This is a genomic window from Alistipes sp. UBA6068, assembly GCF_949428155.1.
Lineage (GTDB): Bacteria > Bacteroidota > Bacteroidia > Bacteroidales > Rikenellaceae > Alistipes > Alistipes muris.
In genome coordinates this window covers 113,924-160,158 of record NZ_CASQFS010000006.1, presented here as the reverse complement: position 1 = coordinate 160,158, position 46,235 = coordinate 113,924, and the positions used below count along the sequence as shown (strand labels likewise).

Genomic DNA, 46,235 nt, shown 5'->3' with positions numbered 1-46,235 from the left:
GTGAAAGGTGAAAGGTGAAAGGTGAAAGGTGAAAGGTGAAAGGTGAAAGGTGAAAAGGAGAGACCCGGCCTGTGAAAGCCGGGTCTCTCCTTTTCGTCGAAAGCGTGTCTACCAGATAATCACCCGCTTCTCCTCGGGCAGGAACATCGCGCCGTCCGTAATGCCGAACGCATCGTAGAACGACTGCAAGTTGCGCAAGGTGGCATTCACGCGCCATTTGCCGAGCGAATGCACGTCGATTTTGGTCAGACGGGCGATCTCCTCGTCGCGGATATTCTGAGCCCACAGCGTCGCATAGCCCAAATAAAAGCGCTGAGCGTCCGTAAATCCGTCGATCGGGGCCGGGGCATCCTTACCCTCCAGCGAGTTGTTATAAGCCGTCCAGGCCACGCGCAAACCGCCCTGGTCGGCAATGTTCTCGCCGAGCGAGAGCGAACCGTTGGCGTAGAGGGCCGGCTGACCGTCCTTGGCGGGCAGTACCTCGATGGCGTCGAACTGCTTGACCAGCACGTCGGTCTTGGTCTTGAACGCTGCGGCGTCGGCGTCGGTCCACCAGTTGTTCATGTTGCCGTCCTTGTCGAAATGGCGGCCCTGGTCGTCGAATCCGTGGGTCATTTCATGACCGATGACCACACCGATGGCTCCGTAGTTGACCGCATCGTCGGCCGCAGGGTTGAAGAACGGCGGCTGGAGAATGGCGGCCGGGAAACAGATTTCGTTGGTCGTGGGGTTGTAGTAGGCATTGACCATCTGCGGCGGCATGTGCCACTTGGCCTTGTCCACGGGCTTGCCCAGCTCGGCGAAGTTGTCGGCCGTATACCACGCGTTGGCCCGCTTGAGATTCTCCCAATAGCTCTTCGTCGGGTCGATTTCGAGCGTCGAATAGTCTTTCCACTTGTCGGGATAACCGATTTTCACCGTGAACGAAGCCAGCTTCTCCTGCGCGCGGGCCTTGGTCTCGGCCGACATCCAGTCCAGCGCGTCGATATGCTGCGAAAGCGCCGTCTGAAGATTCTTCACCAGCTCCAGCATCCGGGCCTTGTCCTCCTCGGGGAAGTACTTGGCCACATACATTTCGCCCACGGCTTCGCTCAGCAGCGAGTTGGGCACCGACATGGCGCGCTTCCAGCGGGGACGCTGTTCCTGGCGGCCCGACATCTGACGGCCGAAGAAGTCGAAATAAGCCGCGTAGGTGTCGTCGTCCACGTAGGGCGCCGCGCTGGTGATGGTCTGGGCCGCGAGATAGTTTTTCACCGTTGCAATCGGCTCGGTCTTCAGCAGGCGGTTCACAGCGGCCAGCACCTCGGGCTGACCCACGATGATACGGTCGAATTCACCGCAGCCCACGCCTGCCAAGTAGGCGTCCCAGTCGATGGCGTCGTAACGCTTCATGAACTCCTTCTTCGACATGGGGTTGTACATCGCAGCCACGTCGCGCAGCTGCACATTCGAGCGGAACGCCTCGGCCATCTTGGTCTCGAAATCGAGCACCGACGCGGCGCGCTCGTCGGCCTTGTCGAACCCGGCCAGCGAGAACAACTGCGTCAGACAGGCGACATACCCCTCGCGCAGGGCGGCATTTTCCGCATCCAGGTAATAGTCGCGGTCGCCCATGCCCAGTCCCGACTGCGAAACATAGAGCGCATTCATGTTGCTGTTCATCAGATCGCTCTCGACGCCCATCGCAAAGAGCGGATTGCCTGTCGTCCGGTGCAGGTCGGCCACCACGGGAGCCGCGTCCTTGACGGTGCGGATGCCGCTAATGCGGTCCAGGTCGTCCTTGACCGGGGTGAGCGCCTGCGCGTTGAGCCGCGCCGAATCGAGCCCCATTTTGTAGAGGTCCGAAATCTTCTGCTCCACGGAACCGGGCGCAGCTTTCTGGGCTGTCATCCCGGCAAACAGGTCGTTGATACGCTTCTCGTTGTTGTCGCGCAGCATGTCGAACGACCCGTAACGCGAATACTCGGGTTTGAGCGGATTGTTCTTCTGCCAGCCGCCCGTGGCATACTGGTAGAAATCGGCGTTGGGCGCCGTGGCGGTGTCGAAGTTCGCCGCGTCGATGGCCGGCGTCTTCGGACCGTTGTGGCAGCCTGCCATACAAGCCATTGCAGCCATCATAAGGATTTTTTTCATTCGGTTGTCGTATTTTTGTGTATTCCGGTTTCTTCTTTCCGACGAAAAAAGCCGCCTTTCGGGCGGCCTTTTTCTGATTTAGTCGCGGATGGCCGCTACACCCGGCAGGTCGCCGAACTCGATGTATTCGAGCAGCGCGCCGCCGCCCGTCGAGATGTAGGAGACCTGGTCGGCCAGGCCGAACTTGTTGACGCAGGCCACCGAATCGCCGCCGCCGATAAGCGAATAGGCGCCGTTCTTGGTAGCCTCGGCGATGGCGAGCGCCACCTCCTTGGAGCCCGTAGCGAACTTGTCGATCTCGAACACGCCCACGGGACCGTTCCACAGGATGGTCTTGCAGCCGAGGATATGTTCGCGGAAAGCCTTCTTGCCCTCGTCGGCGATGTCGACACCCTCCCAGCCGTCGGGAATGTCGTTGGCCGGAGCGGTCTTGGTGTTGGCGTTCTGCGAGAAGTCGTCGGCAATCAGTGCGTCGGGCGACATGACGAGCTTCACCCCTTTCTGCTTGGCCAGCTCCAGAATTTCGAGCGCCACGGGGAACATGTCGGGCTCGCAAATCGACTTGCCGACCTTACCGCCCTGCGCCGCCGCAAAGGTGTAGGTCATACCGCCGCCGATGACGATCGAATCGCACTTCTCGATGAGGGCCTTGATGACCCCGATTTTCGACGACACCTTCGAGCCGCCGATAATGGCGCAGAACGGGCGGGCGGGGTTCTCCATGACGGCGGCGATGGCCTTGACCTCGCGCTCCATCAGGTAGCCGAACATCTTGTCGTTGGGGAAATACTTGGCAATCAGATAGGTCGAAGCGTGCTTGCGGTGCGCCGTGCCGAACGCGTCGTTCACATAGCAGTCGCCCAGCGAAGCCAGCTTCTTGACGAACTCTTTCTGCGGACCCTCTTTCAGCGCTTTCTTGGCCGCGTCCTTCTCCTCCTTGGTGGCGTCCTCGGCCAGACCGCGGGGCTTGCCCTCTTCCTCGGCGTAGAAACGCAGGTTTTCGAGCAGCAGCACCTCGCCGGGCTTCAGATTCTTGGCCATCTCGGCGGCCTTTTCGCCCATGCAGTCGCCTGCGAAAAGCACCTTGGTCCCGAGGTTTTTCTCGATGGCCGGAACGATCTGCTCCAGCGAATACTTCGGGTCGGGGTTCTTCTTGGGACGCCCCATGTGCGACATCAGAATGACCGAACCGCCCTCCGACAGCACTTTCCTGATGGTCGGAATGGCCGCGCGGATGCGGGTGTCGTCCGTCACCTCGCCCTTGTCGTTGAGGGGCACATTGAAGTCCACGCGAATCAGCGCGCGCTTGCCCTTGAAATCGTAATTGTCGATCGAAATCATAGCCGTTTGATTTTTAGTTATATCGTTATGCTTTCTCTGTCTCCGTGGAAGATGCCGCAAATTTATGAAAAATTTTTCGCAAATCTGTTATTTCTCTAACACAATCATATTCCATGCCCGCAACGGGGTTTCCATGCGGTCATAATCCGCACGGGGTTCGGCGGCTCCTCAGAATGACAAAGGGCAGCAGTATGTCATGTTGAGCGATAGCGAAACATCTGCGGTCATTAGATTCTTCGCTGTGCTCAGAATGGCACTTGTTTCAGATTCTTAACCACGCTGCGCTTGTTTCCCTCCTCCTTGCTCGGCATAGCCCCAACCGCAAAGTTCACCTTTAATAACCCCTGCGGGGTTTTGACTTTGCTCACGTTTCACCTTTAATTTTTCACCTTATCTGTACCTCACCCACCGGACCAGCTCCTTGAGGGTCGGCTTCTTGCCGTACATGAAAATTCCCACGCGGTAGATTTTAGCGGCGAGCCACACCATCCCCACAAACGAAACGTAGAGCAGAGCCAGCGACAGACCGACTTCCCACAACGGGATGTCGTAGGGGATGCGGGCCATCATCACCACGGGCGAGGTCAGCGGAATCATCGAAAACCAGAACGCCAACTGCGAATTGGGATCCTTGATAACGGCCAGCATCGCCAGCAGGGCCAGGATGATGGGCAGCGTGATGGGCATCTGCAGCTGCGACGCATCCTGCACGTTGTCCACCGCCGAGCCGACCGCCGCAAACATCGCCGAATAGAGCAGATAGCCCCCGAATACGAAGAGCAGCAGGCAGACGAATATCTTCACCACATAGCCCATGTCGGTCATCGCCGCCACGGCCGACAGCATGTTCGGGTCCACACCGCTCGCAGCGGCCGCCTCGGGCATCCCCGCCTGCATGGCCTGCGCTCCGGCCATCACGTCGGACGGCATCAGCGAGGGAATCAGCACGCTGCCGGCCCCGCATATCAGCACGCCCCACACCACGATCTGCACCACAGCGACCATCGCCACGCCCAGAATCTTGCCCAGCATCAGGTCGAACGGCCGCACCGACGAGACCATGACTTCCAGCACGCGGCTGTTCTTCTCCTCGATGACCGACTGCATGACCATCGAACCGTAAATCAGCAGGAACATGTAGAGCATGAAACCCAGCACGTAGCCCAGCGCCGTAGCCACCACCGACGACTGCGCCTGCGAATCCTCCTCCTGCGACTTGTCGTTGCGGTAGGTCTGCATCACGACCGTCGTCTTCACTTCGTCGAGTATCTGCGAGAGGTTCTCGATGTTGTAGCCCTTGAGTTTTTCGGCTTCCAGGATCTGTTCGATTTGGCCCGTGATGTTGCTTTCGACCGTCAGCGACGACGACGAATTGGCGTACAGACGCACGCTGTTGGGGTTGGTCAGAATGTCGCGGCCGATGCAGAGTACCCCGAAACGGTCGGTCAGCTCGCGCCGCGCTTCGTCGGGGGCAAGGTCCGTCGGCTCGAACACCAGTTCGTCGCCGTTTTGCAGCCGGGACGCCACCAGACCGCTCTCGTCGACCACGGCAATCCGCTTTTGGTCGCCGCGCGAAAACTGCATGATGAGCGCCGGGGCTGCCATCAGACCGAGCATCAGCACAGGCATCAGCAGGGTAGTGACAATGAAGGATTTCTTGCGGACGCGCTCGTTGAATTCGCGCCCTATGATAAGCAATACGTTCGACATGGATTTATGCGTTTATATTGTTTTTCAGGCAGTTTTTCATCGAGAAACAGCGACATTCCGAGCATTCTTCCGTTCTCCCGTCCTTTCTGTCATTCCGAGGAGCATTGCGACGAAGAATATTACGGGGCTGTCTCTCACCTTACAAAGTGCCGTTCACGGCCCGGATGAAGATGTCGTTCATCGAGGGGATGATTTCGCGGAACGAACGCAGCTCGACAGCCTCGTTCACCGCCGCGATGACCCCGCGGACCTCGTCATCGTGCTCCACATGCAGTTTCAGCGTCCGGTAAAGCGATTCTTCGGCCGCGCCCTCCAATATCTCGCAGCGGTCCGCGAGCGCCTGCCGCAGGGCGCTTTCCTCGCCCCGGTAGGCCACCTCGAAGATATTCGCCCCGTGACGGCGGCGAATGTCGTCGACCCGGCCCGAAAGAATGTTGCGCGACTTGTTGATCAGCGTGATATGGTCGCAGATTTCCTCCACCGACGACATGTTGTGCGTCGAGAAGATGACCGTAGCCCCCTTGTCGCGCAACGCGAGTATCTCCTCCTTGAGCAGGTTGGCATTGATGGGGTCGAAGCCCGAGAACGGCTCGTCGAAAATCAGCAGCTCGGGCTCGTGCAGCACCGTGACGATGAACTGCACCTTTTGGGCCATACCCTTGGAGAGCTCCTCCACCTTCTTGTCCCACCAGTTTTCGATGCCGAACTTCACGAACCACTGCTTCAGCCGCGCCGTCGCATCGCGCCGCGACAGCCCTTTCAGCCGGGCGAAGAAAAGCGCCTGTTCGCCCACCTTCATCTTCTTGTAGAGACCGCGCTCCTCCGGCAGATAGCCGATGCGGGCCACGTCGTCCGGGCGGATTTCGCGGCCGCCGAAAAACACCCGGCCGCTGTCGGGGGCCGTGATGCGGTTGATGATTCGGATCAGGGTCGTCTTGCCCGCTCCGTTCGGACCCAGCAGGCCGTAGACCGACCCGCGGGGTATGGCCAGCGATACGTCGTCCAGCGCCGTGTGGCGGGCGTAGCGTTTCGTGACATGTTCTGCCGTCAGCAAATCCATCGTTTCGAGTTTTATTCGGATTGGTTTGTTTCGTTTGCACAAGTGCCTATGGAATCGGGGCCGTCATTCCCGGGCGTTCGTTGGTCGTTTCAAACGTTTCCTCTGATTCTGAGGAGCTCTCTCTATCATTCTGAGCGTCAGCAAAGCACCTTTCCTGTGGTACAGGTGTTAACTTCGCAACGCTTTGCGTTGCCATCTGCGGCGGCCCGTATCGAAGATGCGTCCGGCCCCAGCCGCCGCAGATGAATAGGGCCAATTGTCCGGTTCTTACTTTGTGCGGGTGAGCTTCTCCCGGTGGCCGCAACCCTGCCGTTTTCACGAATGCGGAACCTCGTAGAAACCACTGCGGACTTAATTGGGACAGTCCGCCATAGTTCCGAACCGGGCGCCGCACAAAGTCCTTATCCCGTCATTCTGAACGGCGTTCAAAGTCTGCAACGATTCGGCCGGACCCCGCCTTTCTGCGACAAATGTAAAAACAAATTTTTGAATATCAAAAAATTTTTATCGTAATTCGATAAAAACAACCGCTGCCTGCCGACGCCGCAGCCAACAAAAACCCTCCGGACACGCGCATTCGCATCCGGAGGGTTTCCTTTCGGGCAAGTTTTCTCTCCTCGGCAAAGCCCGAGCAACCTTGGCTCTGTACCCGGCCTATCGAAAACGTTCGTATCTATAAGACCTGCATTCCGCCAGTTGCCCCGAACGACCTTGGCCCGGTCGGCTTCAGTCCGAGCAGCCCGGCAATGCCTACTCCTCGATGAAATCAATGTTTACCTGCCGCTGGAACGATTCGTCCAACGAAATGGTGGTCTCGGTAGCCGCGACGCCCTGGATGCGCAGAATCCCCTCGAAAATCGTCTGCATGAGGTGTTCGTTGTCCACGCAGTAGAGCTTCACGAGAATATTGCCGCCGCCCGTCACGAAATGGCACTCCACGATTTCCGAAATCTCCTTGAGCCGCTCGACCGTCGGCTTGATCATCTGCGGGTCCTTGAGCGTGATGTTGATATAGGCGCAGACGTCGAATCCCATCACCTTGGGGTCCACGATAAGGCGGCTGCCCAGAATCACGCCCGAATCGGTCAGCTTGCGGATTCGCTGATGAATCGCGGCGCCCGATATGCCGCATTCGCGGGCGATTTCCAGAAACGGCATCCGCGCGTTGGCAATCAGATACTTGAGTATCCGGCGGTCTATGGCGTCCAGATTGGCTTTCGACATGGCTTTCTGTTTATTCGATGACTTTGAGTTCCTTGCCCACTTTGACGAAAGCGGCGATGCAGCGGTCCAGCTGGTCGAACGTGTGCCCGGCGGATACCTGCACCCGGATGCGGGCCTGCCCCTTGGGCACGACAGGGTAGTAGAATCCCGTCACGAAGACCCCTTCGTCCTGCAATTTCGCCGCAAAATCCTGCGACAGCTTGGCGTCGTAGAGCATGACCGCACAAATCGCCGACTGCGTCGGCTTGATGTCGAACCCGGCCGCCATCATCTTCGTGCGGAAGTGTTCCACATTGGCCACGAGCCGGTCGTGCAGTTCGTCGCTCTCTTTCAGCATCCGGAACATCTCGATTCCGGCGCCCACCACGGCAGGGGGCAGCGAATTCGAAAACAGATAGGGGCGCGAACGCTGGCGCAGCATGTCGATAATCTCCTGGCGGCCCGTCGTGAAGCCGCCCACCGCGCCGCCGAACGCCTTGCCCAGCGTACCCGTCAGAATATCCACCTTGCCGCGCAGGTTGTACAGCTCCGTGATTCCGCGGCCCGTTTTGCCCAGCACGCCTGCCGAATGGCATTCGTCGACCATCACCAGCGCGTCGTATTTCTCGGCCAGTTCGCAGATTTTGTCGAGCGGCGCGGCATTGCCGTCCATCGAGAACACGCCGTCGGTGCAGATGATGCGGAACCGCTGGGCCTGCGCTTTCTTGAGACACTCCTCCAACTCGGCCATGTCGGCATTGGCGTAGCGATAACGCACCGCCTTGCACAGACGCACGCCGTCGATAATCGACGCGTGGTTCAGCGCATCCGATATGATGGCGTCCTCCTCGGTCAGCAGCGGCTCGAAAACGCCCCCGTTCGCATCGAAGCAAGCCGCATAGAGAATCGTATCCTCGGTCCCGAAGTAATCCGAAACCGCCTTTTCGAGCTCCTTGTGGATGTCCTGGCAGCCGCAGATAAAGCGCACCGACGACATGCCGAAACCCCGGGCGTCCATCGCTTTCTTGGCCGCCTCGATCAGCCGGGGATTGTCCGACAGGCCCAGGTAGTTGTTCGCACAGAAGTTCAGCACCTTGCGGCCCGCAACCTCGATTTCGGCACGCTGGGGCGACTCGATGACCCGTTCCGTCTTGTAGAGCCCGGCAGCCTTGATTTCGGCCAGCTCGTGCTGCAAGTGTTCCTTGATTTTTCCGTACATGGCAATTTATGTTTTTTGTTCTTCGTCTTCCCGACAGCCCGGCTTCGCGGCCCGAAAGGGTAGGGCCGGACAACAAACAAAGGTACGATTATTTTTTTATTATCCGTTCTCCGGGGGCTATTTTCATACGGGTTTTCTCGCCGTGGCGCAGTCCGGCCTGCCGAAAAAGCCCGGTTCCCTGCCCGCAGCTACCCGCAAAAAAGGAGAAAAAGCAGTCGGCAGATGCTGGACGCAGCGCACGGAGAGGGTCGATGCCCGGCGGCCATGGTTGAGCGGGTTCACGTTGTCCGCGTTCAGGTTCAGATAGCCCGAGCCGAGCTGGCCTGCGGCATAGGACGACGAGGACCAGCAGAGGCCCCACTCGCCGACGTGTGTCAGGGCACCCGTCGTCTCGAAGCGGTAGCCCGCAGCAGGCGCTGAAGCAATCGCTCGGATGAATGACAGAAAAAATACTCAATGAATAATTGATAATGAACAGTGAATAATTTTATTCTTTGTCATTCCGAATACCTCCTTTTGTCATTTGAGGAAGGCATTGGCCCGACGAAGAATCTGTTTTTCAGCAAAACAGATGTTTAACTTCGCTGCGCTCGTTTTCCTTCTCCTTGCATGGCATAGCCTGCAAGCAGTCTCTGCCCATACTTCGTTCGTCGGTTCACTGCGTTCTACATGACAATTATTCCCTGCTAACTATTCATTATTCACTAAAGTCTGTTTTCCACCAGACTGGATTGAATAACTGACGGCACAAATGAACTATCCTGTCAGGCCGAGAAAAAGCTGAAACGTTCTTCATGCCAGCCGACTAATCCGCCCGAAAAACGGTTCAACCGGCCTACTAAATCGTTTTAGCACCTCGACGGTATGCCGCCAGCGGACTGCTGAATCTGCCTGGCCACGCTAGCAGCACCCTTTCGACGAACCTCTGGCAAACCGAAGCCGTTCGGACCTGCCGGGGCAGGAAAAGGGGCGTGAATGAACCGTAGCCCATGCCATTCCGGACCAGAAAACTGCTTTTTATCCGAAGAACAAAGATAATCACAGCGAAGCAACCCGAACGGCTTGCGACCAAAAAACGACATTTCAGCGCAGTTTTTTTACGGTCCGCCAAACGATTTCGGTCTCCAGCCTACCAAACAACACCCAATATTTCCGGTAAGCCCGAAGCAGAGCCGAGCAAGAAAAAAGCATTGACACCACCAGGGGGGGGGCCACGGTTCTGCCCTCAAAAAATCCGCCTGCCGCCCGCCGATAGCGAATAAATCATTACCTTTGCCGCGGCCCGATTCTTGGCTTGCAACGCAGCAGGGGAGGGCGACACCCGTTAACACCCGATTTGCCATGCTCGAATACGACATCATAGTGATAGGCGGCGGACACGCCGGATGCGAAGCGGCTGCGGCCGCGGCACGCCTGGGCTCGCGCACGCTGCTGCTGACCATGGACATGACCAAGATGGCCGCCATGTCGTGCAATCCGGCCATCGGCGGAGTAGCCAAAGGTCAGATTGTCAGAGAAATAGACGCGCTCGGCGGACAGACGGGCCGCATCACCGACCTCACGGCCGTGCAATTCCGGATGCTCAACCGCTCCAAGGGCGCCGCCATGTGGAGCCCGCGGGCGCAATGCGACAAAACGCGTTTCTCGGAGGAGTGGCGCCGCACGCTGGAGAACACCTGGAACCTCTATATCTGGCAGGATGCGGCTACGGAACTGCTTTTCGACACCGCAGCCGACCGACCCCGCGTTCGGGGCGTCCGCACCCGCTTAGGGGTGGAATTCGCCTGCCGGGCCGTCGTGCTGACCGCCGGAACGTTCCTCGACGGGATGATGCACTGCGGCGATTCGCATGCCGAAGGGGGCAGGGCAGGGGACGCCGCATCGCACGGTATCACGCAGAGCCTCAAGGCCTTGGGGTTCGAGACCGGACGCATGAAAACGGGCACGCCGGCCCGGCTGGACGCCCGGACCATCGACTTCGAGGCCCTCGAACTGCAAGAAGGCGACGAACACCCGGCCAAGTTTTCGTTCTCGGCCGACACGCACCCGGTCGAGAATCAACTGCCGTGTTTCCTGGTCTACACCTCGCCCGAGGTACACGAAACTCTGCGCCGGGGCTTCGACCGCTCGCCCCTTTTCAACGGCACGATTCAAGGCATCGGCCCCCGCTACTGCCCCAGCATCGAGGACAAACTGCGCACCTTCGCCGACAAGGACCAGCACCAGCTATTCCTTGAACCTGAGGGACGTACGACCAACGAATACTACCTCAACGGCTTCTCGTCGTCGCTCCCGTGGGAGATTCAGCTGGAAGCGCTGCACAAAATCCGGGGGCTGGAAGACGTCCATATTTTCCGCCCGGGATACGCCATCGAATACGACTATTTCCCGCCGACCCAGTTGCACCATTCGCTCGAAACCAAGCTGGTCGACGGGCTCTATTTCGCAGGGCAGGTCAACGGCACGACCGGCTACGAAGAAGCGGCCGCCCAGGGACTGATGGCAGGCATCAACGCCCACCGGGCGCTGAAAGGGGAGGAGCCCATCGTCCTGCAACGCGACCAGGCCTACATCGGAGTGCTCATCGACGACCTGGTGACCAAAGGCGTCGACGAACCCTACCGCATGTTCACCTCGCGGGCCGAATACCGGATTCTGCTCCGGCAGGACAATGCCGACCTGCGGCTGACCCCGCTCGGTTACGAAATCGGCCTTGTCAGCCGCAAAAACCACGACAATTTCCTCGAAAAAAAATCGTTCGTAGAATCGCTTATTTCGTTCGTCCGTGACCGGAGCATCAAAACAAGCGAAATAAACGACTATCTGAAAACGGTCGGTTCGGACCCGCTGACCCAGGGCCGGAAGCTCAGCGACATTCTGATGCGCAATAATGTGACGTTCGATTCGCTCCGAAAAGTGCTGCCGGCACTCGAAAAGTTCATTGCCGAAAACCGGATTCCGGCCGAAGCTGTCGAAGAAGCGGAGATACAAATCAAGTATAGGGGATACATCGAACGCGAAAAATTTCTCGCCGACAAACTGCATCGGCTCGAAAGCATCGCCATTCCGGACAACTTCGACTATTCGCAGATGAATGCGCTGACCATCGAAGCGCGTCAGAAACTTACCCGCATCCGTCCGGCGACCATCGGGCAGGCGTCGAGAATTCCGGGAGTATCGCCCGCCGACGTCAACGTGTTATTAGTGAAGTTCGGCAGATAGGGTAGGGTTCCACGTGGAACGAACGCCACCACCAAGACCCAGACCGCCGTCCACAAACCAAGACACCCCATACACGTTCCACGTGGAACAAAATGCGGCCCGTCCGATTTTCGGACGGGCCGCATTACTTTACAGCAAAAGAACTACAAGACTATCGTACACCAACCGTGCTTATCCTCGACACGGCCGTACTGAATATCCTGCAAAAGATTATACAGCTTCATCGAAACCGGGCCAACCTCCTCACCATATTGATAAACCTTATTGGTCTGCATGTCGAAAATCTTCGACACGGGCGATATAACAGCTGCCGTACCGCAGGCTCCGACCTCCTCGAAAGTCGACAGTTCTTCCAGCGGAACATCACGCTCCTCGACCGTCATCCCCATGTCGGCAGCAAGCTGACGCAGCGACATGTTGGTAATCGACGGCAAAACCGACGGCGATTTGGGGGTAACATACTTATTATCCTTGATGCCGAAGAAGTTGGCAGCACCGAATTCCTCGATCTTCGTATGCGTTTTCGCATCCAAATAAAGCACGTTCGAGTAGCCCAAATCGTGGGCGTTCTTGCTCGAATAGATGCTCGCCGCATAGTTGCCGCCGACCTTTACGTCGCCTGTTCCACGTGGAGCAGCGCGGTCCTGTTCGCGGTCGAGAGCCACCTTGATGGGCTTGATTCCCTCCTTGAAGTAGGCGCCGACGGGCGACGCATAGATGATAAGCAAGGCATCATTGGCAGGCTTGACACCCAATCCGGCCGTAGTGCCGAACATGACCGGACGCAAATAGAGCGAAGCACCCGTCCCATAGGGCGGGATGAATTTCTCGTTGCGGCGCACCACCTCCATGCACCCGTCGACAATCATCTCCATCGTCGGAAGCGGCAGGCACAGCCGCTCGGCCGAAGAACGCAGGCGGCGGGCATTGTCGGCGACCCGGAAAAGCCGCACCTTGCCGTCCTTGCCGCGGAAAGCCTTGAGCCCCTCGAAAAGTTCGATGCCGTAATGCAGGCACGAGGCGGACATGTGCATGCGGATGTACTCGTCGGAAGTGACCTCCATCGCACTCCACTTGCCGCCGGAAAATGTATAGCGAACGTTGCAGTCCGTTCGGGTGTAGTCGAAGCCCAATGCGCTCCAATCCATATCAGCCATAATGCTAAGTTTTAAGAATTCGATTTTTTTCAGCCGACAATCGCTCCGGCCGCCGTCTTCTCGCCGGGCCCGAGCAACTGCAGCCTGCCGTCGGCATCTTCGGCCATGAGAATCATGCCGCGCGAAAGAATGCCCTTCAACTCGCGGGGTTCGAGGTTGACGAGGACCAGCACCTGCCGGCCGACCAACTCCTCGGGCGAGAAATATTCGGCGATGCCTGAAACGATTTCGCGGCGGTCGATACCTGTGTCGACGGTGAGTTTGAGCAGTTTCTTGGTCTTTGCGACCTTTTCGGCCGCAAGAACGGTCGAAACCCGGATGTCCATCTTCTGAAAATCGTCAAAAGAAACGGCGTCTTTCTGCGGCTCGGCCTGCTGCGCCGATTCAGCCGCCCGGTTGGCCGCCTTGGTCGCTTCGAGCTTGTCGAGCTGACGCTGAATCACCTCGTCCTCGATTTTCTCGAAGAGCAGCGCCGGCTCACCGATACGATGGCCCGCAGGAATCAAATCGGTCGCACCGAGACGCTCCCAGTCGAATTTGTCGACCGCGAGCATCGCAAGTATCTTCCGGGCCGAGAAAGGCATGAACGGCTCGATGGCGACGGCGGTGTTGGCCGTAATCTGCAACGCGACGTAAAGGATGGTCTTCACCCGCTCGGGGTCGCTCTTGACGACTTTCCAAGGCTCCGTATCGGCGAGATACTTGTTGCCGATGCGGGCGATGTTCATCGCATCCTTGAGCGCCTCGCGGAAATGGTAATTCTCGATATTCTTTTCGAGCGAACCTTTCACGGCCGCCACCTCGGCAATCGTCTCGCGGTCGTAGTCGTTCAACCCGCCGCAAGCCGGAACGGTGCCGCCGAAATATTTCTGGGTCAACACCAGTGCCCGATTGACGAAGTTGCCGAGCACGGCGACGAGTTCGTTGTTGTTGCGGGCCTGGAAATCCTTCCAGGTGAAGTCGTTGTCCTTGGTCTCGGGAGCGTTGGCGCAGAGCACGTAACGCAGCACATCCTCCTTGCCGGGAAACTCGTCGAGATACTCGTGCAGCCAGACGGCCCAGTTGCGCGAAGTGGAAATCTTGTCGCCCTCGAGGTTGAGAAACTCGTTGGACGGCACGTTTTCGGGCAGAATATAATCGCCGTGCGCCTTGAGCATCGACGGGAAGACGATGCAATGGAAGACGATGTTGTCCTTGCCGATGAAATGGACCATCTTGGTGTCTTCGGACTTCCAATACTTCTCCCAATCGGGCGTAAAGTCCTTAGTAGCAGATATATAACCTATCGGAGCGTCGAACCACACGTAGAGCACCTTGCCCTCGGCCCCCTCGACAGGCACGGGAATGCCCCAATCGAGGTCGCGGCTGACGGCGCGCGGCTGAAGCCCGCCGTCGAGCCAGCTTTTGCACTGCCCGTAGACGTTGGTCTTCCACTCCTTATGGCTGTCGAGAATCCACTTGCGGAGGAATGTTTCGTACTGATCCAAAGGCAGATACCAATGTTTGGTCTCGCGCAGGACGGGCACCGAACCCGACACGGCGCTGTGGGGATCGACCAACTCCTCGGGCGAGAGGGTGGAACCGCACTTCTCGCACTGGTCGCCATAGGCGCGGTCGTTGCCGCACTTGGGACACGTACCGACGATATAACGGTCGGCGAGGAACGTTCCGGCCTCCTCATCATAATACTGCATGGAGGATTTCTCGATGAACTTGCCCTCGTCGTAGAGCTTGCGGAAGAAATCGGACGCCGTGACGGCATGCGTAGGCGACGAAGTGCGCGAATAGATGTCGAACGACATGCCCAGGCGCTCGAACGAATCCTTGATGATCCGGTGGTAACGGTCGACAATCTCCTGCGGCGTGACCCCTTCCTTGCGGGCCTTGATGGTGATGGGCACACCGTGCTCGTCCGATCCGCAGACCGACACGACGTCGCGGCCCCGCAGACGCAGGTAACGCGTGTAGATGTCGGAGGGGATATAGACGCCCGCCAGATGGCCGATGTGCACGGGACCGTTGGCGTAGGGGAGAGCCGAAGTAACCAGGTAACGCTTGAACTCTTTAGACATGACTTACAAAATATTGCTTTCCAAGGTCAAAAGTAGTGAATTTAATTCACAAAAAAGCAACCCGGACGACAATTTGCAAAAAAGCAGTCGGCAGATGCTGGACGCAGCGCACGGGGATACCGTAGGCGCGGTAGTGTCCGCTCAGAGAACCCACGAAATCCGACCGGACGAACAGACCGCCGCCGAACGCATGCCCCACGAAAGACGACGACGATGACCAACAGTCGGCGTGCTCACCGACGACAACCAACGCACCCGTCTCACAGCTGCGGACGCCCGCAGCAGGCGCTCAGGCAATCGCTCGGATGAATGACAGAAAAAATGAATAATGAATAGTTAAAAAGGAATAATAGACCAAAACATAAAAAAGCAATTATTCACTATTCATTGTTAATTATTCATTAACCCAAGTTTTCTGCCAGACTGGAATGAATGACTGACGGCACAAATGAACTATCCTGTCAGGCCGAGAAAAAGCTGAAACGTTCTTCATGCCAGCCGACTAATCCGCCCGAAAAACGGTTCAACCGGCCTACTAAATCGTTTTAGCACCTCGGCGGTATGCCGCCAGCGGATTGCTGAATCTGCCGGACCACGCTGGCAGCACCCTTTCGACGAACCGCTGGCAGACCGAAACCGTTCGGACCTACCGCCGGGACGGGAAAAGGGGCTTGAATGAGCCGTAGCCCATGCCACTCCGGGCCGAAACTGCTTTTATCGGGAGCCGCTTCTGAGGTCAGGCAGAAAACCTGCGACGACCCCCAAAAGCGGCAGGAAAGAACTGATACGGAAAATGAACCCGACACCGGTACGGTCGGCCAACCACCCGAAGAACGCCGAACCGATGCCGCCCAAACCGAACGAAAGCCCGAAGCCAACTGCGCGACCTGCGAAGCCTCGGGGTGGAAAATCGACGACCCGAACCCGATGATGCTGACGGCGGCGACCAGCACCCGGAAATCGGGCGCAACGGCGAGCGCACACAAACCGACCAGCGTGAAACACATGCCGACGAACAGGGAATAAGGCCGGGGATGACGGTCGGCATATCGCCCGACGAAAGGCTGGAGAATGGAAGAAGTCAGCTGAAACACCAAGGTAATGATACCTATCTGCGCGAACGACAGGCCGAATTTCTCCTTGATAAGCGGGTAGACGGCGGGCACGACGGACTGAATCATGTCGTTGAGCAGATGGGCGAACCCGATGACGAACAACACGACGAAAGCCGTACCCTGGACACGGGCGGCAGACGAAACGGAAGAAGCGCTACGCATAGCAACCAACCAAAAAAAGCCGGGGCAGGGCCCCGGCCTGAAGAAAACGAACGGACTATCTGAACTGCATTTCGTCGAGCAGCCACCCGGCGCCCGCGAACTTGTCGATGACGAACAACACGTAGCGCACGTCGACGGCGATAGTCCGCTGCAACTCGGGCTCGAACGCCACGTCGCCGGACATGGCTTCCCAATTACCGTCGAAAGCGAGACCTATCAAATCGCCGCGCGAATCAAGGACGGGCGAACCGGAATTGCCGCCCGTAATATCGCAGTCGGCGAGGAAAGCGACGGGCAGCTCGCCCTGCTTATTGGCGTAAGGCCCGAAATCCTTGGAATAGTACAGCTCCTTGAGCTTTGCAGGCACGGTGAACTCGGCGGGGTTCTTGGGGTCCTCCTTCTCGATAACGCCCTTGAGGGTCGTATAGTGGTTGTAACGGATTCCGTCGGCAGGGTCGTAAGGCAGCACGCGGCCATAGGTGAGACGGAGGGTGAAATTGGCATCGGGCGCCCAGGCCTTGTCGGGATACTGACGCATCAACCCGGCGACATACTTGCGATGACCCTCGCGGTAAAGCTGCGAGAAAGGACGGGATGCCTTGCTCAGCTCCACGTATTTCTTCCACACCGATTCGGCGAAAGGCACGAAAGGATCGGCGGCCCACTTTTCGGCGGAAAAATCGTCGACCAACGCCGCGGTCTTCTCCTCGGAGACGAAAACGGAATTGTCATAAAGATAATCGACGTAAGCATCGGTATCGCCGCCGAAATCCCTGTCGACGATTTCGGTGTAGAACGACGGCAGGTCGGTCATATTCTCGCGGGCGATTTTCAGCATCCGCTTGGCCACCTTGCGGTCGGTGGGAGCATTATAATCCTTGTACCAATCGGCTAACCGCTGCTTGCTCTTCTCAGGGTCGGCGATTTTCTCCTTGCCCATGAAAGAACGGCAGGGAGTAAGCGCCTCGACGGACATAAGGAACGCTTCCGCGAGGTACTGACGATTGTGGTCGATTTCTCCGCGGCCGTCGACATACTCCTTGATTTTGGGCAGTGCCGTAATGAAACCCTCCTCAGGCACGGTGTTCTGCTGTGCCCAGGCCTGGAACTCGGCCTCCTGCGCCTGCTTGCGGGCCTTGACGTTCAGCTTCTCGATGCCGCGCGACATGCCGATGGAATTCTTCCAATAATTGGAGGAACGGGCATACTTGGACGCATACTGGATGCGCACCTTGTCGCTGGCCAACATATCCTCCCAAAGGATAGCCTGCCGCTCCCCGCGGATGAAGATACGGTTGGGATTGGAAACACCGAGCATGTCGTCGATTTCATAGGAAGTCATGTAACGCTCGGTCGAACCGGGAAAGCCCATAATCATGGCGAAGTCGTTTTCGTCGACCCCGTCGAGCGAAATCCGCAGGAACCTGTCGGCCTTGTAAGGCTTGTTTTCAGGCGAATAATCAGCAGGCTTGTTATCGGGTCCGGCATAGACGCGGAACACGGAGAAATCGCCCGTATGACGCGGCCACATCCAATTGTCGGTATCGCCGCCGAACTTACCTATGGACTGCGGAGGAGCACCGACCAGCCGCACGTCGGTAAACTTCTCGATGATGAAAGCGAAGAACTGGTTGCCGCCGAAAAAAGCATCCACCTCGACACTCATGCCGGGATACTCGGCAAGGAGCTTTTCGGTCAGCGCCTTGCGATTGGCGGCCGTAATCTGCTCGAACTCCTCCTGCCCGGCAATGGAAGGCACGTTGCCGATGATTTCGGACGTGACGTCCATGATTTTGCGGATGAACCGCACGGAAAGACCGGGAGCAGGCAGCTCCTCCTCGGGCGACATGGCCCAAAAACCGTTCTTGAGATAATCGTGCTCGACGGACGAAAGCTCCTGGATGGACGAAAAACCGCAATGATGGTTGGTGAAAAGCAACCCGTTGGGAGAGACGATCTCCCCGGTGCACCCGTTACCGAAGATGACGATGGCATCCTTAAGCGACGACTTATCAACGCTGTAAATATCTTCGGCGGAAAGTTTGCACCCGCGCGCCTTCATCGTGCGGATATTCATCTTCTGGAGATAAGGCAAGAGCCACATCCCCTCGTCGGCGAAGGCCGAAACCGAAACGACCGAAGCGACGAACAACAACAAAAGTTTCTTCATATCAACTAACTATTTAATCTGTATCATATTCAAAATAGAGCGTTCGGCCTTGAGCCGCGTCTGCTCGTCGAGGATGATTTCGGGTGCCTCGTTTTCGAGACACGCCACGATATTTTCGAGCGTCACCATCTTCATGAAACGGCAGTTGTTGCAACCGCATGTCTCGTCGTCGGGCGGCGCAGGAATAAACGTCTTGTCCGGAAAACGCCGCTGCATCTCGGCAAGAATACCCGCTTCGGTAACAACGATAAATTCGGTCGAATCAGTATCTCCGCAATAATCAAGAATAGCTGCGGTAGAACCGACGAAATCGGCAATGTCGAGGATGTAGGCCCGGCACTCGGGATGGGCAACGACCTTGGCCTTAGGATGTTTCTGCTTGAGCTCCAACAGCTTTTCGAGCGAAAATTCCTCGTGAACATGACAGGCACCGTCCCACAGAACCATGTTTTTCCGCCCGGTCAGTTTCTGAATATAAGAGCCCAAATTGCGGTCGGGTCCGAAAATCAACGGCTGGTCGGCCGGAATGGACTGCACGACCTTAAGCGCATTGGAAGATGTACAGCAAATATCCGTCAAGGCTTTGACACCCACCGTCGTATTGACATAGGAAACCACCTTGTGATCGGGATAGCGGGCCTTGAAAGCAGCAAAAGCCGCAGCATCGCACGATTCGGCCAACGAACAGCCCGCTTCAGGGCAAGGTATCAGCACCTTTTTCGAGGGGCAGAGCACCTTTGCCGTCTCCGCCATGAAGTGAACTCCCGCAAAAAGGATGATTTCGGCGTCTATCGTTTGTGCGCGAACCGCAAGCGCAAGGCTGTCGCCCAAAAAATCCGCTGCCGATTGCACTTCCGGGCGTGTATAGTAGTGGGCCAATATGACGGCTTTCTTTTGACGCTTCAATTCGGCAATGCGGGCGAGCAAGCGTGTAGTGGATTGGGTATCCGAAGTTTTTGCGAGGTTCATTTGCGGGTTCGAGTTTTCGGGTTTAGACAGGTTTTATATTTTTCTTTTTTAGTTAATTTAAATAATTATTAAAAAGAATAAATATAATGGCTGTTAGGCGTGTTAATGATATTTCAGAAAAGAATCTTATCAACAGAAGTATATATAGTATTTTTGTGAAAATCATTTATAATCAGATATATAAAACATATTTGAACAACTATTGATAATCACTATAAACAAATTGACAGCGGTTTTTTATAAACAATTTCTCAGTTTCGGTTTTGACAGAAGTACTAATAAATCATCAAAACTTTTTTTGTTCTTTCCGGGAATTCATATACAACGGCCACTTCTGATATTCGCAATTTTTGGGAGAGTAAAGTTATCTCGAATTATTGACGAATTTTCGGTGTATTATACACAGTTTATCGACTGCTTTTTACGGTTTTTTCAACGATTTGCTCTGCTATGTTGCGATACCATTGTTCTACGCGTGCGTCAATACCGACAGCCGGGCGACCCTCTTCGGAACCGTCCATAATGGATTGAACAATAGGAATTTCACCTAAAAAATTGATGTCGTTTTCTTTGGCGAAACGCTGGGCCCCTCCTTTGCCGAAAAGGTAATAACGGTTATCGGGCAATTCTTCGGGAGTGAACCAGGCCATGTTTTCGATTATGCCGGCGATAGGAATACCGACATTCGAGTTGCGGAACATTTCAACTCCGCGGACAACATCGGCGACAGCGATCTGCTGCGGGGTAGAGACAATGACTGCAGAATCTATCTTCAGTTCGCCGATAATTGAGAGGTGGATATCTCCGGTACCCGGGGGAAGATCGCACAGCAGAAAATCGAGCGTTCCCCACTGGGTCTGATGAATCATCTGTTTCAGTGCATTGACTGCCATGGCGCCGCGCCACAACAAGGCGTCGGTGGGCTTGATAAAGAAACCGATGGACATGAGTTTGATGTCCATGGATTCGGCGGGAACGATTCGGTCCATGCCGTCTTCCTGTACAGCGTCGGGCAGATAACCTTCGACACCGAACATTTTAGGCTGTGACGGACCGTAAATATCGGCGTCAAGAATACCGACCCGGAATCCCATGTTGCGCAAGGCAACGGCGAGGTTGGCCGTGACGGTCGATTTTCCGACCCCGCCTTTACCGGATGCGACGGCAATAATATGAGCAATGCCGCCTGTGGTAGTCGAGGTTTTCGGTTCGGGGCGTGGAGGCTGTCCACCCTCTTTGATGACAACCAGAATTTCGGATTGGGGAAAATGCTCTTGCAGAATGGTTTCAACTTGTTTCCGGATTTTTCCGGCGAACGGATCGCGGGTCTTAGCGAAGCGTAATACGATAGTAATTTTGTTCGCTGTGGAAGCGATATGTTCGATAAAACCGTCGGAAACGATGTCTTTTCCGGTTTCGGGATGAACAACAGCCGCAAGCAGCCTTTTGATTTCGTTTTCCATTATTGACAAAAACTTCTATGGACAAAGATAGCGCAAGTCGAGAGCAATGCCAAATTTATTTGGCCATTGCCGAGACGCAGCCTATCTTCTGTAAAGATACGAATAAGCTGAGTGTAATGCCAAATTTATTTGGTGCTGCATGCAGTTCATATTATTTTTGTATAAAACAAAGAATCCTGCAAGATGAAAAATTGGGTTTTTGGATTGTTGGTACTGGCCGGATGCCGGACCGAAAGCGAGGATTTGAAACTTCGCTACGACCGTCCGGCGGAAGTGTGGGAAGAAGCCCTTCCGCTGGGCAACGGCCGGATCGGGGCCATGGTCTTCGGCGGTCCCGAACACGAGTGTTTCCAGTTGAACGAAGAAACGGTGTGGGGCGGCTCGCCTTACAACAATACCAATCCGGCCGCCAAGGATGCCTTGCCCGAAATCCGGCAGCTGATTTTCGAGAGACGAAACCGCGAAGCGCAGGAACTTTGCGGTCCGGCCATCTGTTCGCCGCAGGGTGCCAACGGCATGCCTTATCAGACGGTAGGTTCGCTGTGCCTGGATTTCGAGACCGGAGCGGAGTTTTCCGATTACGAACGGGAGCTGGACCTCGGGCGGGCAGTGGCGGTCACCCGTTTCACGTCGGGCGGTGTGACTTATCGCCGGGAAGCCTTTACTTCGTTTGCGGACCAGTTGCTGATTGTCCGGCTGACGGCTTCCAAAAAGAACAGCATTTCGTTTACGGCCCGGTATGCGACGCCTTACAAGACGAATGTCGTGCGGCATGCCGTTGGAAACGAACTTTGGCTGGAGGGCAGGGCCGATGACCACGAGGGCATCGAGGGCAAGGTGCGGTTTGCCGCCGTGACGCGTATCGAGCCCGTGGGCGGTGAGTTGAAAATATTGTCCGACAGCACTTTGCAGATATGCCATGCCGACGAAGCAATCGTCTATGTTTCGATAGGGACCAATTTCAGAAATTATAAAGACGTGTCGGGCGATGCCCCGGAGCAGGCCCGGAGCCATTTGGCCAATGCAGGGCGCTGTTACCGGAAGGCGCTTCGGGACCACGAAACAATTTACAAGCGTTATTTTCGGCGCGTTTCGCTCGACTTGGGGCGTACGGCGCAGGCCGACAAGCCGACCGACGTGCGGGTCCGCGAATTCGCTTCGGTAGGCGATCCCCAGTTGGCTGCGCTTTATTTCCAGTTCGGACGCTATTTGTTGATAAGTTGTTCGCAGCCGGGCGGGCAGGCGGCCAATCTGCAAGGTATCTGGAACCATCGGCGCCATGCGCCTTGGGACGGGAAATATACCACCGACATCAATGTGGAGATGAATTATTGGCCCGCCGAGGTCACCAACCTGGCCGAGATGCACGAACCCTTCCTCGGTTTGGTCCGTCGGACGGCCGAGCAGGGCCGGGCGGCCGCAGCCATGTACGGCTGCCGGGGTTGGACCTTGCACCACAATACCGATATCTGGTGCTCGACGGGGGCGGTGGACGGCCCCAAATACGGTATCTGGCCCACTTGCAATGCGTGGTTCTGCCAGCACCTGTGGGATCGTTACCTCTTTTCGGGCGACAGGGATTATTTGGCCGAAGTCTATCCCCTAATGCGCGATGCGTGCCTGTTCTATCTTGATTTTCTGGTGACCGAGCCACGGCGCGGTTATTCGGTCGTGGCGCCTTCGTATTCGCCGGAGAACGCGCCGAAAGTGGACGGAAAGCGCGATTTCGTTGTTGTGGCCGGTGCAACGATGGACAATCAGATGGTCTACGACCTTTTTTCCAATACGCTCGACGCGGCCGCAGTCGTGGGCGAGAACCCCGCGTTGACGGATAGTCTGCGGGCGGTGCTGGGTCGTTTGGCTCCCATGCAGGTGGGGCGTTGGGGGCAGTTGCAGGAGTGGCTCGAAGACTGGGACAATCCGCAGGACCGCCATCGCCATGCGTCGCACTTGTGGGGGCTTTATCCGGGGCGTCAGATTACCGGCGCGCATCCAGCGCTGATGCAGGCGGCCCGTACAACGCTGCATGGCCGCGGCGACCATTCGACGGGTTGGTCGATGGGGTGGAAAGTATGTTTCTGGGCGCGGTTGCTCGACGGCAACCATGCTTATAGGTTGATTGCCGAGCAGCTGCATCCGACTTCCGACACCCGGGGGCAGAACGGCGGGACCTATCCCAATCTGTTCGACGCCCACCCTCCTTTCCAGATCGACGGCAATTTCGGCTGTACGGCCGGAATCGCCGAAATGTTGGTGCAGAGCCATGCCGGAGCGGTGCATCTTTTGCCTGCGCTGCCCGACGTATGGGCCCGCGGGTCGGTGAAAGGGCTGCGCTGCCGGGGCGGATTCGTGCTGGACGAAATGACATGGGACGGCGGCCGTCTTCGGAGAGCCGTGTTGACATCGACGGTGGGCGGGGTGCTCCGCATCCGGTCGGCCGTGCCTTTGAAGCTGAACGGCAAGGCGTTGCGGACTGCCGGCACTGCCCCATGTCCGAATCCGTTGTTGCGGGCGCAGACCGTTCTTGCGCCGCTCGTTTCGCCGGAAGCACCCCGGCAGCCGGATGCCGAACACATGGATTTGCTCTACGATGTGGAAACGAAGCCCGGAAAAAGCTATTGTTTTACCGGAGTAGAGGAATGAATGTTACGCCTTATCGAAAAACGATAAATTTTATTTGTTTCTCGAAAAATATGGTTATCTTTGCATACGACAGAGCCGCACAGCAAACTTAAATATATATAGGTATGAATTTCTTCAAAACATTTTTGGCCGGGGTGCTTGCCTTTTTGGTGGGTTCGTTCCTCTCGCTGTTTTTCTGGATTTTTCTGTTCGGAATGATTGCCGGCATGGCTGCGTCGCTGAACGGAGGTCCCGTAACGGTTCGTCCGGGGTCGATTCTCAAAATCGACCTGGCCGAAGAGATCGTCGATTCGCCGTCGACCGATCCCTTTGCCGCCATCGACTGGATGACGATGACTTCGACCAAGCAACTTTCGCTTATCAAGGCGTTGCGGGCCATCGAAACCGCCAAGGACGACGACCGCATCGAGGGTATCTACTTGCGGCTCAACGGCGGAGGCGGAATTTCGGGCTCGGCCATCTTGGAGGAACTGCGCGCCGCGGTGGTCGACTTCAAGGAGAGCGGCAAGTTCGTGGTCTCGTACAACGAAGTCTATTCGCAGGGCCAATACTACTTGGCTTCGGCCGCCGACAGCATCTATCTCCAGCCGCAGGGCGGTATGGACTGGACGGGGCTTTCGTCGACGCTGATGTTCTATAAGGGGTTGTTCGACAAGCTGGACCTCAAGGCCGAAATCTTCCGCCCGACGGTCTGCAAGTACAAGAGTGCCGTGGAGCCCTATATTCTGACCAAGATGTCGGACGCCAACCGCGAGCAGATGCAGCAGCTGGTCAATTCGCTGTGGAAAACCATTGCGGAGGGGGTTGCCGAATCGCGCCGTATCGACCTTGCGGAACTGAACCGCATTGCCGACGGCCTGGAGGTTTCGCTGCCGGAAGAAGCGCTCGAGAAGAAGTTCGTCAACGGACTGCTTTTCGAGGACCAGATGGAAGATGTCTTCGCAGCGCTGGGCGTGGAGACGGACAAGCAGGGCGACTATCGGTTCGTATCGCTGGGCGAATACGCGTCGCAGCTTCCGGCCGATACGAATTTTGCCGCTCCGCAGGTGGCGATTGTCTATGCCGAGGGCGAAATCGTGGACGGTGAAGCGTCGGGCGGTACTATCGGCGGCAACACGATGGCCCGGACACTGGCCGAAGTACGTGAGGACGACGACGTGAAAGCGGTGGTCCTGCGCGTGAATTCGCCGGGCGGCAGCGCGCTGGCTTCGGACCTGATTTGGCGCGAAATGGAACTGCTCCGGGCCGAGAAGCCCGTGGTGGTGTCTATGGGTTCCTATGCGGCGAGCGGCGGTTACTATATTTCGGCTCCGGCCGATGTCATCGTAGCCGACAAGATGACGCTGACGGGTTCCATCGGAGTATTCGGAATGTATATCGACAAAATCGACGCGCTGAAGAACAAGTTGGGCATCACGCTGGACGGCGTGAAAAGCAATGCTTCGGCCGGAGCCGGAACGGTGGCGCCGCTGACGCCGCTGGAACGGGCCGCCGTTATGCGCGGTGTGGACAAGGTCTACGAAACCTTTACGGGCTATGTGGCCGAGGGACGCAACCTGCCCATCGAAAAGGTGCTGGACATCGCCGGGGGCCGCGTATGGTCGGGCGAAGATGCGCTGGGAATCGGTTTGATCGACACCTACGGCGGTCTGAAGACGGCCATTGCGCTGGCAGCCGACAAGGCGGAAATCGGCGGCGACTACCGCGTGGTCGAAAAAGTGGACCAGCCGACGGGCCTTGCGGCGATTCTCGCTTCGCTGGAGGTTCGGGTACGGACGTTGGTATCCGGTTCGCAGCTTGGTGTTCCGGAAGCCGAACTGCGGCAGATGCGCGAAGCGCTGAACCGCCAGGGGGTCATGATGTATTCGCCCTACAAGGTGGAATTGCGATAAGTCGCACGCAGTCGAAATACCGGGCCGCTCCTTTGTCTGAAAGCGGCCCGTATTTTTTGTGGTTGAGGGCGGAATAGGGTATCGGGGGTTTCTCGGCTTGCGCACTTTGTCTGCGCGTCGAAGATATTTTGTTTTTATGCCGACTTGAAAAATACCTTTCGCTTTTCACCTTTCACCTTATTCGATAGGCTGCGTCTCGGCAATGTCCAAATAAATTTGGCATTGCTCTCGACTTGCGCTATCTTTGCATTTATGGCAACGATAAGACTGACAAAAGAATTTTCGTTCGAGGCGGCCCATGCGCTGGAAGGCTACGACGGTCCGTGCCGCGAAATACACGGCCATTCGTACCGTTTGTTTGTGACGGTGAAAGGCGAACCCTCGACTGCCGAGGGCGACCCCAAGTGCGGGATGGTCATGGACTTCGGGGTGCTCAAACGCATCGTGACCGAAGAAATCGTCGGTCGGCTGGACCACACGCTGATTCTGAGGGCGACAGCGGCCAACGAGGAACTGCGTGCGACGCTCGCCCGGCAATTCGGCAATATCGCGGAGGTGGATTACCAGCCCACCTGCGAGAACATGCTGGCCGATTTTGCGCAGCGGATTGCGGCCCGGCTGCCGCAGGGCGTGCAGCTCTGGTCGCTGCGCCTGCACGAAACCGCGACCTCCTTTGCGGAGTGGTTCGCCGAAGACAACCGTCCCGGAGCCTGAGGCCGGGACGCAACCGAAGGGATATGAAAAAACTGTTTCTGGTCGACGCATACGCGTTGATGTTCAAGTATTACTACGCATTTCTGGGACGCCCGATGCGTAACCGCACGGGGATGAATACCTCGGTGGTGTTCGGGTTCGTCAAATTTCTGCGCGACATTCTCAAGCGCGAGCGCCCGGATTTGCTGGGCGTGGCGTTCGACCCCAAGGGGGGCAGCTTCCGCCGCGAAATCTTCACGGACTACAAGGCCAACCGCAGCGAAACGCCCGAGGACATCATCCTTTCGGTGCCCTATGTCAAGCGGGTGCTGGAGGCGATGTGCATCCCGATTCTGGAGGTGGCGGGCTACGAGGCCGACGACGTGATAGGGACCCTTTCGCAGAAGGGTGCCGACGCGGGCTACGACGTTTATATGGTGACGCCCGACAAGGACTACGGTCAGTTGGTGCGCGACAACTGCAAGATTTACAAGCAGAAAGGCACGGACGGAATCGAAATCGTAGACCCTGCGGCCATCCGCGAGAAGTACGGTATCGACGACCCGGTGCTCGTGCGCGACATCCTGGCCCTGTGGGGCGATGCGTCGGACAATATCCCCGGCGTGCCGGGTATCGGCGAGAAAATCGCGTGCAAGCTGGTGCAGGAATGGGGTCCGGTGGAGAACATCCTGGCCAACGTGGCCAGCATTCCGGGCAAGCAGGGCGAGAAAATCGCGGCGTGGGCCGACAATCTGATGTTGGCCAAGAAGCTGACGACTATCTGCTTGGACGTGCCCATCGAGTTCCGCGAGGAAGAATTGACGATGTGCGACCCGCATATCGACGACCTGCGGGCCCTGTTCGCCGAATTGGATTTCAAGTCGTTTCTTGGCGACCTGACCAACGTGGCGCCTGCCGAACCGCTATCGGACGTTCCCCGGCAGGAGGCGCAGCGCCAATTGGCCGAAATGGCCCGGGCGAAGTCGGCGGCGGCCAAAAAGGCGGCGCTGGCGGGGCAGGGCGACCTCTTTGCGGGTCCGGCGGTGCCTGCGGCCGACGCGGTCGTGGAAGAATCGCTGCTTGTGGAAACCGTTCCCGAGCCGGAGCCGCTGCGGACGGCGCTCGACACGTCGCACCTGTATATATTGGCCGACACGCCGGAAGCGGTGCGGCAGGCGGTGGCCGAAATCGAAAAGTATCCCGAATTCTGCTTCGACACCGAGACCACGGGGCTGGATATTTTCACCGACCGGATCGTGGGGCTGTCGCTGGCCGTAAGGGCCCACGAGGCGTGGTATATCCCTTTCAAGGAGGAAAATACGGCGGAGCTGGCGGCTTTGGTGAAGCCGCTTTTCGAGAACGAAAAAATCGATAAGATCGGGCAGAACGTCAAGTTCGACCTGATGGTCCTGCGTCGGCTCGGAATCGCCGTGCGGGGCCGGAAGTTCGACACGATGATTCTGCATTATCTGCTCGACCCGGAATCGCGCCACAACATGAACGCCTTGTCGGAGCGCTATCTGAACTATCGGCCCATCGAAATCGAGACCTTGATAGGCAAGGGCTCCAAGCAGCTGACGATGGACCTGGTGAATGTGGAGCGGGTCAAGGAATATGCGGCGGAGGATGCCGACGTGACCTACCAGCTCAAGCAGAAACTCTATCCGATGGTCGAGGAGCTGGGGTTGCACGACCTCTATTTCCGCATCGAGGAGCCGATGATCGAGGTGCTGGCCGACATCGAAATGGCGGGCGTGCGCATCGACGTCGACGCGCTGGCTGAGTACAGCGTGGAGCTGAGCCGGAAAATCGCGGAGCTGGAAGCCGAAATCCGCCGCGAGGCGGGCGAACCGTCGCTCAACATCAATTCGTCGCGCCAGCTGGGCGAAGTGCTCTTCGGCAGGATGCGCATCGCCGAGAAGCCCAAGATGACCAAAACCAAGCAGTTCTGCACCGATGAGGAGTATCTGCAATCGTTTGCCCACAAGCACCGCATCGTGGCCTTGATACTCGAATACCGCGGGGTCAAGAAACTGCTGTCGACCTATGTGGAGGCGCTGCCCCAGCTGGTGAACCGGGCGACTGGGCGAATCCATACGTCGTTCAATCAGGCCGTTACGGCGACGGGCCGTCTGTCTTCGGCCAACCCCAATCTTCAGAACATTCCGGTCCGCGAGGAGATGGGCCGCCGCATTCGCAAGGCGTTCATCCCTACGGACGAAGAACATGTGTTGCTGTCGGCGGATTACAGCCAGGTGGAGTTGCGGCTGATGGCCCACCTCTCGGGCGACGAATCGCTGATAGCGGCGTTCGAGCACGGCGAGGACATCCACGCGGCGACAGCGGCGCGTCTGTTCGGCAAACGCATCGACGAAGTGACGACAGAAGAGCGCCGCCGGGCCAAGACGGCCAATTTCGGAATCATCTACGGGATTTCAGCGTTCGGCTTGAGCCAGCGGCTCGAAATCCCCCGCAAGGAGGCCCGCGAGCTGATAGAGGGTTATTTCGCGTCGTATCCGAAAGTGAAGGAATACATGGAGCACGTGGTCGAAAAGGCCAAGGAGGAAGGTTTCGTCGCGACGATTTTCGGCCGTCGGCGTTACTTGAACGACATCGCTTCGCACAATGCCGTGGCGCGCGGTCTGGCCGAGCGCAACGCCGTGAACGCTCCGATACAGGGTTCGGCGGCCGACATCATGAAGATAGCGATGATCGAGGCGCACCGCCGTTTTGCGGCCGAGGGAATCCGTTCGCGGGTCATCCTGCAGGTGCACGACGAATTGGTGGTCGACACGCTGATAGCTGAACAAGAGCAGGTTGCACGTATCATCACGGAGAGCATGGAGCAGGCCGCGGCGCTCAAAGTCCGGCTGCTGGCCGAGTGCGGAGCGGGCCGGAACTGGCTGGAAGCACATTGAGTATAAAGTGAAAAGTTAAAGGTGAAACGTGAAAACGAAAATATTCAAGAGCCGTTCATAAGGCGGATTCGGAGCGCACGTTTTTGCCGGATGCAGTCCGCAGGTGCCTCGGTTTCCGTTCAATTGCATTTTTGACCTTTAACTTTTAACCTATAACCTTTAATAGAATGTCCCGTCAAATCACCCTTGTCCTCTCCCCGCGCGAAGCGGCCGACGCCCGATTTTATACGTCGCTGGCGGCCCGTCGGATGGGTGTGGCCGAACGCGACGTGGCATTGGTGCGGGTGGTCAAGCGGTCGATAGACGCGCGGCAGCGCCAGCCGAAAGTCAACCTCACGCTGGAAATTTTCGTCGACGGCGAGCCGACGCCGGGGCCCGTGCATTTCGATTATCCGTCGGTGGCGGGGCGCACGGAGGTGGTTATTGTGGGGGCCGGTCCCGCGGGGTTGTTCGCGGCGCTGCGGCTTATCGAGCTGGGTCTGCGGCCCGTTCTGTTGGAGCGGGGGCGCGACGTCTCGGCCCGCAAGGTCGACATCGCCCGAATCAACCGCAACGGCCGGGTCGACCCCGATTCCAACTACGCGTTCGGCGAGGGTGGTGCGGGGACCTTTTCGGACGGCAAGCTCTTCACCCGCAGCAAGAAACGCGGCGATTACAACAAGGCGCTCCGGACGCTGGTTTTCCACGGCGCGACGCCCGAAATCCTCTACGAAGCCCATCCGCACATCGGCACCGACCGGCTGCCGGGCATCATCCGCAACATCCGCAAGACCATCGTCGATGCGGGCGGCGAGGTGCTTTTCGAGCGGCGGGTGACCGGCCTGATAATCAAGGGCGGGCGGATTTGCGGCGTGGAGTGCGGCGACGAACGGATCGAGGGGGCCGCGGTGGTGCTGGCGACGGGCCACTCGGCGCACGATATTTACGAACTGCTTCACAGGCAGGGGGTCCGGCTCGAAGCCAAGCCCTTTGCGATGGGGGTCCGCATCGAGCATCCGCAGGCGCTCATCGATTCGATTCAGTACCACTGCGCCGAGCGCGGCGAATACCTTCCGGCGGCGGCCTATTCGCTTGTCAGCCAGGAGGGAGGCCGCGGGGTCTACTCGTTCTGCATGTGCCCCGGCGGCTTCATCGTCCCGGCCATGACCGATGCCGCGCAGTCGGTGGTCAACGGCATGTCGCCCAGCGGCCGCACGTCGCCTTATGCCAATTCGGGAATCGTGACGGAGGTAAGGTTCGGCGACTTCGGGCATCTGCGCGCCGAATGGGGCGAGCTGGCGGGACTGAAGTTCCAGCAGCAGTTCGAGGAGCTCGCGCGGCAATACGGCGGCGAGCACCAGATAGCTCCGGCCCAGCGCGTGGCCGATTTCGTGGCCGGGCGTGCGAGCGGTACGCTGCCGTCGACCTCCTATATTCCGGGCATCGTGCCGTCGCGGCTGGACCGTTGGATGCCGCGCTTCATTGCGGAGGGGCTGCGGGCCGGAATCGCGACCTTCGGCCGCCGGATGCGGGGCTTCGTCACCTCCGACGCGGTGGTCGTGGGGGTCGAATCGCGCACCTCGTCGCCCGTCCGCATTCCGCGCGACCCGGCGACGCTGATGCACCCCGACGTCGGCGGTCTGTTCCCGTCGGGCGAGGGTGCAGGCTATGCGGGCGGCATCATTTCGGCGGCGCTCGACGGCGAGCGGATTGCCGACCGGGTGAAAGCATACATTCAATAAGACCGATGATAAGTGAAGAGACTTCGGAACCGGTTGTTTCGATAATCGTTCCGGTTTACAATCTGGAAGCCTACGTCGACCGTTGTCTGGAATCGGTCGCGGGGCAGACGTTCGGCCGTTTCGAGGCCATCGTGGTCGACGACGGTTCGTGCGACGGCTCCTGGGCTGCGATTCAGCGCCACGCCGCTGCCGACGCACGCATCGTGGCGGTTCATAAGGAAAACCAGGGTGTCGCCCGCGCCCGCGAAACGGCGCTTGCCCATGTCCGCGGACGGTATGTCTGTTTCCTGGACGGCGACGACTGGTGGGAGCCCGACATGCTGGAGCGGATGGTGGCGGCCATCGAGGAGGAGGGAGACTGCGATATGGTATGCTGCGGATATACGCGTGTTTCGCGGACCTACCGGACGGCGGTGCCCGAACGAAACTTAGGTGTAATGGACGGTGATGTTTTTTTGCAAAGCGTTGTCGGACATGAAATTATGCCTGCCATGTGGTCCAAGATTTATCGGCGGGAGCTGTTCGGCGAATCGCTTTGCCATTATCCCATGCCGATGGGGCAGGACCTGCTCCTCAATTTGCAGATCGGCTGCCGGGTCGCCCGGGTCCGCACAATCGACTATGTCGGTTACAATTATCTGCAGCGGGCCGGGTCGTCGATTCACCGCAACAAACTGACGTTCGATTACTGTAAGAAGTTTGCGGAGTGCGTGGACGATATTTTCGCGCGGAATGCCGGAGCTGTTGCTCCGGAGCGTGCCGAATTCCTGTCGTTGGTCAGCGGGCTGTGGTGGTACGTAGGCTATATTTCCAAAAGCAGTAACAGCTGGAGAGGCTCGGACGAATTAGCCAGGAAACTGCACGAGATGGCACCGCGTTATCGGAAAGCCTTGCGGACGATTTTTTCGGGTAAGCAGTTGCTGCTTTTCCGGCTCGACCGATGGCGGGCCTTACGCCCGGCGGTCATCGCCCTTTCAACGGTGTTCCGTTGGGGCGAGAGTATCAAACGGCGTTTGTCGCGCTGATAAAAGGGCAGCATGAAGACAGAGAAGCCGATTTTTCAGATTTTTGCTTCCGCGACATGGGGCGGCGGCGAGCAGTTCGTAGCCGATCTTTCCCGGCGGCTGACGGTTGCCAAAGCCGCGCTGGTCCGGCTGCTGGACGACAGGGCCCTGCGCGATGCGATGGGTGCGGCCGGGCGTCGCCATTTTGAAGAAAATCTTGCCTACGAACATTTTTACCGCAAATATCTTGCTCTCTATGCCGGACAAACCGCTTAAGATAGCCTACGAGGCCAAACGCATCACCCACAACGCTACGGGTTTGGGCAACTACGGCCGCACCATCGTGGAGATGCTGGCCCGGTCGGCTCCGCAGAACCGCTATTTGCTCTATACGCCCGACCTCGGGCGGGAAGCCCTGCGCAAACGATTGCCGGAGTGCGAACAGATTGAATTCCGCCTGCCCCGGACCCCGAAACACGGGTTGGCGAAAGCGTGGTGGCGCAGCGCGGGGGTCTGCCGCGAACTTCCGGCCGACGTATCGCTGTTCCATGGGTTGGGGGCGGAGCTGCCGTGGGGGCTGCGCAAGCGGGGCATCCCGTCGGTGGTGACGATTCACGACCTGATATTCCTGCGTTTTCCGGCCTATTACAAGTGGTTCGACCGCCAGATTTATACGTGGAAATACCGTGCGGCTTGTCGGCAGGCCGACCGCATCATTGCCATCAGCGAAGCGACCAAACGCGACATCGTCGATTTTTTCGGCATTGCGCCCGAGAAAATCGACGTGGTTTACCAAGGCTGCGACGAGAGTTTCAAGCGCGAGGTGACGGACGAAACCAAACGGGCGGTGCGTGCGCAATACGGGCTGCCCGAGCGGTATGTGCTGAGTGTGGGGAGTATCGAAGAACGTAAGAACCTGCTGTTGCTTGTGCAGGCGGCGGCCCGGATGACGGAGCCGATTCATATCGTGGCGGTCGGGAAACGGACCCCCTACACGGCTGAAGTAGAGAAATTTGCGGCTGAAAACGGTCTTGCGGAGCGGCTCCACATCTATCACGACGTCAAATTCGCCGACCTCCCGGCGTTCTACCGGATGGCCGAAGTGTTCGTCTATCCTTCGCGTTTCGAGGGGTTCGGCATTCCGATGATCGAAGCGGCGTGCTGCGGCGTGCCGACCGTCGGGGCGACGGGTTCGTGTCTGGAAGAAGCGGGCGGGCCCGATGCGGCCTATGTCGACCCGGACGACCCGCAGGAGCTGGCCGACAAGCTGACGGAGATTCTTGCGGACGAAGAACTGCGCCGCCGGATGACGGAGCGGGGCCGCGCCTACGTAGCCCGGTTCGAGCCCGAAAAGCTGGTCGCCGACCTGCTGGCGGTCTATCGTAAGGTGACGGGTTAGGAATCACTCTTTTATACCGAGCAAGTCGAGGTAGCAGCCGATATATTCGTCGGCGCATTTTTCCCAGTCGAAGCGGTCCGCCCAGTTGCGGATTTGTGCGGCCTTATGTTCGGGGTCGCAGGCGAAGTCGCGCAGCCCTTGCCGGGTGGCTTGAGCCATCGCTTCGGGGGTCAGCTCGGGATAATAGCAGGCATGTTCGCCGCCGACTTCGGGCAGGGAAGTGAGCGTTGAGAGGAAAACCGGCTTGCCGCATTTCATGGCCTCTATGGGCGGCAGTCCGAACCCCTCGCACAATGACGGGAAGCAGAATCCGCAACAACGGGCGTATAAGGCTGCTTTCTGAGCGTCGCTGACATGTTCGAGCGGATATATGTTGTTCAGCTCCAGTTCCTTGATGCGTCCGAGAAGTTTCTGTCCGTAACGGGATTTCCAGTTTCCGACGACGACCAGATTTTCTTCGGGCATGAACGCCATCATTTCAATAAGCAGGTGTGCATTTTTCTTGGGCTGCAAGCTGGAAAGATGCAGCAGAAAACGGTCGGGAAGTTCCGGCGGCAGTTCGGTGCCCGGGTCGGGAGCGCTGAAAGCGACCCCGTTGTAGATTGTGCGGCAGGGTTGTTCGGGTGCGAAGTGCGCTTCGACGTCCTTGCGTGTGAACTGCGAAATGTAGACCAGTTGATCCGCATGGGCCAGTCTTGAACGGAAGCCATGCGCGTAACGCAGCTGTTTGGCTCCCTTTTTTTCGTAGATGAAATTGATGTCGTGGACCGTGAGCAGGTTCCGACGCGCAAAAAGCATGTAGCGGATGTGCGAGGACTGGTGCGTAATGTGGCAAAGGTCCATGCGCATGGGCCAGAAGCGGATAATCCGGCGGATGGAACGGGGCACTTCGATATAGGCGACGTCCGGGCCGAAGCAGCCTTTGAATCCTCGCGGAACGATGAAACAGAACCGGATGCCGTATCGGTCGTGCAGTTCGGCCGCCTGAGTGGCGATATGCGATGCCAGCCGATAGGCGAATTCGCCCAGGCCGACATGGCGGTTTCTTATTTCGAGCAGTTCGACGGCTATTTTTCGTTGGGGTTTCATAGTCGGGCCGGATTGAAAGAGCGTATAAAGGTAGGTATAATACGCCTATGAACAAAATGGTGGGGTGATGCGGACGCGACGGTTTGACGGCCGTATGTGTCAATCGGGTGTTCGGGCGACTGGTTCGGGGAAAATTGCCGGGGAATACAGCATGCGATATGGGATGTGTAATATATTGTTTTATAATTTGTTGTGTTGTTTATTCGGAGTTGGTAAGAGTGTTTTTATTAAATTTTCTGAAAAAAATCGCAAAAAAATTTAATAAAAACTTGCGCGGTTCGATTTTTCGCCTTATCTTTGCAGTGAAGTTTTAAGGTTCATTTAGGTTAGTAGTTTTAGGTTGGTTGAGGAAATCGGCAGGTTGCAGTAGGGAGACTGCTGCTAAGACTTCGAGGGCGGTGCTCGTCCGAGGGGTCGAATACCTCCGATTCACCCTCGTTTTTCGGTGGGGTGGTTCCCGCTGAAAAAAGGTCCGGATCGCAAGATCCCGGACCTTTTTTGTTTGTGCGGCCTTCCGGCCTGCGGAAGCGAGTATCAGAGCGCCTCCAGCTCCTCGTGCGTAACTTCGACGTCGATTTCGCCGTTGGCGTAGCAGGCGATTTCGTAGGGGTTGTAGTGGAAGATCATCCCCTCGGGCGTGATGCGGAAATTGTCGGTCACCGATATGTAGTCGGGGAAGAAGCCTGCGGCGGAGAGTTCTTCGTCGTTGGCGGCGTTGTAGGTCTGGCAGAGCTTCGTGCGGATCAGTGCCTGCAAGGGCTCCATCTTCTCCTCGCCGAGGAGGTCGGCGGCCGACAGCTCGTAGCCGTCGGCGAGCGAATAGGTGTGGTATTCAGTGGAATACATGCCGTGGGCACCGCCGAGGTAGCTGGACCTGTAAATCATGTAGCAGAGCAGCGTGTCGACGACCGAACCTTCGCTTTCGACCGAAATTTCGTATTCGGCTTTCCGTTCGGGACGGAGCGATTCGGGCAGCGTCAGCTGTTGGTCGGTCTGCCGGAGCGATTCGGCGATGGCCGCGGCGGCCGGACCCTCGAAGTCTTCCAGCTCGAAGAAATAATTGATGTTGCTCTGCTCGATAGCTTGCAGGGCTTCGGACTTGCGGGCGTTGGCGATGGTCGCGAAACGGTAATCCACCTGACAGTCGTAGGTGGGCCGGACAAGAAGCGTATCGAGTACCGAGGCGGTGAAACGGGGTTTCACGGGACGGTCGGAGCAGGCGGTCGAAGCGGCGACAAGAAGCGCGGCAGCGAGAATGCGGGATGTTTTCATGGGCGCACGATTTTGCGGAACGGTCGTTGCGGGGTTGTTCGGGCTGTGCCGGAGTTCGGTACAGCCGCCCGAACGGGACCGTTCCGAATGTAAATATAGACAAAAAGCAGGGAAAAAGAAACCCGCCGCGAAAAATTTTGTACAATGGAGTGCAAAAATTTTGCAGTTTGCCGAATTCGCGCTATCTTTGCCCCAGCAAAATCATCCGGTGGATTCATCTAAGGGTTAGGATACATGCCTCTCACGCATGACATAGGGGTTCGAATCCCCTATCCACTACCAATCGGGTTCCGGTCTTACGCAAGTTAGGACCGGAATTTTTGTTTTGGGGAGCCCGGGTGCTGAAAGGGCGGCAGGCAAATAAAAAACGAGGAGAACGATTTCTCCTCGTTTTTCGTTGTTTTGGGAAACAGGTTTATTTCCCGAAGCCCTTGCCGATGGCCAGGAAGTCATCGGCCTTGAGGGCAGCACCGCCGATCAGACCGCCGTCCACATCTTCCTTGGCGAAGATTTCGGCCGCGTTGGAGGGCTTGCACGAGCCGCCGTAGAGGATGGCGCACTCGGCAGCGGCAGCGCCGAACTTGTCGGCCAGCACCTTGCGGATGTAGGCATGGATTTCTTGTGCCTGCTCGGCCGTGGCGGTCTTGCCCGTACCGATGGCCCAGACGGGTTCATAGGCGATGACCAGATTCTTGAACTGCTCGGCCGTGAGGTTGTAGACCACTTCCTCGATTTGCTTCTTCACGACGTCGAAGTGCTTGCCGGCCTCGCGTTCGTCGAGGTTCTCGCCCACGCAATAGATGGGGGTCAGCCCGTTGGCGTAGACCTGCGTCATCTTCTTGTTGAGGGTTTCGGAAGTCTCGCCGTAGTATTGGCGACGCTCCGAGTGGCCCAGGATGACATACTTGCAGCCCAGCGCTGCAATCATCGAGGCTGCCACTTCGCCCGTGTAGGCGCCTTTTTCCTCGGCGGCGCAGTTCTGCGCGCCCAGCGCGATGTCCGAGCCCTTGAGCGCTTCGGCTACCGTCGACAGGTGGGTGAACGGCGGGCAGACGATGAAGTCCACGCACTTGCACACTTCGCCGCGGCCTGCGGCAACCCCTTTGGCCAGTTCCACGCCCTCGGCCGGAAGCGTGTTCATCTTCCAGTTGCCGGCTACGATTTTCTTTCTCATGTTCGGTTTGTTTTTATAGATTATGTTGTATACGATTGCAGTCAATAGCACCCATGCGAGCAGGAGGAGCAGTTTCAGCATGAACCGTTTGCCGGGATGCCCCGCATCGTCCGTGAGCGGAAAGATCAGCCCCGCGAGAAGGGGTACGGCATAGGTCCATAACAGCATCCGGTTCCGGCGCTTCGGTGTCATTCGGGGCAGCACCCGCCGCAACGACAGCCACCAGACGAAAATCAGGAGAGCCGCAGCGAGCGCCATCCACACCGTGCCAAGCGTCGCACCGTTGATCGTGGACATAGGCTATTCCTCGCACCACTTTTTGACCTCCTCCATCGAGGGGGCTTTCAGACCGAGCTTGTTCTTCTTGTTGAACCCGCAGAGGTCGTTGAAGAACTTGCCTGCCGAGAGCTTGCGGAGCGAATCGACCGTCAGATAACCCATCTTCTGGATGACGGGCACCCATTCCTCGGGCACGCCGATTTCGATGTACTTCTCGGCCGGGTCGCTGACGGCTTTCTTTTCGGGGCGCATCTGCGGGAAGAACAGCACGTCCTGGATGGAGGTCTGCCCCGTCATGAACATCGTCAGGCGGTCGATGCCGATACCCATGCCCGAGCACGAGGGCATGCCGTATTCGAGCGCACGGACGAAATCCATGTCGATGAACATCGCTTCGTCGTCGCCCTTTTCCGAGAGGCGCAGCTGTTCCTGGAAGCGTTCGAGCTGGTCGATGGGGTCGTTCAGCTCGGAGTAGGCGTTGCAGAGTTCCTTGCCGTTGACGAACAGCTCGAAGCGTTCGGTCAGGTCGGGATTTTCGCGGTGGCGCTTGCTCAGGGGCGACATCTCGATGGGGTAGTCGCAAAGGAAAGTCGGCTGGATCAGCTCTGCTTCGCAGTATTGCCCGAAAATGGCGTCGATGAGCTTGCCTTTGCCCATCGTGTCGTCGATTTCGACGTTGAGCCGCTTGCAGGCTTCGCGCAGCTGTTCTTCGCTTTGGCCCGTGATGTCGTAGCCCGTCTTTTCGCGGATGAGGTCGGTCATCGTCACACGGCGGAACGGCGCCTTGAACGACACGGCCTTGCCGTCGATGGTCAGTTCCGTGGTCCCGTTGGTGGCCATAGCCACCCGTTCGAGCATCTGTTCGGTGAATTCCATCATCCACAGATAGTCCTTGTAGGCCACATAAATCTCCATGCACGTGAATTCGGGGTTGTGCGTGCGGTCCATGCCTTCGTTGCGGAAGTTCTTGCCGAATTCGTAGACGCCGTCGAAGCCCCCGACAATCAGTTTCTTAAGGTAGAGTTCGGTGGCGATGCGCAGGTAGAGGTCGATGTCCAGCGAGTTGTGGTGCGTGATGAACGGCCGGGCCGAAGCGCCGCCCGGAATGGGCTGGAGAATGGGGGTCTCGACTTCGATGTAGCCGCGTTCGTTGAAGAAGTCGCGCATCGTGGCCATGATTTTGGCCCGCTTGACGAACGTCTCCTTGACCTGCGGATTGACAATCAGGTCGAGGTAGCGCTGGCGGTAGCGGATTTCGGGGTCGGTGAAGGCGTCGAACGTCTTGCCGTCCTTTTCCTTGACCACCGGAAGCGGCCGCACCGACTTCGACAGCACGGTGAACTTGCGGCAGTGGACCGACAGCTCGCCCGTGTTGGTGTGGAACGCGAAGCCCTCTACGCCGATGAAGTCGCCGATGTCGAGCAGTTTCTTGAAGACCGTGTTGTAGAGCGTCGGGTCGCCCTCGGGGCAGATGTCGTCGCGGCGGATGTAGACCTGGATGCGGCCCGTGTGGTCCTGGAGCTCGAAGAACGACGCGCTGCCCATGATGCGGCGCGACATGATGCGTCCGGCGATGCGGACCTCCTGGAAATTGCCCTTGGCAGGGTCGAAGCCCCCGGCGATTTCACGGGCCGTAGCCGTCACCTCGTAACGGGCGGCGGGGTAGGGTTCGATGCCCAACTCGCGCAGCGCGGCGAGCGACTGCCGCCGGAGCTGTTCCTGTTCACTGAGTTCGATGGTCATGTGTATGTCGTTTTTATGTTGTCGGTTTATCCGTGCAAAAGTAATGAAAAAAGGCGAATATTAAGTTGTGAATCCGTATATTTGCAACAATCGGCCTCGGGCCGGAACCGAATGAGCGATGAAACGATTGATTGAAGATGCCGGGAAACGACGGAGTTCCCTCCTCCTATGCCGGAGGGGTTTGATAATGGGGCTGATGGCCTTGTGTGCGCTTTCGTGCGGCGATGACGCCGAGGACGGGGAAGAGCCGTTCGCGCAAATCGTGACTGCGTCGTTCGTCTTCGACGAGACGGACCCTGCGGCCAATACGGTGCAGGTGGTGTCGAATACGGCGTGGCAGGTGACCTATACGCCCAGCGACGTCTTTGTCAAGGCGGAGCCTTTTGCGGGCTCGGGCGTCGGGTCGTTCCGAATCGTCCGGATGCCGCAGGGCATCTCTATCCAAGTGAACGTGCGGCCGGTGGCGGGCGGTACGACGGGCGGGCCCATCACGGTGACACGGGCTGCGGGGGAGAATCCCGACCCTGACCCCGACCCGACGCCTGTGCCGGCTTACCGTTTCCCGGAGCTTCCCTCCAACTGGGTGGCGCCGACGGGCAGCACGGCAGCCCTCAAGGACGACCGGGCGTTCTTCACCCATTGGTCCAAGAGCGTGAAATCGAAGAAGACCGTGCGCAACTACTCCTATTGCTACGATACGCGGCGCCACAATCCCGTGTGGGTGGCCTATCCGCTGCATCCGGTCTACCGCGAGGGCGGCACGGGGCGCACCGACCCCGACCCGTGGGCTCCCGATCCGGCGCTCGACGAGAGGTACCAGTCGAAGATATACAAGCACGACGGCGAGGGCGACGGCATCTACGACGGTTACCAGTTCTGGGGCAACACGCTGCTGAAGTCGCTGGGCAAAGGCGGTTATTGGTCGAAAGGCCACCTTTGCATGTCGAGCGAGCGCGGCGGCAAAGATGCGGAACTCAACATACAGACCTTCCACCCGACCAACATAGCGCCGCAGTCGAGTGCCGCGGCTTCCGACTTCGCGACGGTGTGGAGCTACGTGGAGACCCTGTTTTCGGGGACGAACGACTACAAGAACACCGACTTCACGGCCGACGACGGGTCGCAGAACATCAACATCGTATCCGACACGCTGTATCTTGTTGCGGGATGCTATTACGCGCACGACAACTGGGCCGACTACGACGCGTCGAACTACAACGAGACGCCGCCTACGAGCGGCTTGTCGAAAAAGTGCATCATGCCTACCCACCAGTTCAAGATGGCGCTGCGCACCAAGAAAGGCAACACGGGCAAGCGCATCGCCGACTGCACGGCCGACGAGTTGCAGGCCATCGGGTTCTGGATCGAGGCGTTCCCCACGGTTTCGGGCACGAGCGCCACGGCCGAATTGAACCGGAGGGTCGTTCCGGTGTCGTTCATCGAGGAGAAGATGGGCATCGAATTCTTCCCGGACGTGCCGGCTTCGGTCAAGGCAAGCTACAATCCGGCCGACTGGGGATTCTGACGGCCGGCGCTGTATGAATAAGCCGCTCCGTGATGTCGGGGCGGCTTTTTTGTGTCGGGCCTGCGGTTTACGGGGCGGGTTCAGCGGCAGTTTCTGCGGTGGGTTCAATGGCGTGTTCAGTAGCAATTTTTGCGGTCGGCGAAGTATTGCGCGAAGCGTCGGAAAATCCGCCAGGCGCCCCACCCGAGGAGCCCGCCGACGAGCGCCCCCCACACCAAGTCCATGGGGAAGTGCTTGGCCAGATAGATGCGCGAGTAGCAGATAAGGAGCGTGCAGGCGGTCATGAGCCATGCGAACCAGCGGCGGCGGATAACGCTGACCGAGAGTACGGCAAGGGCCACGATGGTGGCGGCGTGGGCCGATACGGTGCCGTAATGACCGCTCACGGCTCCGGCCGGAACGTGCACTGCCCAGTCGCCGGGCATGGCGGCGCGGCGGATAGCCACGAGCGAATCGGGTGCGACGGCCAGCCCTTCGAGTTCGGGGGTGAACATGGGCCGCCAGCGCGGCTGGAAATCGGGCAGCAGCCCGCCCAGCACTCCGTTGTGCTTGAAGATGCCCGAAACCATGTCGGAAAGGGCGATGGCCGCCGACATCAGCACGATGAATATCAGCAGGCTGCGCCACCCGTAGCGGCGCCATACGAGCCACATGATCAGGCCGTAGAGCGGCAGCCACAGCAGCGTGCCCGAAACGGCGAGCATGATGCAGTCCATGACCGGACCGCCGTCGAAGTTGAGCGCCAGGAAAAGGCCGTGGTCGAAGTCGTACACTTTAAGCGGGAATTAATGGTTAATAATGAATAGTGAATAATTTCGGCAGACACTATTCACTATTAAATATTCATTATTCATTGTTCAGAACTGGAAATAGATGAACGGCTGTATGTCGCTCGACTTGATTTGCATGACGCACCAGATCATCGCGGCGACGAGCAGCACCTGCATGGGCAGCGGCGACCGGGCGACGGTGTGCCGGGCGAGGGTGTCGGCCCTGCTCGGCAGGAAGTGCAGCGCGTATCCGGCGGCGATAAGGGCGAAGACCGCCGTGTAGCCGGCCACCACCTGCGGGATGACCGGGGCGTTGAAGTTGCGGACGATTTGGTGGAGCATCAGGGTGACGGTCTGCATGGATTCGGCGCGGAACAGCAGCCAGCTGAAGCATACTATGTTGAACGTCAGCAAGATGCCCAGACCGCGCCATACGGGGTGCATCTCGGCCCCGGTCGCCTTGGCTCCCGGAACGAGCGACATCCACAGCTTGTGGAGCGCCAGCGCCACGCCGTGCAACGCGCCCCAAAGTACGAACCGCAGGGCGGCCCCGTGCCATAGTCCGCCCAATATCATCGTTATCAGCAGATTGGCGTAGGTCCGCGCCCGACCCTTGCGGTTGCCGCCGAGCGAGATGTAGAGGTAGTCGCGCAGCCACGACGAGAGCGAGATGTGCCACCGCCGCCAGAACTCGGTGATGGTGGCCGACTTGTAGGGGGCGTCGAAGTTCTTGGGAAAGCGGAAGCCCAGGAGCAGCGCGATGCCGATGGCCATGTCCGAGTAGCCCGAGAAATCGCAGTAGATTTGCAGGGCGTAGCCGTAGATGCCCATGAGGCACTCGAATCCGGTGTAGAGCAGCGGTTCGTCGAAAACGCGGTCGACGAAGTTGAGCGAAATGAAGTCCGACACGACGGCTTTCTTGAACAGACCGCTCAGAATCAGAAAGATGCCCGTGCCGAACATTTCGCGCGTGACGATGACGGGGTTCTGCCGGATTTGGGGGATGAAGTCGCGGGCGCGGACGATGGGCCCGGCGACCAGCTGCGGGAAGAACGAGAGGTAGAACAGGTAGTCGAGCCAGTTGTTGAGCGGCCACAGCCGTCCGCGGTAGACGTCGATGGTGTAGCTCATCGACTGGAAGACGAAGAACGAAATGCCGACCGGCAGGAAGATGTTCTGAAACTGGAGGAACCCCTGCCCGAAGAGCTGGTTGGAGATTTCGATGAAGAAGTTGGTATACTTGAAGTAGGCCAGCATCCCGAGGTTGACGGCCACGCTCAGCGCCACGAGCCAGCGCTTCGTGCGCCGGTCGATGGTGTTGAAGATGGCGCGGGCTATCCAGTAGTCGCTCGCGGCGGCGAAAATCAGCAGCAGGAAGTAGATGCCGCTCGACTTGTAGTAGAAGTAGAGCGAGAAAAGGATGACATAGACGATGCGCGCGGTCGGCCTGCGGTGGAACGCGGCGTAGAGGAGCAGGAACCCGGTGAACAGGAACAGAAACAATCCGCTGCTGAAAATCAGCGGCGAAGAAGCGTCGTAGGTGAGCAGCGCCCCGAGGCGGGCGGCTATGTCGTCCGTCGCGGGCAGCATCATGGTGCGGAGGGGTCGATGGGCCGGGGGCGGTAGAGCAGCTGCCGCCGGATGCGTTCGTGCTGGAGCGAATCCATCACCGGAACCTCGGGCTGCCGTTGCCGGTGGCTTCGGCGGAGGGTGCAGGCGCGGTGGTTCAGCGCGTCGAAAAGCGCATGGGCTATGCGGGTGCCTCCGGCGTAGTTGATGTGGGTGTAGTCCTTGCCCGCCCAGCCGTTGCGGACGAAGCGTTCCATGCCGCCCAGCGCACGCATGGCGTCGCTCGTGGGCCAGAACGCGGCCTGCGAACGCCTTGCGGCAAGCCGTTGGTACGAAATCATGTGGGGCACGGCGTCCATCCGCTCGAAATCGGTGTCGCTGCGCACCGAGCGGTCGCTGACCCCCATGACCAGAACCGCGGCGCCGGGGAAGCATTCGCGCACGAAGCCCACCATCTTCTCGATTTTGGCGGCGTAGTTCGTGTAGTTGTAGACCCCCTGCTGCATGATGTTGAGCCCGTATTGCAGGATGACAAGGTCGTAGTCGAGCATGGCGTCGATCTGGGCGTCGACCGAGGGGTCGGTCCAGAACATGGCCTGCCCGTTGTTGCTGCGGATCGAGTAGTTGTCCACGCTCACCCCCTCGCCCTCCATGACGGCGCCGTAGCCCACGAACCGTTCGTGGCCCCGCACTACGCGGAAGCCCAGCGAGCCGATGCGGGGTGCCGTCACGGCGATTTGCCGGACGGAGGGGTCGCCCGCGATGGCGAATTCCTGCCGCAGCGTGTCGTTGACCGTCACTTCGACACGACTGCTGTCGGGCGAGAGGAAGAAGATGCGCCCGTAGGTGCAGTCGTCGAGTTTGCGGCGGTAGGCGGTGGGTTCCCAGCGCGTCGAGGCGCCGGGTCCGGCCTGGCACACCCAGCCCGAGACGTAGAATTTCTGGCGCAGGCTTTCGGGGGTCTTCTTGCGCTGCATGATGTTGTAGGCGGTCCAGCCCTTGGACACGGTCTTGACCGTGCGGCGGAAGTAGGTGAGCGGCGATGCCACGGGTGCGAAGCCCGGGCCGCCCCCGCCGAAGGTCTCCTGCATGCGTTCGCGCAGGTCGGCCGTCAGGATGTCGCCCTCGATGAACGAATCGCCCAGCACGGCGATGCGCACGGGGCGCCCGTCGGTGAGCAGTTTGTCGTAGAACGCCCGCATGCCGTCTGTGCGGACCGAATCGTATTCTTCGATGGGGACGATGTGCCGTTCGGGGCACACGGTGTCGGGCCTGAAGAGGGGCCGCAGGGTGGTGTCGCGGCCGATGGTCCACTCGAAAAGGGTCTGCACATGGGGCGTGGCCACTTCGGTTTCGATACGTTCGGCCACTTCGGCCATGTCGACATGGAATTCTTCTTCGTCGAAGACCGCCGACGAGGGGGTGTCGGCCGCGCTGTCGTCGAAAGCCACCAAGTCCGAGAGGATGTTGGCACGCCGGAACTTCACGCCGCCCACGCTCTGCGGGGGGATGAAACTCACGGCCACGAGCACTCCGAGGAGCGCCGCGGCCGCAATCCATCCGCTGCGGGTGTAGTTTTCGGGGGCCCGTTCCATCAGCGGCGGCGTCCGAGAATCAGAAAGACGTAGTAGAGTACCGAGGCGATGGCGCTCACGGCCGCAACTAAGTAGGTCCGCGCGGCCCACGAAAGGGCTTCCTTGGCTTGTGCAAGCTGGGCACCCTGCATGGTGCGGCTGCTTTCCAGCCATTCCAGGGCGCGGGCCGAAGCGTTGTATTCGACGGGCAGGGTGACTATCGAAAAGAGGGCCGACATGGCGATGAGTCCCACGCCGATCCAGCAGACAAGTTCGTTGTTGGTCGCCGCCATGATAAGCAGGCCGACGATGATGGTAATCATGGCCGCCTTGGAAGAGAACGTCACCACGGGAACCAGCTGCGAGCGTAGCCGCAGCGGGGCGTAGTCGCGGGCGTGCTGGATGGCATGGCCGCATTCGTGGGCCGCAACGGCGGCCGCCGCCACGCTGTCGGACGAGTAGACCGATTCGCTGAGGTTGACGGTCATGTTGCGCGGGTCGAAATGGTCGGTCAGGTGGCCCTTGACATGGGTCACGCGCACGTTGTGTATGTTGTTGTCGCGCAGCATCTTCTCGGCCACTTCGGCACCCGTGAGCCCGCCCGGGAAGCGGACCTCGGAGTATTTGGCGAAGACCGACTGGAGCCGCGCCTGCACGATGTATCCGGCGATACCGATGACGATGATGAGCACGAAGATGCCCATCGAGGCCGGGTCGTTGGCGTAACGGTTGACGTAGAGCGCTGCATGGAGCAGTGCGACAAGGGGTTGCATGATCATAAGCTGCGGTTTTTGGGGTGCGTGCCCCGCGACGGCCGTTGCGGCAGGCGGACCCGCGCTGCACAAAAATGCCGTCCGGTGGGGCAAAAATACGAATTTTTATGTTACTTTGCATGGATTTCCCATAAATCGTACCTCACTGTGAATCTCGCCTTTTTCATAGCGCGCCGCACGGCGCGGCCCGCACCCGGAGAGAAGTCCGGGGTCATGGAGCGCATCGCCGTGGTGTCGGTAGCGCTGAGCGTGGGGGTGATGGTTCTGACGCTGGCCGTGATGATGGGTTTCAAGCGCGAGGTCTCGCGCAAGATTACCGGGTTTGCGGCCCATGCGACGCTGACCGATGTCCGGAGCGTGCGGTCGCTGAGCCCGGCTCCCGTGCGGCGGAGCGGCGAGCTCGAAGCGTTGATTCGTTCGGCCGACGGGTTCGTTTCGCTGACCCCCTATGCCGTGCGCGGCGGCATCGTCCGCACCGACGACGCGGTCGAGGGGATTCTGCTCAAGGGGGTCGACGGCAGTTACGACTGGCGCACGTTCGGCGAATGGCTCGTCGAGGGCGAACTGCCGCGCGTGGGCGGTTCGGTGCGGACCAAGGATATTCTGCTCTCGCGCAATCTGGCCCGGCGGCTGATGCTGGGGGTGGGCGACCGGGTGGAGATGCTCTTCGTGGAGCACGGCGACATGCCCCGCCGCGACCGCTTCAAGGTGGCCGGAATCTATGCGTCGGGGATGGACGAGATGGACAACACGGTGGTCATGACCGATTTGCGCAACGTCCAGCGGCTCTCCGATTGGGGTCCCGACTTGGTTACGGGCTACGAAATATTTGCCGACGGCCTGGCCGCTTCCGACGATTTCGCGCGGCGGCTCGACCGGGCGCTGTTCTACGACGAGAGCGGTCTCGGCGACAACCTCACCGTGCGGAGCGTCGGGGAGCAGTACGCCAACATCTTCGACTGGCTCAAGGCTCACGACGTCAACGCGGCGGTCATCATCGGCATCATGCTGGCGGTGGCGTTTTTCAACATGACGACGGCGCTGCTTGTCATCGTCATGCAGCGCACGCGGATGATCGGGCTGCTCAAGTCGTTGGGAATGCGCAACGGCCCCTTGCGCCGGATATTTCTGTGCCGGGCCGCTTTCATCGCCCTGCGGGGCATGGCGTGGGGCAACGGCATCGGGCTGGCGCTGTGTCTGT

At 58.6% G+C, this 46,235-nt stretch carries 31 protein-coding genes and 1 tRNA gene (1 of these 32 cut by a window edge); 12 read left to right on the top strand and 20 right to left on the bottom strand.

Going from position 1 to position 46,235, the window contains the following annotated elements; translation table 11 throughout:
- Positions 1-108 precede the first annotated feature (108 nt).
- From QVG21_RS05195 to kbl, 6 genes are all read right to left on the bottom strand, one after another.
- Positions 109-2,133: a M13 family metallopeptidase gene (locus QVG21_RS05195; RefSeq protein WP_287922818.1), complete on the bottom strand. Its 2,025-nt coding sequence runs from the start codon at positions 2,131-2,133 to the stop codon at positions 109-111.
- Positions 2,134-2,211: 78 nt separating this feature from the next.
- Positions 2,212-3,474, bottom strand: a complete 1,263-nt coding sequence (locus QVG21_RS05190) for a phosphoglycerate kinase (protein ID WP_287922816.1) — start codon at positions 3,472-3,474, stop codon at positions 2,212-2,214.
- Positions 3,475-3,864: 390 nt separating this feature from the next.
- On the bottom strand, positions 3,865-5,184 hold the full coding sequence (locus QVG21_RS05185; RefSeq protein WP_287922814.1) for an ABC transporter permease: 1,320 nt from the start codon (positions 5,182-5,184) through the stop codon (positions 3,865-3,867).
- A gap of 139 nt (positions 5,185-5,323) precedes the next feature.
- Positions 5,324-6,244, bottom strand: coding sequence for an ABC transporter ATP-binding protein (locus QVG21_RS05180; protein ID WP_287922812.1), 921 nt, complete (start codon positions 6,242-6,244; stop codon positions 5,324-5,326).
- Between the two features lie 750 nt (positions 6,245-6,994).
- Entirely contained in the window at positions 6,995-7,468 is a 474-nt protein-coding gene (locus QVG21_RS05175) for an Lrp/AsnC family transcriptional regulator (protein WP_287922810.1), read from the bottom strand.
- A gap of 10 nt (positions 7,469-7,478) precedes the next feature.
- Positions 7,479-8,666 (bottom strand): glycine C-acetyltransferase, encoded by a 1,188-nt coding sequence (gene kbl, locus QVG21_RS05170; RefSeq protein WP_287922808.1) that lies wholly within the window; start codon positions 8,664-8,666, stop codon positions 7,479-7,481.
- Positions 8,667-10,007: 1,341 nt separating this feature from the next.
- Between kbl and mnmG the strand changes: the two genes are divergently transcribed.
- On the top strand, positions 10,008-11,888 hold the full coding sequence (mnmG, locus tag QVG21_RS05165) for a tRNA uridine-5-carboxymethylaminomethyl(34) synthesis enzyme MnmG (protein ID WP_287922806.1): 1,881 nt from the start codon (positions 10,008-10,010) through the stop codon (positions 11,886-11,888).
- Between the two features lie 143 nt (positions 11,889-12,031).
- On the opposite strand, the gene QVG21_RS05160 is transcribed toward mnmG, so the two are convergent.
- From QVG21_RS05160 to QVG21_RS05135, 6 genes are all read right to left on the bottom strand, one after another.
- Positions 12,032-13,045, bottom strand: coding sequence for a branched-chain amino acid aminotransferase (locus tag QVG21_RS05160; RefSeq protein WP_287922804.1), 1,014 nt, complete (start codon positions 13,043-13,045; stop codon positions 12,032-12,034).
- A gap of 29 nt (positions 13,046-13,074) precedes the next feature.
- Entirely contained in the window at positions 13,075-15,117 is a 2,043-nt protein-coding gene (metG, locus tag QVG21_RS05155; protein WP_287922802.1) for a methionine--tRNA ligase, read from the bottom strand.
- Between the two features lie 545 nt (positions 15,118-15,662).
- On the bottom strand, positions 15,663-16,394 hold the full coding sequence (locus QVG21_RS08315) for an MFS transporter (protein ID WP_502871759.1): 732 nt from the start codon (positions 16,392-16,394) through the stop codon (positions 15,663-15,665).
- 55 nt (positions 16,395-16,449) lie between these two features.
- A complete protein-coding gene (locus QVG21_RS05145; RefSeq protein ID WP_287922800.1) occupies positions 16,450-18,564 on the bottom strand; it encodes a S46 family peptidase in 2,115 nt (704 codons plus the stop codon).
- A 9-nt stretch (positions 18,565-18,573) separates the two neighbouring features.
- A complete protein-coding gene (gene nadA, locus QVG21_RS05140) occupies positions 18,574-19,533 on the bottom strand; it encodes a quinolinate synthase NadA (RefSeq protein WP_287922798.1) in 960 nt (319 codons plus the stop codon).
- A 407-nt stretch (positions 19,534-19,940) separates the two neighbouring features.
- Positions 19,941-20,996 carry an Mrp/NBP35 family ATP-binding protein gene (locus tag QVG21_RS05135; RefSeq protein ID WP_287922796.1) on the bottom strand — a complete coding sequence of 352 codons (1,056 nt, stop codon included), beginning with the start codon at positions 20,994-20,996 and terminating at the stop codon, positions 19,941-19,943.
- A 183-nt stretch (positions 20,997-21,179) separates the two neighbouring features.
- Here QVG21_RS05135 and QVG21_RS05130 point away from each other — a divergent pair, with 183 nt between their 5' ends.
- The 8 genes from QVG21_RS05130 to QVG21_RS05095 all read left to right on the top strand — a co-directional run bounded on the left by QVG21_RS05130 (position 21,180) and on the right by QVG21_RS05095 (position 33,266).
- The gene (locus QVG21_RS05130; protein WP_287922794.1) at positions 21,180-23,639 is read left to right on the top strand and encodes a glycoside hydrolase family 95 protein; all 2,460 of its coding nucleotides are present in this window, start codon (positions 21,180-21,182) and stop codon (positions 23,637-23,639) included.
- A gap of 104 nt (positions 23,640-23,743) precedes the next feature.
- Positions 23,744-25,531: a signal peptide peptidase SppA gene (gene sppA / locus QVG21_RS05125; protein WP_287922792.1), complete on the top strand. Its 1,788-nt coding sequence runs from the start codon at positions 23,744-23,746 to the stop codon at positions 25,529-25,531.
- A 252-nt stretch (positions 25,532-25,783) separates the two neighbouring features.
- Positions 25,784-26,245 carry a 6-pyruvoyl trahydropterin synthase family protein gene (locus QVG21_RS05120; protein WP_287922790.1) on the top strand — a complete coding sequence of 154 codons (462 nt, stop codon included), beginning with the start codon at positions 25,784-25,786 and terminating at the stop codon, positions 26,243-26,245.
- A 23-nt stretch (positions 26,246-26,268) separates the two neighbouring features.
- Entirely contained in the window at positions 26,269-29,142 is a 2,874-nt protein-coding gene (gene polA / locus QVG21_RS05115; protein WP_287922788.1) for a DNA polymerase I, read from the top strand.
- Positions 29,143-29,309: 167 nt separating this feature from the next.
- Entirely contained in the window at positions 29,310-30,863 is a 1,554-nt protein-coding gene (locus tag QVG21_RS05110) for an NAD(P)/FAD-dependent oxidoreductase (protein ID WP_287922786.1), read from the top strand.
- 5 nt (positions 30,864-30,868) lie between these two features.
- Positions 30,869-31,888 carry a glycosyltransferase family 2 protein gene (locus QVG21_RS05105; protein WP_287922784.1) on the top strand — a complete coding sequence of 340 codons (1,020 nt, stop codon included), beginning with the start codon at positions 30,869-30,871 and terminating at the stop codon, positions 31,886-31,888.
- Positions 31,889-31,900: 12 nt separating this feature from the next.
- Positions 31,901-32,143: a glycosyltransferase gene (locus QVG21_RS05100; RefSeq protein WP_287922782.1), complete on the top strand. Its 243-nt coding sequence runs from the start codon at positions 31,901-31,903 to the stop codon at positions 32,141-32,143.
- Positions 32,124-33,266, top strand: a complete 1,143-nt coding sequence (locus tag QVG21_RS05095; RefSeq protein ID WP_287922780.1) for a glycosyltransferase family 4 protein — start codon at positions 32,124-32,126, stop codon at positions 33,264-33,266. Before QVG21_RS05100 ends, QVG21_RS05095 begins: the two co-directional genes overlap by 20 nt.
- A 3-nt stretch (positions 33,267-33,269) precedes the next feature.
- Here QVG21_RS05095 and QVG21_RS05090 read toward each other — a convergent pair whose 3' ends face one another.
- Positions 33,270-34,355, bottom strand: a complete 1,086-nt coding sequence (locus QVG21_RS05090; protein ID WP_287922778.1) for a glycosyltransferase family 4 protein — start codon at positions 34,353-34,355, stop codon at positions 33,270-33,272.
- Positions 34,356-34,889: 534 nt separating this feature from the next.
- Positions 34,890-35,627: an RsiV family protein gene (locus QVG21_RS05085; protein WP_251215108.1), complete on the bottom strand. Its 738-nt coding sequence runs from the start codon at positions 35,625-35,627 to the stop codon at positions 34,890-34,892.
- A 207-nt stretch (positions 35,628-35,834) separates the two neighbouring features.
- On the opposite strand from QVG21_RS05085, the gene QVG21_RS05080 reads away from it, so the two are divergent.
- Positions 35,835-35,909: transfer RNA gene (locus QVG21_RS05080), tRNA-Glu, on the top strand.
- A 133-nt stretch (positions 35,910-36,042) separates the two neighbouring features.
- Here QVG21_RS05080 and tpiA read toward each other — a convergent pair.
- Positions 36,043-36,801 carry a triose-phosphate isomerase gene (gene tpiA, locus QVG21_RS05075; RefSeq protein WP_287922823.1) on the bottom strand — a complete coding sequence of 253 codons (759 nt, stop codon included), beginning with the start codon at positions 36,799-36,801 and terminating at the stop codon, positions 36,043-36,045.
- 300 nt (positions 36,802-37,101) lie between these two features.
- Positions 37,102-38,823, bottom strand: coding sequence for a lysine--tRNA ligase (gene lysS, locus QVG21_RS05070; RefSeq protein WP_287922776.1), 1,722 nt, complete (start codon positions 38,821-38,823; stop codon positions 37,102-37,104).
- 118 nt (positions 38,824-38,941) lie between these two features.
- On the opposite strand from lysS, the gene QVG21_RS05065 reads away from it, so the two are divergent.
- A complete protein-coding gene (locus QVG21_RS05065) occupies positions 38,942-40,348 on the top strand; it encodes a DNA/RNA non-specific endonuclease (RefSeq protein WP_287922774.1) in 1,407 nt (468 codons plus the stop codon).
- A 116-nt stretch (positions 40,349-40,464) separates the two neighbouring features.
- Here QVG21_RS05065 and QVG21_RS05060 read toward each other — a convergent pair whose 3' ends face one another.
- From QVG21_RS05060 to QVG21_RS05045, 4 genes are all read right to left on the bottom strand, one after another.
- Positions 40,465-41,121: a phosphatase PAP2 family protein gene (locus QVG21_RS05060; RefSeq protein ID WP_287922772.1), complete on the bottom strand. Its 657-nt coding sequence runs from the start codon at positions 41,119-41,121 to the stop codon at positions 40,465-40,467.
- 84 nt (positions 41,122-41,205) lie between these two features.
- Positions 41,206-42,711 carry an MBOAT family O-acyltransferase gene (locus tag QVG21_RS05055; RefSeq protein ID WP_251215105.1) on the bottom strand — a complete coding sequence of 502 codons (1,506 nt, stop codon included), beginning with the start codon at positions 42,709-42,711 and terminating at the stop codon, positions 41,206-41,208.
- Complete coding sequence (locus QVG21_RS05050) at positions 42,708-44,282, bottom strand: SGNH/GDSL hydrolase family protein (RefSeq protein WP_287922770.1); 1,575 nt, start codon at positions 44,280-44,282, stop codon at positions 42,708-42,710. Before QVG21_RS05050 ends, QVG21_RS05055 begins: the two co-directional genes overlap by 4 nt.
- A complete protein-coding gene (locus QVG21_RS05045; protein ID WP_287922821.1) occupies positions 44,282-44,965 on the bottom strand; it encodes a zinc metallopeptidase in 684 nt (227 codons plus the stop codon). Before QVG21_RS05045 ends, QVG21_RS05050 begins: the two co-directional genes overlap by 1 nt.
- A gap of 216 nt (positions 44,966-45,181) precedes the next feature.
- Here QVG21_RS05045 and QVG21_RS05040 point away from each other — a divergent pair, with 216 nt between their 5' ends.
- A protein-coding gene (locus tag QVG21_RS05040) for an ABC transporter permease (RefSeq protein ID WP_287922768.1) crosses the window boundary here: on the top strand, positions 45,182-46,235 show its 5' portion. The gene runs 191 nt beyond the window's last position; the window shows 1,054 of its 1,245 coding nt (coding positions 1-1,054); the start codon lies at positions 45,182-45,184; the stop codon falls past the right edge of the window.

Bases quoted from the DNA above. Each gene is read 5' to 3' on its own strand.
- QVG21_RS05195 (WP_287922818.1), bottom strand. From the start codon at position 2,133: ATGAAAAAAATCCTTATGATGGCTGCAATGGCTTGTATGGCAGGCTGC.
- QVG21_RS05190 (WP_287922816.1), bottom strand. From the start codon at position 3,474: ATGATTTCGATCGACAATTACGATTTCAAGGGCAAGCGCGCGCTGATT.
- QVG21_RS05185 (WP_287922814.1), bottom strand. From the start codon at position 5,184: ATGTCGAACGTATTGCTTATCATAGGGCGCGAATTCAACGAGCGCGTC.
- QVG21_RS05180 (WP_287922812.1), bottom strand. From the start codon at position 6,244: ATGGATTTGCTGACGGCAGAACATGTCACGAAACGCTACGCCCGCCAC.
- QVG21_RS05175 (WP_287922810.1), bottom strand. From the start codon at position 7,468: ATGTCGAAAGCCAATCTGGACGCCATAGACCGCCGGATACTCAAGTAT.
- kbl (WP_287922808.1), bottom strand. From the start codon at position 8,666: ATGTACGGAAAAATCAAGGAACACTTGCAGCACGAGCTGGCCGAAATC.
- mnmG (WP_287922806.1), top strand. From the start codon at position 10,008: ATGCTCGAATACGACATCATAGTGATAGGCGGCGGACACGCCGGATGC.
- QVG21_RS05160 (WP_287922804.1), bottom strand. From the start codon at position 13,045: ATGGCTGATATGGATTGGAGCGCATTGGGCTTCGACTACACCCGAACG.
- metG (WP_287922802.1), bottom strand. From the start codon at position 15,117: ATGTCTAAAGAGTTCAAGCGTTACCTGGTTACTTCGGCTCTCCCCTAC.
- QVG21_RS08315 (WP_502871759.1), bottom strand. From the start codon at position 16,394: ATGCGTAGCGCTTCTTCCGTTTCGTCTGCCGCCCGTGTCCAGGGTACG.
- QVG21_RS05145 (WP_287922800.1), bottom strand. From the start codon at position 18,564: ATGAAGAAACTTTTGTTGTTGTTCGTCGCTTCGGTCGTTTCGGTTTCG.
- nadA (WP_287922798.1), bottom strand. From the start codon at position 19,533: ATGAACCTCGCAAAAACTTCGGATACCCAATCCACTACACGCTTGCTC.
- QVG21_RS05135 (WP_287922796.1), bottom strand. From the start codon at position 20,996: ATGGAAAACGAAATCAAAAGGCTGCTTGCGGCTGTTGTTCATCCCGAA.
- QVG21_RS05130 (WP_287922794.1), top strand. From the start codon at position 21,180: ATGAAAAATTGGGTTTTTGGATTGTTGGTACTGGCCGGATGCCGGACC.
- sppA (WP_287922792.1), top strand. From the start codon at position 23,744: ATGAATTTCTTCAAAACATTTTTGGCCGGGGTGCTTGCCTTTTTGGTG.
- QVG21_RS05120 (WP_287922790.1), top strand. From the start codon at position 25,784: ATGGCAACGATAAGACTGACAAAAGAATTTTCGTTCGAGGCGGCCCAT.
- polA (WP_287922788.1), top strand. From the start codon at position 26,269: ATGAAAAAACTGTTTCTGGTCGACGCATACGCGTTGATGTTCAAGTAT.
- QVG21_RS05110 (WP_287922786.1), top strand. From the start codon at position 29,310: ATGTCCCGTCAAATCACCCTTGTCCTCTCCCCGCGCGAAGCGGCCGAC.
- QVG21_RS05105 (WP_287922784.1), top strand. From the start codon at position 30,869: ATGATAAGTGAAGAGACTTCGGAACCGGTTGTTTCGATAATCGTTCCG.
- QVG21_RS05100 (WP_287922782.1), top strand. From the start codon at position 31,901: ATGAAGACAGAGAAGCCGATTTTTCAGATTTTTGCTTCCGCGACATGG.
- QVG21_RS05095 (WP_287922780.1), top strand. From the start codon at position 32,124: ATGCCGGACAAACCGCTTAAGATAGCCTACGAGGCCAAACGCATCACC.
- QVG21_RS05090 (WP_287922778.1), bottom strand. From the start codon at position 34,355: ATGAAACCCCAACGAAAAATAGCCGTCGAACTGCTCGAAATAAGAAAC.
- QVG21_RS05085 (WP_251215108.1), bottom strand. From the start codon at position 35,627: ATGAAAACATCCCGCATTCTCGCTGCCGCGCTTCTTGTCGCCGCTTCG.
- tpiA (WP_287922823.1), bottom strand. From the start codon at position 36,801: ATGAGAAAGAAAATCGTAGCCGGCAACTGGAAGATGAACACGCTTCCG.
- lysS (WP_287922776.1), bottom strand. From the start codon at position 38,823: ATGACCATCGAACTCAGTGAACAGGAACAGCTCCGGCGGCAGTCGCTC.
- QVG21_RS05065 (WP_287922774.1), top strand. From the start codon at position 38,942: ATGAAACGATTGATTGAAGATGCCGGGAAACGACGGAGTTCCCTCCTC.
- QVG21_RS05055 (WP_251215105.1), bottom strand. From the start codon at position 42,711: ATGATGCTGCCCGCGACGGACGACATAGCCGCCCGCCTCGGGGCGCTG.
- QVG21_RS05050 (WP_287922770.1), bottom strand. From the start codon at position 44,282: ATGGAACGGGCCCCCGAAAACTACACCCGCAGCGGATGGATTGCGGCC.
- QVG21_RS05045 (WP_287922821.1), bottom strand. From the start codon at position 44,965: ATGGGCATCTTCGTGCTCATCATCGTCATCGGTATCGCCGGATACATC.